The 54,909-nt window shown below is 73.8% G+C and carries 54 protein-coding genes and 2 pseudogenes (1 of these 56 running past the window's edge); 16 read left to right on the top strand and 40 right to left on the bottom strand.

All coding sequences use genetic code 11. From position 1 onward, the window contains the following. The first annotated feature begins 171 nt into the window (after positions 1 to 171). A complete protein-coding gene (gene melC1 / locus K7B10_RS05615; RefSeq protein ID WP_229334828.1) occupies positions 172 to 576 on the top strand; it encodes an apotyrosinase chaperone MelC1 in 405 nt (134 codons plus the stop codon). Then, entirely contained in the window at positions 573 to 1,427 is an 855-nt protein-coding gene (gene melC2 / locus K7B10_RS05620) for a tyrosinase MelC2 (RefSeq protein WP_229334829.1), read from the top strand. The genes melC1 and melC2 overlap by 4 nt, the downstream gene beginning before the upstream one ends. Here melC2 and K7B10_RS05625 read toward each other — a convergent pair. Both K7B10_RS05625 and K7B10_RS05630 read right to left on the bottom strand, forming a co-directional pair. Further along, positions 1,376 to 2,104, bottom strand: coding sequence for a response regulator (locus tag K7B10_RS05625; RefSeq protein WP_229334830.1), 729 nt, complete (start codon positions 2,102 to 2,104; stop codon positions 1,376 to 1,378). The genes melC2 and K7B10_RS05625 overlap by 52 nt on opposite strands. Then, the gene (locus K7B10_RS05630; protein WP_229334831.1) at positions 2,101 to 3,705 is read right to left on the bottom strand and encodes a sensor histidine kinase; all 1,605 of its coding nucleotides are present in this window, start codon (positions 3,703 to 3,705) and stop codon (positions 2,101 to 2,103) included. The genes K7B10_RS05625 and K7B10_RS05630 overlap by 4 nt, the downstream gene beginning before the upstream one ends. A gap of 108 nt (positions 3,706 to 3,813) precedes the next feature. On the opposite strand from K7B10_RS05630, the gene K7B10_RS05635 reads away from it, so the two are divergent. After that, a complete protein-coding gene (locus K7B10_RS05635; RefSeq protein ID WP_229334832.1) occupies positions 3,814 to 5,172 on the top strand; it encodes a cation:dicarboxylate symporter family transporter in 1,359 nt (452 codons plus the stop codon). A 289-nt stretch (positions 5,173 to 5,461) separates the two neighbouring features. After that, positions 5,462 to 7,237: a S8 family peptidase gene (locus K7B10_RS05640; protein WP_229334833.1), complete on the top strand. Its 1,776-nt coding sequence runs from the start codon at positions 5,462 to 5,464 to the stop codon at positions 7,235 to 7,237. 174 nt (positions 7,238 to 7,411) lie between these two features. Here K7B10_RS05640 and K7B10_RS05645 read toward each other — a convergent pair whose 3' ends face one another. The 3 genes from K7B10_RS05645 to K7B10_RS05655 all read right to left on the bottom strand — a co-directional run bounded on the left by K7B10_RS05645 (position 7,412) and on the right by K7B10_RS05655 (position 9,757). Then, positions 7,412 to 8,086 carry a (2Fe-2S)-binding protein gene (locus K7B10_RS05645; RefSeq protein ID WP_229334834.1) on the bottom strand — a complete coding sequence of 225 codons (675 nt, stop codon included), beginning with the start codon at positions 8,084 to 8,086 and terminating at the stop codon, positions 7,412 to 7,414. A gap of 42 nt (positions 8,087 to 8,128) precedes the next feature. Beyond that, entirely contained in the window at positions 8,129 to 8,581 is a 453-nt protein-coding gene (locus K7B10_RS05650; protein ID WP_229334835.1) for an SRPBCC family protein, read from the bottom strand. 96 nt (positions 8,582 to 8,677) lie between these two features. Continuing rightward, positions 8,678 to 9,757 (bottom strand): SIS domain-containing protein, encoded by a 1,080-nt coding sequence (locus tag K7B10_RS05655; RefSeq protein WP_229334836.1) that lies wholly within the window; start codon positions 9,755 to 9,757, stop codon positions 8,678 to 8,680. Between the two features lie 955 nt (positions 9,758 to 10,712). Between K7B10_RS05655 and K7B10_RS05660 the strand changes: the two genes are divergently transcribed. Further along, positions 10,713 to 11,399: a GNAT family N-acetyltransferase gene (locus K7B10_RS05660; RefSeq protein WP_229334837.1), complete on the top strand. Its 687-nt coding sequence runs from the start codon at positions 10,713 to 10,715 to the stop codon at positions 11,397 to 11,399. Between the two features lie 61 nt (positions 11,400 to 11,460). On the opposite strand, the gene K7B10_RS05665 is transcribed toward K7B10_RS05660, so the two are convergent. The 3 genes from K7B10_RS05665 to K7B10_RS05675 are packed head-to-tail and all read right to left on the bottom strand — an operon-like array spanning position 11,461 to position 14,731. Further along, entirely contained in the window at positions 11,461 to 12,489 is a 1,029-nt protein-coding gene (locus tag K7B10_RS05665) for a TolB family protein (protein ID WP_229334838.1), read from the bottom strand. 47 nt (positions 12,490 to 12,536) lie between these two features. Then, positions 12,537 to 13,847 (bottom strand): MFS transporter, encoded by a 1,311-nt coding sequence (locus tag K7B10_RS05670; protein ID WP_229334839.1) that lies wholly within the window; start codon positions 13,845 to 13,847, stop codon positions 12,537 to 12,539. Between the two features lie 2 nt (positions 13,848 to 13,849). Beyond that, positions 13,850 to 14,731: an alkaline phosphatase family protein gene (locus K7B10_RS05675; RefSeq protein WP_229334840.1), complete on the bottom strand. Its 882-nt coding sequence runs from the start codon at positions 14,729 to 14,731 to the stop codon at positions 13,850 to 13,852. Positions 14,732 to 15,011: 280 nt separating this feature from the next. On the opposite strand from K7B10_RS05675, the gene K7B10_RS05680 reads away from it, so the two are divergent. After that, positions 15,012 to 16,253 (top strand): alpha/beta hydrolase, encoded by a 1,242-nt coding sequence (locus K7B10_RS05680; protein WP_308284526.1) that lies wholly within the window; start codon positions 15,012 to 15,014, stop codon positions 16,251 to 16,253. On the opposite strand, the gene K7B10_RS05685 is transcribed toward K7B10_RS05680, so the two are convergent. Continuing rightward, entirely contained in the window at positions 16,231 to 17,685 is a 1,455-nt protein-coding gene (locus K7B10_RS05685) for a carboxylesterase/lipase family protein (protein ID WP_229334841.1), read from the bottom strand. The genes K7B10_RS05680 and K7B10_RS05685 overlap by 23 nt on opposite strands. Before the next feature lie 172 nt (positions 17,686 to 17,857). Here K7B10_RS05685 and K7B10_RS05690 point away from each other — a divergent pair, with 172 nt between their 5' ends. After that, complete coding sequence (locus K7B10_RS05690; RefSeq protein WP_229334842.1) at positions 17,858 to 18,235, top strand: hypothetical protein; 378 nt, start codon at positions 17,858 to 17,860, stop codon at positions 18,233 to 18,235. A gap of 81 nt (positions 18,236 to 18,316) precedes the next feature. Then, entirely contained in the window at positions 18,317 to 18,595 is a 279-nt protein-coding gene (locus K7B10_RS05695) for a chaplin (RefSeq protein WP_030868780.1), read from the top strand. Between the two features lie 79 nt (positions 18,596 to 18,674). Here K7B10_RS05695 and K7B10_RS05700 read toward each other — a convergent pair whose 3' ends face one another. The 7 genes from K7B10_RS05700 to K7B10_RS05730 all read right to left on the bottom strand — a co-directional run bounded on the left by K7B10_RS05700 (position 18,675) and on the right by K7B10_RS05730 (position 24,438). Beyond that, complete coding sequence (locus K7B10_RS05700; protein ID WP_229334843.1) at positions 18,675 to 19,538, bottom strand: tyrosinase family protein; 864 nt, start codon at positions 19,536 to 19,538, stop codon at positions 18,675 to 18,677. Positions 19,539 to 19,548: 10 nt separating this feature from the next. Continuing rightward, positions 19,549 to 19,914, bottom strand: coding sequence for a tyrosinase family oxidase copper chaperone (locus K7B10_RS05705; RefSeq protein ID WP_229334844.1), 366 nt, complete (start codon positions 19,912 to 19,914; stop codon positions 19,549 to 19,551). A gap of 59 nt (positions 19,915 to 19,973) precedes the next feature. Further along, positions 19,974 to 20,507 carry a GNAT family N-acetyltransferase gene (locus K7B10_RS05710; RefSeq protein ID WP_229334845.1) on the bottom strand — a complete coding sequence of 178 codons (534 nt, stop codon included), beginning with the start codon at positions 20,505 to 20,507 and terminating at the stop codon, positions 19,974 to 19,976. A gap of 16 nt (positions 20,508 to 20,523) precedes the next feature. Next, entirely contained in the window at positions 20,524 to 20,730 is a 207-nt protein-coding gene (locus K7B10_RS05715; protein ID WP_229334846.1) for a hypothetical protein, read from the bottom strand. Positions 20,731 to 21,173: 443 nt separating this feature from the next. Further along, entirely contained in the window at positions 21,174 to 22,280 is a 1,107-nt protein-coding gene (locus K7B10_RS05720) for an acyl-CoA dehydrogenase family protein (RefSeq protein ID WP_229334847.1), read from the bottom strand. After that, entirely contained in the window at positions 22,277 to 23,464 is a 1,188-nt protein-coding gene (locus K7B10_RS05725) for an acyl-CoA dehydrogenase family protein (protein ID WP_229334848.1), read from the bottom strand. The genes K7B10_RS05720 and K7B10_RS05725 overlap by 4 nt, the downstream gene beginning before the upstream one ends. Beyond that, a complete protein-coding gene (locus K7B10_RS05730) occupies positions 23,461 to 24,438 on the bottom strand; it encodes an NADPH:quinone oxidoreductase family protein (RefSeq protein ID WP_229334849.1) in 978 nt (325 codons plus the stop codon). The genes K7B10_RS05725 and K7B10_RS05730 overlap by 4 nt, the downstream gene beginning before the upstream one ends. Before the next feature lie 195 nt (positions 24,439 to 24,633). Between K7B10_RS05730 and K7B10_RS05735 the strand changes: the two genes are divergently transcribed. Genes K7B10_RS05735 through K7B10_RS05745 form a run of 3 tightly spaced genes read left to right on the top strand, consistent with a single transcriptional unit; the run spans position 24,634 to position 27,571 of the window. Then, positions 24,634 to 25,776 (top strand): hypothetical protein, encoded by a 1,143-nt coding sequence (locus tag K7B10_RS05735; protein ID WP_229334850.1) that lies wholly within the window; start codon positions 24,634 to 24,636, stop codon positions 25,774 to 25,776. Positions 25,777 to 25,825: 49 nt separating this feature from the next. After that, on the top strand, positions 25,826 to 26,734 hold the full coding sequence (locus K7B10_RS05740; RefSeq protein ID WP_229334851.1) for an SDR family oxidoreductase: 909 nt from the start codon (positions 25,826 to 25,828) through the stop codon (positions 26,732 to 26,734). A 36-nt stretch (positions 26,735 to 26,770) separates the two neighbouring features. Continuing rightward, positions 26,771 to 27,571 carry a hypothetical protein gene (locus K7B10_RS05745; RefSeq protein ID WP_229334852.1) on the top strand — a complete coding sequence of 267 codons (801 nt, stop codon included), beginning with the start codon at positions 26,771 to 26,773 and terminating at the stop codon, positions 27,569 to 27,571. On the opposite strand, the gene K7B10_RS05750 is transcribed toward K7B10_RS05745, so the two are convergent. The 5 genes from K7B10_RS05750 to K7B10_RS05770 all read right to left on the bottom strand — a co-directional run bounded on the left by K7B10_RS05750 (position 27,558) and on the right by K7B10_RS05770 (position 32,902). Then, entirely contained in the window at positions 27,558 to 28,391 is an 834-nt protein-coding gene (locus K7B10_RS05750) for an enoyl-CoA hydratase/isomerase family protein (RefSeq protein ID WP_229334853.1), read from the bottom strand. The genes K7B10_RS05745 and K7B10_RS05750 overlap by 14 nt on opposite strands. A gap of 44 nt (positions 28,392 to 28,435) precedes the next feature. Continuing rightward, positions 28,436 to 29,200: a PIG-L deacetylase family protein gene (locus tag K7B10_RS05755; protein WP_229334854.1), complete on the bottom strand. Its 765-nt coding sequence runs from the start codon at positions 29,198 to 29,200 to the stop codon at positions 28,436 to 28,438. 52 nt (positions 29,201 to 29,252) lie between these two features. Continuing rightward, positions 29,253 to 30,563, bottom strand: a complete 1,311-nt coding sequence (locus tag K7B10_RS05760; protein ID WP_229334855.1) for an alpha/beta fold hydrolase — start codon at positions 30,561 to 30,563, stop codon at positions 29,253 to 29,255. A 163-nt stretch (positions 30,564 to 30,726) separates the two neighbouring features. Continuing rightward, positions 30,727 to 31,812, bottom strand: a complete 1,086-nt coding sequence (locus K7B10_RS05765; RefSeq protein WP_229334856.1) for an S-(hydroxymethyl)mycothiol dehydrogenase — start codon at positions 31,810 to 31,812, stop codon at positions 30,727 to 30,729. Between the two features lie 73 nt (positions 31,813 to 31,885). Next, a complete protein-coding gene (locus tag K7B10_RS05770; RefSeq protein WP_229334857.1) occupies positions 31,886 to 32,902 on the bottom strand; it encodes a LysR family transcriptional regulator in 1,017 nt (338 codons plus the stop codon). A gap of 71 nt (positions 32,903 to 32,973) precedes the next feature. On the opposite strand from K7B10_RS05770, the gene K7B10_RS05775 reads away from it, so the two are divergent. Both K7B10_RS05775 and K7B10_RS05780 read left to right on the top strand, forming a co-directional pair. Next, on the top strand, positions 32,974 to 33,879 hold the full coding sequence (locus tag K7B10_RS05775) for a dihydrodipicolinate synthase family protein (protein ID WP_229334858.1): 906 nt from the start codon (positions 32,974 to 32,976) through the stop codon (positions 33,877 to 33,879). A gap of 382 nt (positions 33,880 to 34,261) precedes the next feature. Beyond that, positions 34,262 to 35,020 carry a transglycosylase SLT domain-containing protein gene (locus tag K7B10_RS05780; RefSeq protein WP_229334859.1) on the top strand — a complete coding sequence of 253 codons (759 nt, stop codon included), beginning with the start codon at positions 34,262 to 34,264 and terminating at the stop codon, positions 35,018 to 35,020. Between the two features lie 24 nt (positions 35,021 to 35,044). Here K7B10_RS05780 and K7B10_RS41800 read toward each other — a convergent pair whose 3' ends face one another. Together K7B10_RS41800 and K7B10_RS41805 are read right to left on the bottom strand one after the other, a co-directional pair. Continuing rightward, the gene (locus K7B10_RS41800; protein WP_229345772.1) at positions 35,045 to 35,344 is read right to left on the bottom strand and encodes a hypothetical protein; all 300 of its coding nucleotides are present in this window, start codon (positions 35,342 to 35,344) and stop codon (positions 35,045 to 35,047) included. Next, positions 35,339 to 35,464: pseudogene (locus tag K7B10_RS41805) on the bottom strand (IS701 family transposase); the annotation flags it as partial. The pseudogene K7B10_RS41805 and the gene K7B10_RS41800, both read right to left, overlap by 6 nt. Before the next feature lie 163 nt (positions 35,465 to 35,627). Between K7B10_RS41805 and K7B10_RS05790 the strand changes: the two are divergent. Further along, a complete protein-coding gene (locus K7B10_RS05790) occupies positions 35,628 to 36,032 on the top strand; it encodes a type II toxin-antitoxin system PemK/MazF family toxin (protein WP_229334860.1) in 405 nt (134 codons plus the stop codon). 149 nt (positions 36,033 to 36,181) lie between these two features. Here K7B10_RS05790 and K7B10_RS05795 read toward each other — a convergent pair whose 3' ends face one another. The 11 genes from K7B10_RS05795 to K7B10_RS05845 all read right to left on the bottom strand — a co-directional run bounded on the left by K7B10_RS05795 (position 36,182) and on the right by K7B10_RS05845 (position 47,151). Continuing rightward, complete coding sequence (locus K7B10_RS05795) at positions 36,182 to 36,787, bottom strand: response regulator transcription factor (RefSeq protein WP_229334861.1); 606 nt, start codon at positions 36,785 to 36,787, stop codon at positions 36,182 to 36,184. After that, the gene (locus tag K7B10_RS05800; RefSeq protein ID WP_229344794.1) at positions 36,784 to 38,019 is read right to left on the bottom strand and encodes a sensor histidine kinase; all 1,236 of its coding nucleotides are present in this window, start codon (positions 38,017 to 38,019) and stop codon (positions 36,784 to 36,786) included. The genes K7B10_RS05795 and K7B10_RS05800 overlap by 4 nt, the downstream gene beginning before the upstream one ends. Positions 38,020 to 38,046: 27 nt before the next feature. Further along, positions 38,047 to 38,772, bottom strand: coding sequence for an ABC transporter permease (locus K7B10_RS05805; RefSeq protein WP_267501339.1), 726 nt, complete (start codon positions 38,770 to 38,772; stop codon positions 38,047 to 38,049). Continuing rightward, entirely contained in the window at positions 38,769 to 39,752 is a 984-nt protein-coding gene (locus tag K7B10_RS05810; protein WP_267501340.1) for an ABC transporter ATP-binding protein, read from the bottom strand. The genes K7B10_RS05805 and K7B10_RS05810 overlap by 4 nt, the downstream gene beginning before the upstream one ends. Positions 39,753 to 39,861: 109 nt before the next feature. After that, on the bottom strand, positions 39,862 to 40,761 hold the full coding sequence (locus K7B10_RS05815) for a squalene/phytoene synthase family protein (protein ID WP_229334862.1): 900 nt from the start codon (positions 40,759 to 40,761) through the stop codon (positions 39,862 to 39,864). Positions 40,762 to 40,863: 102 nt separating this feature from the next. Beyond that, positions 40,864 to 42,591, bottom strand: a complete 1,728-nt coding sequence (locus tag K7B10_RS05820) for a serine/threonine-protein kinase (RefSeq protein ID WP_229334863.1) — start codon at positions 42,589 to 42,591, stop codon at positions 40,864 to 40,866. Between the two features lie 27 nt (positions 42,592 to 42,618). Beyond that, positions 42,619 to 44,286 (bottom strand): peptide-N4-asparagine amidase, encoded by a 1,668-nt coding sequence (locus K7B10_RS05825; RefSeq protein ID WP_229334864.1) that lies wholly within the window; start codon positions 44,284 to 44,286, stop codon positions 42,619 to 42,621. Between the two features lie 84 nt (positions 44,287 to 44,370). Then, positions 44,371 to 44,871: a ribonuclease E activity regulator RraA gene (gene rraA / locus K7B10_RS05830; protein WP_229334865.1), complete on the bottom strand. Its 501-nt coding sequence runs from the start codon at positions 44,869 to 44,871 to the stop codon at positions 44,371 to 44,373. Between the two features lie 85 nt (positions 44,872 to 44,956). After that, positions 44,957 to 45,223, bottom strand: coding sequence for a GlsB/YeaQ/YmgE family stress response membrane protein (locus K7B10_RS05835; RefSeq protein ID WP_030154099.1), 267 nt, complete (start codon positions 45,221 to 45,223; stop codon positions 44,957 to 44,959). Positions 45,224 to 45,310: 87 nt separating this feature from the next. Beyond that, positions 45,311 to 46,312, bottom strand: a complete 1,002-nt coding sequence (locus K7B10_RS05840; protein ID WP_229334866.1) for a hypothetical protein — start codon at positions 46,310 to 46,312, stop codon at positions 45,311 to 45,313. After that, entirely contained in the window at positions 46,309 to 47,151 is an 843-nt protein-coding gene (locus tag K7B10_RS05845; protein WP_229334867.1) for a phosphatase PAP2 family protein, read from the bottom strand. Before K7B10_RS05845 ends, K7B10_RS05840 begins: the two co-directional genes overlap by 4 nt. A 171-nt stretch (positions 47,152 to 47,322) precedes the next feature. On the opposite strand from K7B10_RS05845, the gene K7B10_RS05850 reads away from it, so the two are divergent. Then, a complete protein-coding gene (locus K7B10_RS05850; protein ID WP_229334868.1) occupies positions 47,323 to 47,976 on the top strand; it encodes a TetR/AcrR family transcriptional regulator in 654 nt (217 codons plus the stop codon). Between the two features lie 231 nt (positions 47,977 to 48,207). Here K7B10_RS05850 and K7B10_RS05855 read toward each other — a convergent pair whose 3' ends face one another. From K7B10_RS05855 to K7B10_RS05880, 6 genes and pseudogenes are all read right to left on the bottom strand, one after another. Beyond that, positions 48,208 to 48,762 carry a TerD family protein gene (locus K7B10_RS05855; RefSeq protein ID WP_229334869.1) on the bottom strand — a complete coding sequence of 185 codons (555 nt, stop codon included), beginning with the start codon at positions 48,760 to 48,762 and terminating at the stop codon, positions 48,208 to 48,210. A gap of 112 nt (positions 48,763 to 48,874) precedes the next feature. Continuing rightward, positions 48,875 to 50,110 (bottom strand): vWA domain-containing protein, encoded by a 1,236-nt coding sequence (locus K7B10_RS05860; RefSeq protein WP_372481375.1) that lies wholly within the window; start codon positions 50,108 to 50,110, stop codon positions 48,875 to 48,877. 13 nt (positions 50,111 to 50,123) lie between these two features. Then, positions 50,124 to 51,326, bottom strand: a complete 1,203-nt coding sequence (locus tag K7B10_RS05865; RefSeq protein ID WP_229334870.1) for an AAA family ATPase — start codon at positions 51,324 to 51,326, stop codon at positions 50,124 to 50,126. After that, positions 51,323 to 53,101 (bottom strand): ankyrin repeat domain-containing protein, encoded by a 1,779-nt coding sequence (locus K7B10_RS05870; protein ID WP_229334871.1) that lies wholly within the window; start codon positions 53,099 to 53,101, stop codon positions 51,323 to 51,325. Before K7B10_RS05870 ends, K7B10_RS05865 begins: the two co-directional genes overlap by 4 nt. Further along, complete coding sequence (locus K7B10_RS05875) at positions 53,098 to 54,237, bottom strand: leucine-rich repeat domain-containing protein (protein ID WP_229334872.1); 1,140 nt, start codon at positions 54,235 to 54,237, stop codon at positions 53,098 to 53,100. Before K7B10_RS05875 ends, K7B10_RS05870 begins: the two co-directional genes overlap by 4 nt. A gap of 68 nt (positions 54,238 to 54,305) precedes the next feature. After that, positions 54,306 to 54,378, bottom strand: a pseudogene (locus tag K7B10_RS05880). A 388-nt stretch (positions 54,379 to 54,766) separates the two neighbouring features. Here K7B10_RS05880 and K7B10_RS05885 point away from each other — a divergent pair. Further along, on the top strand, positions 54,767 to 54,909 hold the 5' end (the start) of the coding sequence (locus K7B10_RS05885; protein ID WP_229334873.1) for a glutamate ABC transporter substrate-binding protein. The gene runs 673 nt beyond the window's last position; only the first 143 of its 816 coding nucleotides appear in the window; the start codon lies at positions 54,767 to 54,769; its stop codon lies off the right edge, out of view.

Here is a 54,909-nt window from a genome sequence, read left to right on the forward strand (position 1 = left end):
GTGCGACCGGATAAATTACCGTCGAGTAGACTCATTTTCGAAGATCTTCCCGTCCGAGCCGCCGGAGCCGGTTCGGACGGGAAGATCGACCAACTGGTTCTACGGGCAACTTATCCGCCGATGTCCGGATACCGGTCAACGGGCCGCGCGGCCCTGATAGTTCTTCGGCCCATGAACAAGATCACCCGCCGGCAGGCCTTGGGCACCACAGCCGGCGCGCTCTCCGCCCTCGGCATAGCCGGCGCCACCGCGCACGCAGCCGCCGCCGACTCCCGTGCCTCCATACCCACCGGCACGGTCGACGAGGTCTACCAGGGCCGCCGCATCCAGATCACCCCGGCCACGACCGGGGGCGGCCACCACGGCGGCCACCACGGGGGCGGCCACGACGGCCTGCCCACCGTCCGGATAGACGGCCGCGAACTGCACGTCATGCGCAACGCCGACGGCACCTGGATCAGCGTGGTCAACCACTACGAGACCTTCGCCGATCCGACCTCGCTCGCCCGCGCCGCGGTGCGCGAGCTCCAGGGCGCCGTCCTCGCCCCCTTCGCGCCCATGGGAGGCACGGCATGACCGTCCGCAAGAACCAGGCCGCCCTCACCCCCGAGGAGAAGCGCGCCTTCACCAACGCGCTGCTCGAACTCAAGCGCACGGGCGCGTACGACCGCTTCGTGACGACCCACAACGGGTTCATCATGAGCGACACCGACTCGGGCGACCGGGTGGGCCACCGCTCCCCCTCCTTCCTGCCCTGGCACCGCCGTTTCCTGCTGGAGTTCGAGGCCGCCCTGCAGAAAGTGGATCCGACCGTCTCGCTCCCCTACTGGGACTGGACCGCGGACCGCACCTCCCGCTCCTCCCTCTGGGCCGCCGACTTCCTCGGCGGTACCGGCCGCGCCCGCGACGGGCAGGTCATGGACGGGCCGTTCGCGTACGCCACCGGGAAGTTCAACGTGAACGTACGGGTCGACGGGCGCGCCTACCTGCGCCGCGCGCTGGGCGAGGGCGTGGCCGAACTGCCGACCAAGGCCGAGGTGGAAGCCGTCCTCGCCATGCCGGTGTACGACATGGCCCCCTGGAACAGCTCCTCGAACGGCTTCCGCAACAACCTGGAGGGCTGGCGCGGCGCCAACCTGCACAACCGGGTGCACGTGTGGGTCGGCGGCCAGATGGGCACCGGGGTCTCCCCCAACGACCCGGTGTTCTGGATGCACCACGCCTACGTCGACAAGCTGTGGGCCGAGTGGCAGGCCCGCAACCCGAAGTCCGCGTACCTGCCGGCCGCCGGCACCGTCAACGTCGTCGACCTGCACGACACCATGCGCCCCTGGAACGACGTGACCCCGGCGGACATGCTGGACCACCGGAAGTTCTACACCTTCGACACGGAACCGGTCCCCGCCGCCTCGGCCAGCCAGCGGTAGTGCAGTTCGGGGCGGCCGACCTGCCCGTAGCGGGGGGTGCGGTCCGCCCGCCCGGTGTCCACCAGGTGCTCCAGGTAGCGGCGGGCCGTGATCCGGGAGATCCCGGCCGCCCCGGCCGCCCCGGCGGCGGTCAGCCCCTCGGGCGCCGCCCGCAGCAGCGCGCCGACCCGGTCCAGGGTCGGCGCGCTGAGCCCTTTCGGGAGCTCGGCGGGGCCGGGGGCGCGCAGGGCGGCGAGCGCCCGGTCCACATCGCCCTGTCCGGCGGCCTCCCCCGCGGTGGCCCGGAACTCGGCGTAGCGCAGCAGCCGTTCGCGCAGCGTCGGGAAGGCGAACGGCTTCAGTACGTACTGGACCACCCCGAGCGAGACGCTCTCGCGCACCACGGCCAGGTCCCGCGCCGAGGTCACGACGATCACGTCCACGGGATGCCCGGAGGCCCGCAGCCCGCGGGCGAAGCGCAGCCCGTGCCCGTCGGGCAGGGTGAGGTCGAGCAGCAGCAGGTCGACCCGGGTCCGCTCCAGGACGCGGGTGGCCCCGGCGAGCGAGTGGACGGCGCCGACGGCGGTGAAGCCGGGCACCCGGCCGACGTACAGGGCGTGCGCGTCGGCGGCGACGGGGTCGTCCTCGACCACCAGCACCCGCACCGCGGACGCCGCCGCCTCCTGTGCTTCGCTCATCGCGCCGGCTCCCTTCGCATGGGCAGTCGTACCGTGAACTCGGCTCCCCCGCCCGGACCTTCGGCGGCCACCGCGCTGCCGCCGTGCCGGTGGGCCACCTGCCGGACCAGGGAGAGGCCGAGGCCGCGCCCCTCTCCCTTGCCCGACCAGCCGCGCAGGAACACGTCGGCGTCGGCGCCCACGGGCAGCCCGGGGCCATTGTCGGCGACGCGGAGCAGCAGTGCGTTCTGCTCGGGCCGGACGGTGACGGCGATCCGGGCCCCGGGGACGCCGGTGAGGGCGTCGACGGCGTTGTCGAGGAGGTTGCCGAGCACGGTGACGAGGTCCCGGGCCGGAAGGTTTCCGGTGCCGGCGTCGACGGCCCGGCTGTCGGGGGTGACGAACAGTTCGACTCCGCGCTCGTGCGCCTGGGCGGCCTTGCCGAGCAGGAGCGCCACCAGAACGGGTTCTCCGACGCCGGTGACCACCTCGTCGGTGAGGGCCTGGGCCAGCTGCAGTTCGGCGGTGGCGAATTCCACCGCCTCGTTCGCCCGGCCGAGTTCGATGAGGGAGACCACGGTGTGCAGCCGGTTGGCGGCCTCGTGGGCCTGGGAGCGCAGCGCCTCGGTGAAACCGCGCTCCTGGTCCAGCTCGCCGGTGAGCGACTGGAGTTCGGTGTGGTCGCGGAGGGTGACCACGGTGCCGCGGCGGCCGCCGCCCGCGACGGGTGAGCTGTTGAGGACGAGAACCCGGTCCGCGGTCAGGTGCACCTCGTCCACGCGGGGCCGGTCGGCGAGCAGGGCGCCGGTGAGCGGGGCGGGCAGCCCCAGGTCGGCGGCGCCGCGGCCCCGGACCTCCCCCCGCAGGCCGAGCAGTTCGCGTCCGGCGTCGTTGATGAGGGTGATGCGCCGCTGACCGTCGAGCATGAGCAGACCCTCACGGACGCCGTGCAGGGCCGCCTGGTGGTAGTCGTACATCCGGCTGAGCTCGGCCGCGTTCATGCCGTGGGTGTGCCGGCGCAGTCGCGCGTTGACCACGTACGTGCCGGCTCCGCCGAGCGCGAGCGCACCGGCCGCGACCCAGACGAGGGCGGTGAGCTGCTCGGCGAGGCGGGCGCTGACGGCGCGGACGGTGATGCCGGCGCTGACCATGCCGGTGACCCGGCCGTCGTCCATGAGCGGGGTGACCACGCGGATGGAGGGCCCGAGGGTGCCGGTGTAGGTCTCGCTGAAGGTCTCGCCGCGCAGGGCGGGGGCGGTGTTGCCCATGAAGGGCTCGCCGATGCGGTGGGGGTCGGGGTGCGTCCAGCGCCGCCCGTCCGGGGCCATGATCGTCACGAAGTCCACCCCGGAGTCCACGCGGACCCGCTCGGCGTAGGGCTGGAGCGCGGCCGAGGGGTCGGCGCCGGCCGCGGATCCGCGTACGGCCTCGCGTACGGACGGAGAGTCGGCGACCGCGCGGGCCACGGCCCCCGCCTGGCGCCGGGCGGCCTCCTCGGCCTGTCCGCGGGCGGTGGCGTACGCGAAGACGGCGCAGCCGGCCACGACCACGGCGACCAGCAGCACCTGCATGGCGAACAGCTGGCCGGCGAGGCTGCGCGGGGGTCGGGGGAAACGGAACATGGCGCTCAGTGTGCACCGGGCCGTGAACTCAATGAACGCAAGGGTGACCGGGGTCACAGCCTCGGGCGATGGTCCTCCCGGGACGTATTCACCACCAGGAGGCGAGCCGTGGCCGGCAGACGTGACAAGACCCACTACCTGTACATCGCGGTGATCGCCGCGGTGCTCCTCGGCATCGCCGTCGGCTTCGCCGCACCCGGCACGGCCGTGGAGCTCAAGCCGCTGGGCACCGGCTTCGTGAACCTCATCAAGATGATGATCTCGCCCGTGATCTTCTGCACGATCGTGCTGGGCATCGGGTCGGTGCGCAAGGCCGCGAAGGTCGGCGCCGTGGGCGGCCTCGCCCTCGGATACTTCATGATCATGTCCACGGTGGCGCTGGCCATCGGGCTCCTGGTCGGGAACCTGCTGGAGCCGGGCAGTGGACTGCACCTGACCGAGGCCGTCAAGCACGCGGGCGAGGCGCAGGCCAAGGCGGGCGGGGCGCAGAGCACGCCCGAGTTCCTGCTCGGGATCATCCCGACCACCCTGGTCTCCGCCTTCACCGGCGGGCAGGTGCTCCAGACCCTGCTCGTGGCGCTGCTGTGCGGCTTCGCGCTCCAGGCCATGGGCGCGGCGGGCGAGCCGGTGCTGCGCGGGATCGGGCACGTGCAGAAGCTGGTCTTCCGGGTGCTCGCGATGATCATGTGGGCGGCGCCGGTGGGCGCGTTCGGCGCGATCGCGGCGGTGGTCGGCGCGACCGGGATGGACGCGCTGAAGTCACTGGCCGTCATCATGATCGGCTTCTACACGACCTGCCTGCTGTTCGTGTTCGTGGTGCTCGGCACCCTCCTGCGGGTGTGCACCGGACTCAACGTGTTCTCGCTGCTGCGCTACCTGGGCCGCGAGTTCCTGCTGATCCTCTCGACCTCCTCCTCGGAGTCGGCGCTGCCCCGGCTGATCGCCAAGATGGAGCACCTGGGCGTCTCGAAGCCGGTGGTCGGCATCACGGTGCCGACGGGCTACTCGTTCAACCTGGACGGGACAGCGATCTACCTGACGATGTCCTCCCTGTTCATCGCCGAGGCCACGGGCAAGCCGCTGGCCATCGGCGAGCAGATCTCGCTGCTGCTGTTCATGATCGTGGCCTCGAAGGGCGCGGCGGGCGTGACCGGCGCCGGGCTCGCGACGCTGGCCGGCGGACTGCAGTCGCACCGGCCGGAGCTCGTGGACGGCGTCGGGCTGATCGTGGGCATCGACCGGTTCATGAGCGAGGCCCGGGCGCTGACGAACTTCGCGGGCAACGCGGTGGCGACGGTGCTCATCGGCACCTGGACCAAGGAGTTCGACCGCGCACGGGCCACCGAAGTCCTCGCGGGGCGCCTGGAGTTCGACGAGACCACGCTGATCGACGACGGCCACGGCACGGAGCCCCCCACCGTGCCCGCCCCCTCGCCGGCCGGCGCCAAGGACGGCGTACCGGTCTGACCGGAACGCCCGTCACGGGCCGGCCGGGCCGGGCTCGCCCCCACGGTGCCCGGGCCGGTCGGCCCTCACACCCCCTTCACACCGCCCTCACGCGGCCCCATGGTCCATTTTCGGCCACGGGGCCGTTAAGTGTCCTGCGGTAAAAGGTACTTCCATACCGGGGCACGGGTCTGACATCTTGCGTCCACCACTCGTTTCGTACGGCCCGGTAGGTGTCATGAGCACCTCCAGGCCGTCTTCGGAGGACGCATTGATACCCCACATATCCAGCCGACCTCGACGTACTCTCGTGCTGGCCGCCACACTCGGCGCCGCACTCGCCTTCGGGGCCCCCGCCGCGCTCGCCGGCACCGCCCCGGTCTCCCCTTCCGGCCAGAGCATCCCCTCCGCGCCCGCCAAGGCCGCGGGCAAGGCCGCCGCGGCGCCGACCTCCCAGAGTGCGACCTGGGTTGCCGGCACGCGTGCCTACCTCGTGATCACCGCGCCCGGTGACAGCACGGCGGTCCGCAACGCCGTCGCCGCCAACGGCGGCACCGTCTTCTCCACCTTCGACTCCATCGGCGTGATCGTCGCCCACTCCGCCTCCGCCGGTTTCGCCTCGACGATGCGCGGGGTGAGCGGGGTCCAGCAGGTCGGTGCCACCCGCACCTCGGACGTCCCGGCCGACGCCTACAACCCGGCGCTGCCCGCCAACCCGGCGCAGTCGACGACCCCGGCCGGCGAGCCCGTGCGCGCCGACATGAGCCAGATCAAGGCGGACCAGGCCTGGGCCGTCACCACCGGATCCTCCTCCGTCAAGGTCGGCATCCTGGACACCGGTGTGGACGACCAGCACCAGGACCTGGCGCCGAACTTCAACGCGGCCGACTCCGTCTCCTGCGCGTACGGCAAGCCGGACACCCGTACGGGCGCCTGGCGGGACGTGGACAGCCACGGCACGCACGTCGCGGGCACCATCGCGGCGGCCAAGAACGGCAAGGGCGTCGTCGGCGTGGCCCCGGGCGTGAAGATCTCCGCGGTCCGCGTCGCCGAGCCGGGCAACTCGTTCTTCTTCGCCGAGAACACCATCTGCGGCTTCGTGTGGGCCGGTGACCACGGCTTCAAGGTCACCAACAACAGCTACTACACGGACCCGTGGCAGTTCAACTGCCCGGACAACATCGACCAGGCCGCCATCATCGAGGGCGTCAAGCGCGCCCAGGAGTACGCGGAGGGCAAGGGCTCCCTGCAGGTCGCCGCGGCGGGCAACGAGAACTACGACCTCGCCCACAAGACGACCGACTCCGCGAGCCCGAACGACTCGACGCCGGTCACCCGCACCATCACCAACGCCTGCCTCGACATCCCGACCGAGCTCCCGGGCGTGGTCACGGTCGCGGCGAACGGCACCGGCACCTCGAAGGCCTCGTTCTCGAACTTCGGCTCCGGCGTCATCGACGTCGCGGCCCCGGGCAGCGACGTCTACTCCACCGTGCCGGGCGGCAAGTACGGCACCAAGAGCGGTACCTCGATGGCCACCCCGCACGTGGTGGGTGTCGCGGCGCTGCTCGCCAGCACCAACCCGGGCATCACCCCGGCGCAGCTGCGCGACAAGCTGGCCACCCAGGCCAACGACATCGCCTGCCCGTCGGACAACCGGTGCACCGGTACCGCGGCCAACAACTCGTTCTTCGGCGAGGGCCAGGTCGACGCGCTGAAGGCGGTCGGCTCCACACCGCCGCCCGGGAAGTACTTCGAGAACCTCGGCGACTTCGCGATCAACGACAACGCGACCGTGGAGAGCCCGATCACCGTCAGCGGGGTGAGCGGCAACGCGCCGGCCACCCTCAAGGTGGGCGTGGACATCAAGCACACCTACATCGGTGACCTCAAGGTCGACCTGGTGGCCCCGGACGGCACCGTCTACACCCTGAGCAACCGGGCCGGCGGCAGTGCGGACAACATCGTCCAGACCTTCACGGTCAACGCCTCCTCCGAGGTGGCCAACGGCCTCTGGAAGCTGCGCGTGAACGACAACGCCAACTCGGACACCGGCAAGATCGACGCCTGGAACCTCACGTTCTAGTGCCCTCGCACTGACGGACCGACGCCGCAGGACGTCGGCGGGTCCGTCGAAGACGACGTCGCGGCGCTGCGGCGGGGCCATCGGGGAGCGGTGCAACTGCGCCCCGGTGGCCTCCGTCGTTCTCATGCGGCGCCCGCCGCACCCGCGGTTCCCGCGAGCGGCCCGGCCGGGCCGCTACCTGGTGCGCAGTACGCAGTCCCCGCACAGGCCGCCGCCGGGGACCTTGTAGTACAGGCAGCAGCTGCGGCGTACGAAGGCCACCCCGAGCCCCTCCTCGTGGATGAAGGTGCCGGCTCCGCCGAGCGGTCCGTCCTCGGCCAGCAGCCCCGCGGCCAGGGACACCGCCGGGCCGCCCGGGACCCGGTCGACCAGCACCCGCACCGCCCCGACCAGCCCCGAGGCGGCGTTGCCGCGCAGCACCTTGGGCGAGACCCCGTACCGCTCCCGCAGCCGCGCGTCCAGGGCCGCGAGGCTGCCGAGCACGGTCTCCCCGAGCGCCTCGGCCGGCAGCTCCCCCCGGCCGGGCTCCGGCAGCCACAGCTCCAGCGATCCCGCCCCGGGCAGCCGCCACCAGACCCGGTCGGCCCCCAGGTCCGGCACCCGCCCGCCCAGCGCGGCGCAACCGAGCCCGATCGACCACAGCCGCGCGGCGATCCCGAACTGCGCGGTCGAGGCGGCGACGCGCCCCGGCCCGCTGCCGATGCGCCGCCCGACCTCGGCGACGTACGGCTCCAGCCGGGGCCCGTACAGCTCGCTCAGCGGCCGGAAGCCGTCCCCGGGCGGTTGCGTCCCGTACGGGACGGCGAAGAACGGCCCGACGGCGGCGAGTCGGCGCAGTACCAAGTCCATGTGCGGATGATCTCAGGTGTTGCCTGCCGGTCCCGGGGACCCTCAGGCCGCGGCGGACTCGCGGATCACGGCGAGGGTACGGGCGGCCGTCTCGGCCATGGACGTGCGCAGCGCGGCGAGCCGGGAGGCGGCGAACTCGCGCCCGAACTCTCCGCTGAACGTCAGGGTGAGGGCGCCGGTCGGGTCCTCGTCGATGACGTTGTCGATGGTCCAGACTTCCTTCTCGTCCGAGCGGCGGAAGCTCACGCGGTGCCCGATGTCGAAGACCACGACCTCGCGGAAGCGGTGCCCGTCGCGGGCTATCTCACGGACCAGGCCCTGCGGGGTCTCCGACAGGACCGTGCACTCGGTGATCGCCGGCACGTAGGGGCGCGGGTCGGCGGCCTTGGCCACCAGCCCCGTCCACAGGTCGTCGCGGCTCAGCTGTACCTGGTCCTCGGCCACGGGGTCGTTCACTGGCAGGGTGTACTCGATGCGGGTGACGGTCTCGGTCATGCCGGGGCTCCCCTGGGTTTCGATCTTGTGTCGGGGCAACCAGCGTCGCAGACCGGGCATTCCCCGCAGCACCCCTGAGTTGGGGCCATGGCGAAATCAGGGGCTCGGGGCCCTTGCGGCGTCGTCTGCGGGGGCTTGGGCGGCCACCTGGAAGGCGGCCCGGTCCGGGCCGCCCTGCTTGGTGTCGTCGTTGGCGAAGACGAACGACTCGATCGGCACGCCGCGTTCGGCGCTGAGCTGGGCGACCAGCTCCTGGAGCACCACCGCCTCCAGCACCGCGCGGACGGCGTCCGGGACGACGGGGAGGCGGATCACCGACAGGCTCTGCGACGGTTCGGCGGGAGCCGTGGTCAGCAGCAGCGTGAGGTGCCCGGCCGCGGCCAGTGAGCGGGCCAGTTCGATCTCGCGGCCGTCGCCGAAGACCAGGTGCAGGGTGTTGCCCGCCGACTCCATCCCCCCGTGCAGGTAGTTGCGGGTCGCGGAGGCGGCCGCGGTCATCCGGACCACCTCGCGCAGCAGCAGCGCGCCCTCCTCGGCCGAGGCCCGCGAGGCGCCGGCCGCCACCGCGTCGGAGGCGATGCAGCGGGCGGCGCGCTCGCGCAGGCCCGCGACCACCTCGGCGGCCTGCCGGTGGACGGCGCCGGTCTGCTCGGCGATGTCGCCCCAGGGGTCCTGCCCGCGGCCCGCGATGGCTCCCGCGACCAGGTCGAGGGCCAGCACCGTCCCGGTGTAGCCGATGGTGGAGGCGTACGAGTCGGGCTCGTTGCCGAGGTCCAGGGTCAGGTCGGCCAGCTCGCCGAGGGGCGACGGGACGACGCCCAGCAGCGCGGTCCTCGTGATGCCGGGTGCGGCGCACCGTAAGGCGGCGATCGTCTCGCGGCTGCGGCCGCCCTGGGAGACGGCGATCAGGCAGTCGGTGTCGAAGCCCGCGGTGCCGGTGGCGATCTCGCTGGACAGCACCCGCTGGGTGACGACCCCGGCCGCGCGCAGCTGCTGTACGGGGACGGCCAGGGCCGCGTAGGAGGCGCCGATGCCGGTGAACAGGGGGCGCCGGGCGCCGCGCAGCGCGGCGTACCGCGGTGAGGTGAGCCGGGCGCGGACGCGGTCGGCGATCCGGGCGAGTGCGGGGCCCTGGCCGGCCTGGCCCTCGACGAAGGTGATGCGGGATCCGAACATGGTGGGGGTCTCTCGCCTTTCCGGGAAGGTCCGTGACGGTCCGGGCAGACCTGGGGAGGTCTGCGAAGGTCCGCACGGGAACGGTGCGTTGGAGGGACGGTAGGGGGCGGGCGGCGGCGTCGGGCGCCGGGGCCCCGTCCTCCGCGCGCTCGCGGCCCGGGGTCGCCGGGCCGGATTCCCCGATCACCCGGCGGAAGAGCAGGTGACGGGGCCCGGCGAAGGCGAGGACGAGCGGGGTGAGCGCCCGGGGTTCGGTGGCGGTCCCGTGGTTGACGGCGCGGTCGATCCCGTCGGATCGGCGGCCCGGGCCGTGGCCGTACGCGACCGACGACGCCGTCACGCCGCCGCCCGCCACGACCGCGAGCGGGCCCGCCCGGTCGCCCTGCGCCACGGCGCCGTCACCCCGTCCCCCGACGACGCGGACGGCCCTTCGGACCGCCCTTCGGACCGCCCGGCAGGCCCGTCCGGCGCCCTGTGCCGCCACGGGTCACGGACCCGTGCCCCGAAGGGCCCCGGGGACGGTGTCGGACACATCACCGACGGCCACCCGTTCGATGCCCGGCGGCCCGCTCCGGACCCCGGGACCGCCCGCCGCGCCGCCGGTCGGGGCCGCTGCGGGAAGCACTCGGCGCACTCGATATATATGCAGGTCAGAGGGTGTTTATACGCCGATCGGAGGTCTCCGGGTCGGCTGTTCGAGGGACCGCTGCGGCGCGCCGGAACGGATGTCCGGGGATCAGGATTACGGGGGCTCCCGGGCGGGGACCAAAGTCATCGAAAAACATGGCCGCGGCGTTGCCAATTTGGGGGTTCATGGGAGCACATTTAGGAGCTACATTGAGCCACTCGCGTTCACCTGACAGCCCGTTGCCTTTCACCCGTGTTTTGCACGGGGGGTGACGTCAGAGACGCACACTGTGCAACCACCCCACCGCCCAGAAGGACCGAAGGCTCCGTGCCCGTACCCGTACTCCTCGCCGGCCGCTCCGTGCGGCTCGAGCCCCTCGCCCCCCACCACACCGAGGCCTTGGCCGTGGCCGGGGCCGAGGATCGTACGACTTACGCCTTCACCCCCGTACCCCATGGGGTGCAGGCGTCCCACGAGTACATCGACCGCGCCCTCGCAGATCAGGCGGCGGGTCGATCGCTCCCCTTCGCGGTGGTCAGAGCCACCGACGGCCGGGTCGTCGGTTCGACCCGGTTCCTGGAACTCGACTACTGGCAGGGACCACTGGTGTGGCCCGCCGTGCCGGGCGTCCCGTTCGGTGATCCGGCGACCGCGATCCCCGATGCCGCCGAGATCGGCAATACCTGGCTGTCCCCGGGCGCCCAGGGGACGGGCATCAACACGGAGGCGAAGCTGCTCATGCTCCGCCATGCCTTCGAGACCTGGGGCGTGCGCCGCATCTCGCTGCGCGCCGACGCCCGCAACGGGCGCTCGCGGGCCGCCATGGAGCGGCTCGGGTTCACCTGCGAGGGGGTCCGCCGGGCCCATTCGCGGGGTCTCGACGGCGCCGTGCGCAGTACCGCCTTCTACTCGATCCTCGACGAGGAGTGGCCGGCCGTACGGTCGATCATCGAGCTGAAGCTTTCGGCGGGGGCCCAGCGCAAGCGGCGCCGCAAGACGCTGGTCCCGGCGTAACGGTCCTGCGTTCGGGCCGGCCGTCCGCGGCGGCCCTCCGCCCCGGCCCTTCCCCCCGGCGTCAGCCGAGGAAGGCCGGGGCGAGGGCCGACGCCATCAGCGGCGCGGGAGCGCCGCTGCCGTCGGCCGGCAGGGAGTACAGGTCGGCGCCGAAGTCGCCGGGCAGGGAGTAGACGACCGTCTTGTCGTCCGTCCACACCACCTGGTCGTCCACGCTGCGCTCCTCGGCGAGCGGGGTCTCCCGCATCGAGGCCAGGTCGAGGACGTACAGCCGCCAGGGGGCGTCCGGTGACAGGCCGGGCACCCGCTTCTTGAACACCAGCCGGGTCCCGTCGGGCGACAGCGACGGGCACTCCAGGTTCTCGCGCAGCGTGGTCACGGTGCGTTCGGCGAGGTCGCCGCGGACCAGGTAGGTCTGGCCGCCGGTGGCGAGCGTCGCGTAGAAGGTCCGCTCGTCGGCGGCGAAGGTCACACCCCAGAAGTTCACGTCGGCGTTGCGGTACGCCTTGCCGTCCTTGCGGATCGCGAAGTCTTCCAGCGAGGCGTCGAACGTGCCGGTGCGCAGGTCGAGCAGTGAGGTCCGGGTGGAGAAGTTGGTCCCGGCGTACGAGTCCCCGCCGACGAAGACCGTCCAGGCGACGAGGTGGCCTCCGGGCGAGACCCGGGCACGGGTGGGGATGCCGGCCAGCGGGTGCGCGGAAACCTCCTTGAGGTGCGCGTCGAGGACGACGGCCCGGTAGCTCTCCTGGACCCCTCCCTTGTCGGCCTGGAGGCAGATCCCGGTGCCGGCGGCGGCGTGGAAGCGCAGGCAGCTCACTCCGGAGGCGGTACGGGGGCCCTGGGGCGCGCCGGCGGGGACGGTGGCGAGCTCGTCGCGGTGCGGGCCCCAGGCCATGTTCCGGAACACGATCCGCCGCTCGCCCGCGTCCGGGGCCAGGGTCACCTCGCCCCGGGTGATCTGCGGCCCGCCGGCCTGGGGCTGGTTCTTCTCGTCGGCCCGGGAGGAGGCGCGGACGACGGCGAGCACCCCCACGGCGGCGAGCAGGAGGACGGCGCAGACGAGGACCAGGATCCGGCGCTGGAGGGTCATGGGGGCCTTTCGGGGATGTGGGGGACTTCTCAGGGCGGCCGAGCGGCTCAGTCGGCCCGCGTCTCGGCGGCGGACCGGGCGTCCGCCTCGTCGGCGGGCCGCAGCCGGGCGCAGGCGGCGGCCGCGACGGCCAGCAGCACGGCCGCGACCGCGAGGGCCGGACGGGGGCCCCAGACGGTCCAGGCGGCGCCGAAGCCCAGCGAGGCGGCGAAGCGGGCGAGGGCCTGGCCGGTCTGGACGAGGGCGAGGCCGCCGCCGCGGTGCTCCTCGGGCACGGCTCCGGCCGCCGCGGCCATCAGCACGCCGTCGGTGGCCGCGTAGAAGCCGCCGTGGAGGAGGAGCACGGCGTAGGGCAGGGCCGTGCTGTGGCCGTGCCCCGCCCCTCCGGTCAGCAGGAGGCCGTACGCCAGGAGCAGCGCGAGGTGGCCACCGAGGAAGACGCGCCAGCGGCCGATCCGGTCGGCGAGCCTGCCGAGCGGCAGCGCGAGCAGGAAGAACGCGGCGGCGGTGCCCAGCGGCAGCAGTGCGAACCAGCGGTCCGCGATCCCGGTGGCGCGCTGGAGCAGCAGGAAGACGAAGGCGTCACTGACGGTGCAGAGCCCGAGCAGCAGGGCGCAGAGGCTGATCCGGCGCAGGTCGCGGCGGACCAGCAGCCCGAAGGCGGCCCGCAGCGAGACGGGCTCGGCGCCGGGCGACGGCGCGGCGCGCCGGCCGGGGACGAACAGGACCAGTACGAGCACGCCGAGGGCGGCGACGCAGGCGCTGACCGTGAAGACGGCGTCGTAGCCGTCGGCGGCGCCGCGCAGGATCAGGAAGGCGAGGATCGGCCCGATCAGGGCGCCGGCGGTGTCCATGGCCCGGTGGACCCCGAAGGCCCGGCCGCGGTCCTCGGGGGCGGCGGCCAGCGAGATCAGCGCGTCGCGCGGGGCGGTGCGCAGGCCCTTGCCGGTGCGGTCGAGGGCGAGCACCGCGCCGATGGCGGGGAGGGTGTGTGCGAGCAGCAGCAGTGGCTTGCACAGGGCCGAGAGCCCGTAGCCGAGGCCGGCGAGGGCCTTGTGGCGGCCCAGTCGGTCGCCGAGGTGGCCTCCGGTGAGCCGGACCAGCGCGCTGATGCCGTTGTAGATCCCGTCGAGGAGCCCGAAGCCGAGCGGGGACAGGCCGAGGCCCGCGACGAGGTAGAGCGGGAGCACGGCCGTGACCATCTCGGAGGAGACGTCGGTGATCAGGCTGACCGTGCCGAGGGCGAGGACCGTGGGGGCGAGCGCGGCGCGCCGCCCCGGGCGGGTGCCCGGGGCGACGGCCTGCGGCTCGGGGGTCACGGCGGGCGCGGGGGTACCGCGGCTGTCCGCAACGTACATGGTCAGGAAGCCCAGATCCCCGTGACGTCCTTGGCGGTGGCCGCGTTCCCGGCGTGGGCGGTCAGGCCGGCCAGGCCCTCCAGGGTGCGCAGCACGTCGTAGTGGTTGTACGTGGTGGACGAGGTGCTGCCGGGGGTGACGGGCTGGCCGTAGAGCACGGTCGGGATCTTGTTGCCCGCGAGCCGGTTGTCCTCGTCGAAGGTGACGACGAGCAGGCTGTTGTGGGTCTTGGCCCAGTCCGCGTAGGCCTTGAGGTTGTTCTTGAGCCAGGTGTCGCCGGTGCCGACGGAGCAGTCGTGCATGTCGTTGCACAGGTTCGGGACGACGAAGGACACCTTGGGCAGGGTGGTGTAGTCCGTCGGGAACTGGGTCATGGTCTTCGCGGTGCTGGTGGGCACGTTGGAGAAGGCGAACCAGGGGTTGTGCTTGCGGGCGTAGTCGCCGCTGCTGCACGTGGTGGAGCCCTGGCTGGGGAGGGTCTCGTTGTAGCTGGCCCAGCTCTTGCCCGCGGCGATGAGCTCGGATGCCAGGTTGGGCGCGGAGCTGAAGCCGGGGGTGTAGCAGCTGTCGCCGGTGACGCCCTGGTTGGAGCCCGAGAACAGCTGGAGGTAGTTGGGCTGGCTGGGGTGCGTGATGCCGAACGACTGCGTGAGGTTGGCGCCCCCGCTCTTGAGGGAGTTGATGTACGGGGCGCTGGAGCTCCCGATGACCTGGTTGTAGGCGTGGTTCTCGAAGACCACGACGACGACGTGGTCGGGGGCCGGCAGGCCGGCCGCGTGCGCGGGCTGGGCGGCGCCGAGGCCGGCCCACAGGGCCGTGCCGGCGGCGGTGAGGCCGAAGGCGGTGGCGAGGGCGGTCTTTCGGGCGGACCGTGACGAGGGCATGCCAAACACGGAAAATACCTCCGGGCAGGGGGGTCTGGTGGCGGCGCGCACGCACCATACCCAGGGGCATGTGCATGGGCCAGGGACAGTCGGCTAACAGACCGGGAACTCCGGTGGCCCTGTCGGTGTTCGGCAACGCCCTGACCTACGGAAGCCCAAGACCTGGAAAAAAGGGGAACCGGGCAGCACGTAGGCTCATCCTTCGAACAGAAGAGACCACCCCCAGGCGGGGAAAAGACCATCCCCCCACGGGGCAGCACCAGCCGGAGAGCAACCGCACATGTCGTACTCACCCGACGGACAGCACCAGCCGTACCGATCGGAAGGGCAGTACCAGCAGCAGCCCTACGGCGCTTCGTACACGCAGCAGTACGAACCCCAGTACCAGCCCGAGCCCCCGTACGGGCCGCCGCAGCCGCCGTACGGCGAGCCGGAGGAGCCCCAGTACGAGCGTCAGCGGCCGCGCCGGGGCAGGCGCTGGCTGATCGCGGGTGTCTCCGTCCTGGCCCTCGCGGGCATCGCGGCCGGGGTGATGTACCACTTCGAGATACCCCCGTTCACCGACAAGGGCAAGGACGTCTCCTTCGGCCAGCCCGCGGCGGGCGGCGGCCAGGCGGGCGCCGACGGCGCCGCGAAGCAGGCGGCCAACTCCAAGGCGCTGATGCCCACCGGCCCGAAGGCCGAGTTCAAGAACTCGATGACCCTGGCCGACGGCACGCACGTGGCCGTCACCACACTGGACGGCAAGAAGTCCGGCTTCAAGGGCAAGGTGTGGGTCTGGGCTCCCAAGGAGTACAACGACCCGAAGTTCGCCAAGAGCGGCTTCCCGGTCATGATCGCCCTGCCCGGCGGCGCGGGCTACCCGAACAACTACTGGATGGGCACCGACCTGGGGCTCCAGACCAGCATCAGCAAGTGGTACGCCGAGGGCAAGAGCAAGCCGTTCATCCTCGCCATGCCGGTGCTGAACCCGGGCCCGGACGACAAGGGCATCTACTGGGACGGCTCCGACATCCCCGACCAGCCCAAGATGGGGACCTGGCTGACCGAGGACGTCCCGGACCTGGTGAAGGCGAACTTCCGCACCGTCAAGTCCCGTGACGGCTGGGCCTACATGGGCTCCTCCACCGGCGGCTTCGCGAGCCTGAAGGCCGTGCTCAAGTACCCGGACAAGTTCAAGGCCGCGATCTGCTCCGGCCCGGACATCGTGCCCGACTCCTCGCTGTGGAAGGGCCACGACAAGGAGAAGGCCGAGAACAACCCGGAGCTCCTGGCGAAGGCCATGCTCGACAAGAAGGGCTCCCCGGACGTCTACCTCGCCTTCCAGGTCGGCGACAACGAGAACAACAAGAAGACGCTGCCCGACGTGCAGAAGTTCGTCGCGACGTACGGCAAGGGACCGATCCACACCAGCCTGAGGGTCATCCCCGGCGGCCAGCACAACGCCAAGACCTACGTGCCGAACATGGGCGAGGGCCCGATCCAGTTCATCAGCAAGGTCATGGAAGGACCGGTGGAGTAACCTCCGCCGCCACGGATTCCTCGCGCCCCGGCCCGCCGAACACCATCGGCGGGCCGTTGCCGTCCCAGGGCGCCCAGCCCGGGTCCCCCGTCACGGCGAAGCACACCCAGGACGCGTGCATCCGGTCGGCCAGTTCCTGCGGGGCGTCCCGCCCGGCCAGCCAGGAGGACTCCGGCACGTCGAGGGTGTCGAACACGAAGCCGAGCTCCAGCGCGTGGCAGGCGCCGAGGCCGGGAACGCCCGAGGGCCAGCCGAACTCGTAGAGGAAGCTGGAGGCCGAGCGCCGCGCCCCCGCGAGGCGGCGCAGCGGATCGCGCAGCAGCCGGTCGGTGAGCAGCTGGCCCGCGAGCTCGGCCGGGCCCGCCCCGGGCCGTGCGGCGCGCAGCGCCCGTACGGCGGCCCGGTCCTTGCCGCTGCGCGCGCGGGCCAGGGCCAGGGTGAGCGGACCGAGCCGGTCCATGACCGGCAGCGCGCCGATGGGGGCGAGCCAGAGCCGGTACTCCTCGGTGGTCCAGCCCAGCAGCAGCGGTACGTCCGTCCCCGCGGCGGCCTCCAGCGGGTCCCCGGGGAGCGTGTCCGGGTCGGCGACGAGGCCGAAGGCGGGGCCCCCGGTGAGCGGACTGGAGCGGCGCAGCACGGCCGCCTGGGCGGCGAGCAGGTCGGGCAGGGCGGTGGCGCCGAAGGCCTCGGCGGTCGCGGGGACCTTCAGCAGGGAGGCCATCCGCCGGACCATGGCGCGCACCTTCTCGCGCGGCAGTACCTCGGGAGCGCCGCTCTGCAGCGCGGCCTGCGCGAAGAGCCCGGCGGCGCGGGGGGCACCGAGCAGGGCACCGACGCTGATGGCTCCGGCGGACTCGCCGAAGACGGTGACGCGGGCGGGGTCCCCGCCGAAGGCCGCGATGTTCTCCCGGACCCAGTTCAGGGCGGCGATCTGGTCGAGCAGCCCGCGGTTGGCGGGGGCGTCGGGGAAGAGTCCGTACCCGAGGACGCCGAGGCGGTAGTTGAGGGAGACGAGCACCACCCCGTCGCGGGCGAAGGCGGAGCCGTCGTAGACGGGGACGGCCGAGGAGCCGCGGGTGAGCGCCCCGCCGTGCAGCCACACCATGACGGGCAGCCGGGCACCGGGGACCGGGTCCGGGGTCCACACGTTGAGGTTCAGGCAGTCGTCCCCGGGGACGTCCGGGTCGGGCAGCAGGGCGGCGAACTTCGGCGGGTAGGGCACCTTGGGCGCGGTGGGCCCGAAGGCGCCGGCGTCGCGTACGCCCTCCCAGGCGGCCGGCGGCGCGGGCGCGGCGAAGCGGAGGGCGCCGACGGGCGGGGCGGCGTACGGGATGCCCCGGAAGGAGGCGATCCCGGCCGGGCCGGTCCGGCCCTCGACGACGCCGTACCCCGTCCTGACCCGGGGCCGGCCGCTGCCGCCCGCTGTGCTCATCGTTTCCTCCGTCGGCCCGGTGCACCACTGCACCCCTGTGTCACGGCACCTCTGCATCACTGCATCACTGAATCCGGTGTTCCGCCTCCCGGGCACGGTCGCACAGGCCTGCGAGGGGTGACAAGGCGTGACCCGGCCCGGGGCGGGCCGGGTTGGACCGGCCATGCGATTCATGCGTATCCACCCCGGCGTCCGCGGCTCCGCCCGGCCGGCCGGCCCGGTCCTCCCGTTCGCGCCCGCGCTCCTGCCCCTGCCCCTGCTCCTGCTCGTGGCCGCGGCACCGGCGCAGGCCGCCGCGGGGGCCGACTTCCAGTACGTCGGCCAGGACGACAGGGTCCACGGGCTGACCGCCCCGCAGGGCTGTGTGGCGGCTGAGGGCGGCGGCTCGCGGGCCGCCACCAACTCCACCCGCGGGACCGCGACCTTCTACCGGGAGCCCGGCTGTGCGGGCCGTCCGGCGGCGGTGCTGGAGCCGGGTGCCGCGGGCCAGATCAAGCCGTACTTCGCCTCCGTGCGATTTTCCTTCATCACCAAGGCCCAGCGGCCGTGACCGCCGGGCTCCCGCCGCGTTGTACGCCATGTCAAACGCCACAGACCCCTGTGGCACCACACATCTCACGAGGAGATCTTGATGTCGCGTATCGCGAAGGCAGTCGCCGTCACCGCTGTTGCCGGTAGTGCCCTGGCCGCCGGTGCCGGTCTGGCCGTCGCCGATGCCGGAGCGCACGGTGCGGCGGTCGGCTCCCCCGGTGTCCTCTCGGGCAACCTGGTCCAGGTTCCGGTGCACGTCCCGGTCAACGTCTGCGGCAACACCGTGAACGTGATCGCCCTGCTGAACCCGGCGTTCGGCAACACCTGCGTCAACGCGTCGGGCGGCGGCGAGCACCACACCGAGGGCTACGGCGGCTGACGGCCGGATCGAGGACCCGGGGCCCCCGCCGTACGGCGGGGGCCCTTCTCGTACCCGGCCGCCGTACCCGGCCCACGGATCATTCGTAGCGGTAGAGGCCCTGGTGGCTGAGCATGTCGCGCGGGGTCAGGTCCCACGGCGGCATCGGCTCGTCGAGGGCGATCACCCGGCCGCGTTGGAGATCGCCCAGCGCGAGCGGGGCGGCGGGCAGGTAGCCGGAGCCGGGGTGCCTGAGCTGCCAGCGGTCCCAGAGCAGGTCAACGAAGGCGTGGTGCAGCCAGAACGCCGGGTCGTTGGGGGCCGTACCGCCCGTCATGTGGCCGCCGATCCACTGGTGGACCTTGTTGTGGTTGCGCCAGCGCTCGCTTCTCGGCGCGGCCCAGCCCTCCAGCTTGTTGCGGAACCCGCCGCCCTGCGCCGTGGAGTCCCAGGGCGAGGTGTCGTACGTCGGGTCGTCGAGCGCCCACTGGAGCTCGGCCGCGGTGGGCAGGGCGATCGGGTTCTGCGGCCGCCCGAGGTTGCGGGTGAGGAAGCGGGCCTCCGTGATGCCCACCGTGATCTCCCAGTTGCCCTTCTCGTGGGCGAAGGGGCCGGTCATGACCCTGCGGTCGCCCTCGCGGCCGGTGCCGCCGAGGAAGTCCTCGGCCCAGAGGGAGGAGACCGGGCTGTTGTCCGCGGTCCAGTCCCAGTACGGGACCGAGACGCCCGGGTCGACGGCCTGGAGCAACCGCTCGAACTGGAGCAGGTAGCGCCGGTGCCACGGGAAGAAGGACGGGGACATGTGCCCGACCCGGAGCTTGCTGTCCCGGTCGGGCACGAAGTACTTGTCGTGGGTGCGCACCAGGTCGTCGTAGGCTCCGGTGCGCTTGAGCTCCAGCACGGCCGCCGTGAACCGCTTCTTCTGGGCGCTGGTCAGGTTCTTCTGGTTCTGCCGGGTGTACATGCGGGGCTCCTCAGCCGTGGTGCGGGGCCGCGAACGCCAGCTGGGTGGTGCCGAGTTCGTCAACGGCGGCGCGGGCGAGTTCCAGCCGGGTCCCGAAGGACTGGAAGTGGTTGATCCCGCTCAGGTAGCTGCCGTCGGCGCGGCGCATGACGTGCAGGGGGCGGCCGTCGATGCGGACCCCGGCGTGGTCGACGGCGATGTTCCGGCCGCGGTACGTCTCCTCGACGAGGGGGGCCGGGGTCAGGGTCTGCCGTGGGCGGCGGGCGCGCAGTACGGGAGCCAGTGCCGCGGCGGTGCCGGCGAGCACCGCCGCGGTGAAGGCCGTACGAAGGACCGTACGGCGGGTGAGTGCTGCGGATGCGGGTGTGGCGTACATGCGGTCTCCCTCGCTCGGTGGTCCGCGCTACGGGGTCTAACGCGGCGCGGCGGGCGAGGTCACCTCGGTGGCCGGGGGTGCTTGTAGAAGAGGGTGGTGGGGTGCAGCCGGCCGGCCGGGTCGGCGGCGTAGTCGGGGATGGTGCCGGCCTCGGTCCAGCCTGCGGACCGGTAGAGGCGCTCGGCCCCGCTGCCGGTCTCGGTGTCGAGGACCAGCAGCAGCACACCGGCCCGGGCGGCGGCGAGTTCGGCCTCGGCGAGCAGGGCGCGGGCGGTGCCGCGGCCGCGCGCCCGGGGGTGCACCATGAGCTTGCGCAGTTCGGCGCGGTGGCGGCCGTTGGGCTTGGACTCGCGGTACCAGCTGACGGTCCCGTCGAGACGGCCGTCGCCGGTGCGGGAGGCCCAGAGGGCGAGGGAGCCCTCCTCGACGGCGGGAACGAGCGCGTCCCACCAGGCGGCCGCCCGGTCGTGGTCGAGGTCGGCGAGGAAGCCGAGCGAGGAGCCGCCGCGGACCACGGCGAGCAGCAGATCGGCGAGTTCGTCGCGGTGGGCGGCGAGCTGGGCGGCGTCGAGCCGGGCTATCACGGGCGTCATGCGGCGAGGATAGGGATCAGCCGGCGGCCCGCTGAAGGCGGGGCAGGTGCAGGTCGCGGAAGACGGCTGCCATGCGGAGCGTGAGGACGAGCCCGGCGGAGACGGCGATGTCGGGCGTGTCCCCGGTACCGGCCCCGCGCAGGCCGAGGTAGCAGGCCGCCCCGGCGAGCGCGGCGGTCGCGTACACCTCCTCGCGCAGGAGCAGCGGTGGGAACTCCCGCACAGGACGTCGTGGAGGACCTCGCCGGTGACCCCGGTCAGCACGGCGAGGATGGGCACGGCGAGGGGCGTGGCGTGGGCGTCGATGGCGGCGGCGAAGGCCAGGACCAGCCCGCCGAACGGGCCATGTCGGCCCGGTGGGCGGCGAGGACTCCGGAGGCGGCGAAGGCGGCTATGCCGAGGAGGTGGAGGGCGTGCAGCACGGCGCCTCCTTCTGGGGACGGGGCGGGGCGGACGGGACGGGGCGGACGGGACGGGATTGCGGATCGGCCCGTCGACCCTGCCTTCCCGGCGGGCCGCCGCGCATCGGCCGTTCGGCCATCCCGTGCCGGGTGCCGTCCCCCGGCCGCTGCGCGCGCCTTCTCCCCGTACCGCCCCGCCCGCCCAGTCCCCGGCCGTCCCCCGGACCCCGCGCCTCACGCGCCTCACGCGCCGGCGGGGACGGGACTACGGGGCCGGGAGCTCCGCGAAGTCGGCCACCAGGGTGTGGTGGTGGCCCGGGGTGCCCAGGGTCAGGGCATCGGACTTGGCGCGCTTCAGGTACAGGTGCGCCGGGTGCTCCCAGGTCATCCCGATGCCGCCGTGCAGCTGCACGCACTCCTCCGCCGCGCTCACCGCCACGCCGGAGCAGTACGCCTGCGCGACCGCCACCGTCAGCGGGGCGTCGGGGGCCCCGGTGGCCAGTGCGTCCGCCGCCGCGCGGGCCGCGGCCCGGGCCGAGGCCACGTCCAGCCACAGCTGCGCCAGCCGGTGCTTCAGCGCCTGGAAGGAGCCGACCGGCCGGTTGAACTGGTTGCGGCCGCGCACGTGGCGCACCGTCTCCGTCAGGCACCACTGCGCGATCCCGAGCTGCTCGGAGGCCAGCAGTCCGGCCCCGGAGAGGAGCGCCCCGGCCACCGCCGCCCGCGCCGTCGCCGGGTCCGCGAGCAGGGTCCCCGCCGCGCCGCCCAGCGTCACGTCGGCGAGCGGACGGGTCAGGTCCAGCGGGACCAGCCCGGTCAGCTCGACCTCGCCCGCCGGGACCGCGTACAGCCCCGTGTCGGCGAGGACCAGCAGGACGTCGGCGGCCACCGCGTCCGCCACCGAGGTGACGGTGCCCGTCAGGGTCCCGCCCCCGGTGTCCCGTACGGCGGACGGCAACGGCGCGCCCGGGGCCTGCGTCAGCGGCAGCGCCGGTGCGCAGACCTGCCGGCCCGCGGCCAGTTCCCGCAGGAGGTCGCCGGCCTCCGGGGTGTCGCAGCCCAGCAGGATCTCCGTGGCGAGCACCGCGCTCGTCAGGTACGGCACGGGTGCCACGGCCCGGCCCAGCTCCTCCAGGACCACGGCCGCCTCCCGGTGGCCCGCGCCCTGCCCGCCGCGCTTCTCCGGCACGAGCAGCCCCGCCGTGCCGATCTCCGCCGCGAGCGTGTGCCACAGCCCGGGGTCGTGCGGCCGGCCGGTCTCCGCCCGGGCGAGCACGGCCGCCGGTGCGCAGCGGTCCGCGAGCAGCGCGCGTACGGCGGACCGGAGCTCCTCCTCCGTCTCGGAGTACAGCAGGTCGAACGCAGTGCTCATCGGGCCAGGTCCTTCCAGGCGAGGTCCTTGTCGTCGCGCGGCTCGGCGGGCAGGCCTAGGACGCGTTCGGCGACGATGTTGAGGAGGATTTCGCTGGTGCCGCCCTCGATGCTGTTGCCCTTGGCGCGCAGGTAGCGGTAGCCGGCGTCGCGGCCGGTGAAGTCGACGAGCTCGGGCCGGCGCATCGTCCAGTCCTCGTACAGCAGGCCCTCCTCGCCGAGGAGTTCCACCTCCAGGCCGCTGATCTCCTGGTTGAGGCGGGCGAAGGTGAGCTTCATCCCGGATCCTTCGGGGCCGGGCTGCCCGGCGGCGAGCTGCTGGCGCAGCCGTTCGCCGGTGAGCCGGGCGACCTCGGCCTGGACCCACAGCCGGAGCAGCCGCTGGTGCAGGGCGTGGGTCCGCAGTTCGGGCCGTTCGCGCCAGGCGGCGGCGACCGGTGCGATCATGCCGCCCTCGCGGGGGATCCGCATGCCGCCGATGGAGACGCGTTCGTTCATCAGGGTGGTGCGGGCGACCTCCCAGCCCTGGCCGACGGCGCCGAGCCGGTGGCCGTCGGGGATGCGGACACCGGTCAGGAAGACCTCGTTGAACTCGGCCTCACCGGTGATCTGGCGCAGCGGCCGGACCTCGACGCCGGGGGCGTGCATGTCGCAGAGGAAGTACGTGATGCCCTGGTGCTTGGGGAGCGCCGGGTCCGTGCGGGCGATCAGGATGGCCCAGCGGGCGGTGTGGGCGCTGGAGGTCCACACCTTCTGCCCGTCGACGATCCAGTCGCCGGTGGCGCCCTCGCGGACCGCGCGGGTGGCGAGCGCGGCGAGGTCGGAGCCGGCGCCGGGCTCGCTGAAGAGCTGGCACCAGACCTCCTCCCCCGTCCACAGGGGGCGCAGGAAGCGCCGCTTCTGCTCGTCGGTGCCGTACGCGAGGATGGTGGGCGCGGCCATGCCCAGGCCGATGCCGATGCGGCGCGGGTCGTTGTCGGGGGCGCCGGCGGCTTCGAGTTCGGCGTCGACGACGGCCTGGAGGGTGCGGGGCGCGGCGAGCCCGCCGAGGCCCTCGGGGTAGTGGACCCAGGCGAGGCCGGCGTCGAAGCGGGCCCGCAGGAAGTCGGCGCGGTCGGTGTCGGCCGGCGGGTGGGCGAGCAGCAGGTCCCGTACGCGCGCCACCAGCGCTTCGGAGGTGGTCATCGCGAACCGCCTCCGTCCAGGGCCGGTACGACGACCAGCCGGCCGGTGGTGGTCCCGTCGGCGAGGCGCTGTACGGCGTCGGCGGTCGCGGCGAGCGGGACGCGTTCGCTGACCAGCGGCTTGATCGCGCCCTCGGCGGCGAGCCGGGTGAGCTCGGCGTGGCAGGCGGCGATGGCGGCGGGGTCCTTGGTGGCGTACAGGCCCCAGTGCAGGCCGAGGACGGCGTAGTTCTTCACGAGGGCGTGGTTGAGGGCGGGGGCGGGGATGGTGCCGCTCGCGAAGCCGACGACGACGATCCGGCCCTCGAAGGCCACGCACTTGGCGGAGGCGGCGTACGCGTCGCCGCCGACGGGGTCGTAGACCACGTCGGCCCCGCGCCCGCCGGTGAACTCCTTGACCTGGCCGACGATGTCCTCGCTCGTCCGGTCGATCACCAGGTCGCAGCCGAGTTCCTCGGCGGTGCGCGCCTTGGCCTTGCCGCCGACGACCCCGATGACGGTGGCGCCGGCGGCCTTGCCGAGCTGGACGGCGGCGCTGCCGACCCCGCCGGCGGCGGCGTGGACGAGGAGGGTCTCGCCGGCTGCGAGGCGGGCCCGGCGGTGCAGGCCGAACCAGCCGGTCTGGTAGCCGATGTGCAGGGCGGCGGCCTCGGCGTCGTCGAGGGTCTCGGGGGCCGGCAGCAGGGCGCGGGCGGAAGCGGTGACGTACTCGGCGAAGCCGCCGTGCGGCAGGCTCGGGTTGGCGATGACGCGGCGGCCGTCCTCGGTCTCGCCGCAGATCTCGACGCCGGGGGTGAAGGGCAGCGGCGGGCGGATCTGGTACTGGCCCCGGACGAGCAGCGCGTCGGGGAAGTTGACGTTCGCCGCGAGCACCTTGAGCCTCACCTCGCCCTCGCCGGGCACCGGTTCGGGAACCTCCTCGAGGCGCATGGCCTCTCGGGGTTCGCCGGGGGTATGTACTCGCCATGCCTGCATCCGGGGCCTCCAGCCGCCGTCGAGGAACCACGCTCCGCGGGCATACTAAGCGGTCGCTTGTCACTCTGGGAACCGTCGGCGGGAGGGATTCCGGGCCGGACCGAAACACCACGCGCCGATCCGGCCACTCCGGCCCCCGATCAGGCAGCATGTGTCGTGCACTTGTCATGACTTGAGTCCAGGGGGGACCACCAGATGAGAAGAAGCGCGTCCGCGGCCGCTGCCGCCGTCGTTCTGGCCGGACTGATCACGGCGGCCGCCCCGGCCGCGGCGGCCGGGACCGCGTGCACGCCGGCCATCCTCCGGCTGCCCGCCCTCGCGGCGGGCCCCTCGCCCGCCTACGGATCCGTACGGGCCTTCGGGGCCGGCGGCCTCGTGGCCGGCGAGAGCGTCGGACTGCCCGCCTACTGGACGGCCGACCACGCGGTGCACGCCGTCCCGCTGCCCGAGGGCTTCGTGTCCGGCGAGGTGCGCGCGGTGAACGCCAAGGGCCTGATGGTGGGCACCCTGCGGCGCGCCGGTACGCCCGACACCCCTTACGGGTTCACGTACCAGAAGGGTGCGGCGGCGGTCCGGCTGATCGGCGGCGGAGCCACCGCGAGCGCGGTGACGGACGTCAACGACGCGGGCCGCTCCGTCGGCATGGAGGGCGGCGTCGCCAAGGAATGGCTGAACGGCGCGGTGGTGCGCGAGCTGCCGGTGCCCGCCGACGCCCACCCGGGCACCGGCATCGTCTCGGTGAACGGGATCAACGCGCGCGGGGACATCGTCGGCACGGCCCGGACGTCCTACGAGGAGGACGACCAGCTCAGGGGGAAGACCTTCCCGGTCGTCTGGCCCGCCGGGGGCGGGTACCCGCCGTACAGCCTGCAGGTGTGGACCGAGGACGACCCGACGGTCCGCACGACCGCGTCCGGCATCGACGACCGCGGCCGGGTCGTCGGCCACGAGGACCGCAGCTACCGCGACTGGCAGGAGCGCAAGCCCGCCGTCTGGAAGAAGCCGTACGACGCCCTGCCGAACGACCCCGGCCGGGTCACGGGCTACGACCAGGTGACCTTCGACGGGCTCAGCCCGGCCACGAACGTGGCCGTCGGCTCGGCCGTCACCTTCGTCGAGGGATACCCCAACTTCGTCCACGCCGCGTACTGGCCGGGCACGGGAGCCCCTCTGGCCCTCCCCCACCCCGCCGGCACCGGCCCGGACTCGCGCAGCTCCGCTTACGCGGCCTCGGACGACGACCGGGTGGGCGGCACGTTCTACGACGGGGAGACGATGAAGGGCACCGCCGTGGTGTGGACCTGCGCGAGCAAGCAGGCGTACACGCCGCAGAAGTGACCCCGTCACGGGCATGGTGATCTCGGCGCCCGCGCGCTATCGATGCCCCATGACGGACGAGATCCCGCCCGCTCCGCCCGGGCTGCCCGCTCCGCCGCCGCTCGGGTCCGCCGCGCTGCCCGCCGGTACGTACGCGGGTCAGGTGGTCCTCGTCACCGGCGGCGGCACCGGTCTCGGCAAGGCCATCGCCGCCGAGTTCGCGCGACTCGGCGCGGATCTGGTGATCGCGGGCCGGCGCGCCGAGCGGCTGGAGGCGGCGCGGAAGGAGCTGGCGGCCGTCCCCGGCGCGGGCCGGGTGACGGCCGCCGTCTGCGACATCCGGGAGCCGGAGCGGATCTCGGAGGTCTTCGACGCGGCGCAGGCGGCGCTCGGCCTGCCGGACGTCCTGGTCAACAATGCGGCCGCCAACTTCCCTTCCCCGGCGGAGGACCTGTCCCCGAACGCCTGGCGGGCGGTCGTCGACATCACCCTGACCGGCACCTGGTTCACGACCCGCGAGTTCGCCCGCCGCCACCTCGGCGCCGGCACGCCCGGGTCCATCGTGAACATCGGCGCCTCGTACGCCTGGACCGGCGGGCCGGGCTTCGCCCACAGCGCGGCCGCCAAGGCCGGGGTGAAGAACCTGGTGGAGACGCTCGCCGTCGAGTGGGGCCCGTACGGCATCCAGGTCAACGGGCTCGTGCCCGGCCTGTTCCCGCACGCCGACATGACCGGGGACATCCGCGACGGCCTGGAGCGGGCCGCTCCCGATGCCCGTGACTCCCGCCAGCCCGCCCTGCGCGTCGGCGCCCCGCGCGAACTCGGCTGGGCGGCCACCTTCCTGGCCTCCCCGTACGCCCGGTTCATCACCGGCCACACGCTGGTGGTCGACGGCGCGAACTGGCAGCGCCGCTCGCTGGTCAACCCCGAGGTGGTCCCGGTCCGCACGCAGCTGGGCCGCGGACCGTACAGCGCCTGAAGGCCGGTTGTCAGTGCCCGGTGCGAGGATCGGACCATGTCTCTCGCCGATCTGACCCTTGACCGCTGGCGCTCGCTCGACCGGGCCGCCGCCGGGCGCTTCGCGCACGAGGCCGCCGCGCAGGCGGGCGGCCGGGTGGTGCGGCTCGACACCGTCGACCACCTCGGCGGACCGCTGCACCGGGTGCGCATCGAGCGCGAGGGACGGGAGTTCGCCCTCATACCCGGCGGGCCGGTGCGGCTCGGGTTCGATCCGGACGCCTGGGTGCCGACGTCCGCGCAGCTCGCCGACTACGAGGAGAGCCGGGCGGAGGGGTACGGCTACGAGCTCCCCCTGAAGGACTACCTCGCCGAGGTGCTCAGCCCGGTCCGCACCGCGGCGCTCGCCACCGTGCTCATGGCGGTGGAGGACGAGGCGCTGACCGAGCACCCGGAGGCGGTGCCGGACGTGCTCGCGGCGCGCGGGCTGCGGATGCCGGGCGCCGACGAGTGGGAGCACGCCTGCGGGGCCGGGGCGGGCACCTTGTTCCGGTGGGGCGACGAGTGCCCCCTGGAGGAGCCCTCGTACGGGGGCGACGGCGGCCTGCGGCACGCACCGAACGCCTTCGGGCTGCACATCGCGTACGACAGCTACGCCACGGAGCTGAGCAGCGACCGGGCCGCGGTGCACGGCGGTGACGGGGGCGAGGCCGTCTGCGGCGGATACGGCGACCTGCTCGGGTGGCTGCCGCTGGCCACCGCCAACCGCAACCCGTCCACGGCCGAGTTCGCGTACGGACCGGGCGGCGAGGGCCTGCACGAGGGGTTCTCGACGCGGCCGGTGTTCAGCCTCCGGTGAAGTGCGGCGGGCGGCGGGCCGCCTTGGCGGCGTAGCCCTCGCGGCAGTCCTCGGAGGTGAGGGTCAGGGCCGCCGTCATCGCGACGCGGTCGAGGGCCGGGGCGAGGGCGGCGTCCGCGTAGGCGTCGATCGCGCGCTTGACGCCCTGCACGGCGAGCGGGGCGTTGGCCGCGATCTCGGCCGCCACCGCGCGGGCCGCGGCGTCCAGCTCCTGCGGGGGGACGAGCAGTTGGACCAGGTTCAGGCGGTACGCCGTCGCCGCGTCGATGCGGCGGCCGGTCAGCGCCAGGAACTTGGCCCAGCCCGCGCCCGCCTCGCGGGCGATCCGCAGGTCGCCGCCCGCGTCCACCGCCACGCCGAGCTGCGTCTCGGGCAGGGCGAAGACGGCGTCCTCGGCGGCGACGCGGAGGTCGGCCATCAGGGCCAGTTCGAAGCCGAAGCCGAGGCAGTAGCCCTGTACGGCCGCCACCACCGGCTGCGGAAGCCGCGACAGCACGGCGAAGCGTTCGTGCACCCAGCGGATGCCCTCGTAGTAGTTGCGCGTCCGCTCGGCGGCCGTCGCGCCCGTGATGGCGCCGCCCGGGGCCTTCACGTCGATGCCCGCGCAGAAGGCACGGCCCTCGGCCCGCAGCAGGACCACCCGTACGTCCGGATCGAAGCGGATCCGGTCCGCGAGCAGGCCCAGCTGACGGGTGGACTCCCAGCTCCAGCCGTTGAGCCGGTCCGGGCGGCAGAGGGTGAGGACCGCGATCCCGTCCGCGGTCTCCAGCCGGATGCGTTCCTCCCCCTCCGCGACCTCGTTGCCGATGGTGTCGATCACGAAACCCCTCCTTCTGACGGTTCGTCAGAATAGAGGTTGCGGACTCAGCGGGTGAAGACCTCGAACGTCACCGCCGGGCGGCCGCCGAAACGCGGCGCCGCCTGCTCGGCATAACCGGTGAGGAAGCCGCGGACGTACTCCTCGGGGTCCTGGTCGGTCAGGACCTCGATGTACGCCTTGTGCTCCATCAGCGACTTGATCGAACGCTCCAGTCCGGGACCCGCGTCCACGGCGTGCGTGGGCGTCGGGGACCCGGCCACCGCGACCCAGCGCACTCCGTTCCAGGGCTCCAGGCCCTGCTCGGAGATGAGCTCCGGAAAGATCCACCGGTTCCCGGCGTCGGCGGCGGCGTCCAGGGCGGCCCGGCCGACGGCCTTGTGGTCGGGGGTGTTCCAGTTGCCCCCGCCGCCCTGACCGCCCCAGGTGTCGCGGTGGTTGAGGGTGATGAGCAGTTCGGGGCGGTGCCGGCGGATGGCGGCCGCGATGTCCCGGCGCAGGTCCAGGCCGTACTCGACGACGCCGTCGCGGTAGTCGAGGAACTCCACCGTGGAGACCCCGACCACCGCGGCGCTCGCGCGCTGCTCGGCCTCGCGCAGCGGGGCGCACTCCTCGGGCGGGATCGTGTCGATGCCGGCCTCGCCCCGGGTGGCCAGCAGGTAGACGACCTCACGGCCGCCGTCCGTCCAGTGGGCGATCGCCCCGGCCCCGCCGTACTCCAGATCGTCGGGGTGGGCGACCACCGCGAGGGCGCGCCGCCAGTCGGCGGGCATCGGCTCCAAGGGCGCGGGCTGATCCAGTTGTTCGGTCATGCCCGCACAATAAACGCCCGTTCCCGGAGCTCAGCGTTCCGCGAGCCGAGTCCTAGACGTCGTCGCGTACGAGGGCCAGAAGTCGGTCCAGGACGCGGGGGCCGCCGGCGCGGACCCCGTCGTGTTCGAACTCGTCCGTCACCCAGGTCCGCAGGCCCCGGATCCGCGCGGCCGTGTCCAGGGAGTGCGCGGTGTCCACGTACAGGTCGTCGTGGTAGATCGCGGCGGCCACCGGGACCTCGTTGGCGGCGAGCCGGGCCGGGTCGTACAGGGGTCCCCAGCCGGTACGGGCGGCCAGCAGTCCGGCGGTCTCGCGCAGCGGGGCCAGCGCGGGGTCGGCGGTGAAGTGCCAGGGGTGGACGGTCTCGCCGGTGAACAGCAACGGCTCGTCGCCCGCGAGGGTCTTCGCGGCGTCGAAGCCGGGGTGGCCGGCGCGGACCCGTTCGGCGGCCCAGGCGGTCGGCGCGGCCGGGTCCTGGGCGTAGATGGGCTCGTGGAGCAGGGCGTACAGGGGGTGCGCGGCGAAGGAGAGCAGCCCCCGTACGTGTTCCAGGAATGCGTCGGCGAGGGCTGGGCCCGCCGGGGTCGGGACGAAGGCGTCCTCGAGCAGGTAGTGCAGCTGGTGGCTGCCGTCGCCGGTGCCGAGCAGGATGCCGAGGGACTGGAAGGCCTCGGCGGTGAGGAGGTGGCCGCCGGGGAGTTCGGCCGGGCGCTCCACGAGGTGGGCGGCGACGCGGCGGGCGCGTTCGACGTCCATCGGGTAGCGGGCGTAGTGGGCCCGGTTCTTGCGCTCCATGCGGGGGTACGCCGCCGCGTACACCTCGTCGGCGGTGGCGGTCAGGGAGGGCAGACCGCCGGTGATCAGGGCGGCGGTCAGGCCCTCGGGGGCGGTGGAGAGGTAGTGGGTGGTGCAGAAGCCGCCGAAGCTCTGCCCGAGCACGGTCCAGGGCGCGCCGCCGGTCAGGCCGGGGCGGATGGCCTCGGCGTCGCGCACGATGGAGTCGGCGCGGAAGTGCGCGAGGTACTCGGCCTGCTGCGCGGGCGTGCCGCGCAGGGGCAGCGTCTGGCGGTTCGCCGGGGTGGAGCGGCCGGTGCCGCGCTGGTCGAGCAGGAGGACGCGGTACTCGGTGAGGGCGCGCTCCAGCCAGGCCTGCCGACCGGTGAAGCGGCGGGCGCCGAAGCCGGGGCCGCCCTCCAGGTACAGCAGCCAGGGCAGGGTCTCGGGGTCCTTGCCGATGGCGACGGCCTCGCGGGCGTACAGCTCGATGTGCTCCCCGTCCGGGCGCCCGTGGTCGAGCGGGACGCTGAAGCGGTGGTCGGTGAGGACGACACCGGGCTGGCGGTAGGTGCGGTCGACGGTCACGAACGGCCCCTGGGTGTGCGGCAGCCCCGGGCCGGATCGCGACCGGGGCACGGGTGTGGCGGCCCGGCCGAGTCTAGTACGGGTCCGCCGCGCACCCTGGCCCCACCTGCGCCTACGTCAGGCGGGGGCCTGCACGGTCCGGGTGGGGCCGGGGGGTGTCCCCCTAGAACTCGACCACCGAGCGGAGGACCTCGCCGCGGTGCATGCGGGTGAAGGCCTCTTCCACGGCGTCCAGGGGGATCGTCTCGGAGACGAAGGCGTCGAGGTCGAGGCGGCCCTGGAGGTAGAGGTCGATGAGGAGGGGGAAGTCCCGCTCGGGCAGGCAGTCCCCGTACCAGGAGGACTTGAGGGAGCCGCCGCGGCCGAAGACGTCGAGCAGCGGGAGTTCGAGCTTCATCTCCGGCGTGGGCACGCCGACGAGGACCACCGTGCCGGCGAGGTCGCGGGCGTAGAAGGCTTGCTGGTAGGTCTCGGGGCGGCCCACGGCGTCGATGACCACGTCGGCGCCGTTGCCGCCGGTCAGGGCTCGGACGGCCTTGACCACGTCCTCCGATGCGCCGTTGACGGTGTGGGTGGCACCGAGGCCGCGCGCCCACTCCAGCTTCCGGTCGTCGAGGTCGACGGCGATGATCCGGGCCGCGCCGGCGAGGCGGGCGCCGGCGATGGCCGCGTTGCCCACTCCCCCGCAGCCGATGACGGCGACCGAGTCGCCCCGTCCGACGTTGCCGGTGTTCAGGGCCGCGCCGAGGCCGGCCATCACCCCGCAGCCGAGGAGCCCGGCGGCGGCCGGGGAGGCCGCCGGGTCGACCTTGGTGCACTGGCCGGCCGCGACCAGGGTCTTCTCGGCGAACGCGCCGATGCCGAGCGCCGGGGAGAGCGGGGTGCCGTCCTCCAGGGTCATGGGCTGCGTGGCGTTGTGCGTGTTGAAGCAGTACCAGGGGCGGCCGCGCTTGCAGGCCCGGCAGGTACCGCACACGGCGCGCCAGTTGAGGACGACGAAGTCACCGGGTGCCACGGAGGTGACGTCCGGGCCGACGGATTCGACGATTCCGGCGGCCTCGTGGCCGAGGAGGAAGGGGAACTCGTCGTTGATGCCGCCCTCGCGGTAATGGAGGTCGGTGTGGCAGACCCCGCAGGCCTGGACCTTGACCAGGGCCTCGCCGGGCCCCGGGTCGGGCACGAGGATCGTCGTCGTCTCCACCGGTGCGCCCTTGCTCCGGGCAATGACCCCTCGTACGCGATGCGTCACGTCGTACCCCGCTCTGGTCGGATCTGTCTGGATCAACGAACGTACACGGGCGCGGCGGTGGAGGGGAGCCGTGTCACGCCGGGGAAGCCGGAGTGGCGAGTTCCGGAGGTACGGCGGCGCGAAGTGCCGCGCCGAAGGCGGCCACGGCCGGGTGGGCGGCGGCGCCGCTGCGGAAGGCGATTTTGGTTCGGCGCTCCATGAGGAGCCGGGTCAGGGAGACGGCCGGGTCCACGGGGCCCATGACCCCGAGCTGCGGGACGACGGCGACGCCCTGACCGGCCGCGACCAGGGCGAGCACGGTGGGGAACTCGTCGACCCGGTGGCGGATCCGCGGGGTGAACCCGGCGGCCTGGCAGGCCCGCAGGGCCATGGCGTGGCAGAGGGTGCCGGGGGTGGCCGTGATCCAGGGGGCGTCGGAGTGGGCCCGCAGGACGGCGCCCTGCTCGGGGCCGGGGCCGGGGGCCGCGGCTCCGGCCTCGGTGTCGGTGTCGGTGTCGGTGTCGGCCTCGGTCTCGGCGAGAGCCGCCCGAGCCGGGGTGGCCTGCGCCGGGGTGGCCTGCGCCGGCGCCGCCAGGTACATCGACTCCCGGTAGAGCGGCTGCGTCGCGAGCCCCGGCTCCTGCGGGGCGGGGACGAAGTCGTACTCGTGGATCAGGGCCACGTCCAGGTCCCCGGCGCGCAGCGTGTGCGCGACCTCAGCCGGGTCGGTCTCCGAGACCATCGGTTCCAGCCCCGGGTGGCGCCGGGCCAGGGCCACCAGGGCGGCCGGGACGATGGCCCGGATGGCGGTGGGGAAGGCCCCGACCCGCAGGGCTCCGGCCAGTCCGCTGCGCGCCTCGGCGAGATCGGCGTCGGCCTGTTCCAGCCGCTCCAGCACGGCCTCGGCGTGCCGGACCAGGTTCTGGCCGGCCGCAGTGAGCCGGACCCGGCGGCCGGTGCGTTCGAGCAGCGGCAGCCCCGCCTCCCGTTCGAGGACGGCGAGTTGCTGGGACACCGCCGAAGGGCTGAACGCGAGGGCCTCGGCCACCGCGGCGATGGTCCCGCGGCGGGCGAGTTCGCGCAGCAGGCGCAGGCGTCGTACGTCGAGCATCGGCTCAGCTTACGGTTCAGGTAAGAAACGCGAACTGGATTCGGCGCTCGGGGCGGATGAAGCTCGTGGGCATGACACAGGACCTCTCCCTCCACGGGATTCACGTACCTCTCGTCACCCCCTTCACGCGCTCCGGGGACGTCGCCGCCGGGGCCCTGGAGGCACTCGCCCACCAGGTGCTCGACGAGGGCGCCACCGGGATCGTCGCCCTCGGCACCACCGGCGAGTCCGCCGCCCTCGACGAGGCGGAGCGCGACCTCGTCACCGACGTCTGCTCCCGGGTCTGCCGGGAGCGGGGCGCGATGCTGACCGTGGGCGCCGGGGCGGGCGGCACCCGGGCCGCCGAGGCGGGGCTCGGCCGGCTGGCGAGCCGGCCCGGGGTGCGGGCCGCCCTGGTGACCGTGCCCTCTTTCGTACGGCCCGGGGCGGCGGGGGTGCTGGCGCACTTCGCGCGGCTGGCCGAGGCGAGCCCCGTACCGCTGGTCGTCTACCACATCCCGTACCGGACCGGGCAGCGGCTGGACGCGGCCGCCCTGCGGGCCCTCGGGGAGCTGCCCGGGGTGGCGGGGATGAAGTACGCGGGCGGCGGCGTCGACGAGGAGGCGGTGGCGCTGCTGGGCGGGCCGCCGGACGGGTTCGCGGTCCTGGCGGGCGACGACCTGTACGTGTCCCCCCTGCTGGCGCTGGGCGCGGCGGGCGGGATCCTGGCCTCGGCGCACCTGGCGACGGCGCGGTACGCGGAGCTGGCGGCGGCCTGGCGGGCCGGCGACGTGCCGCGGGCGCGGGCCCTGGGCCACGCTCTGGCCCGGCTCTCGGCGGCGCTCTTCGCCGAGCCGAATCCGGTGGTGGTGAAGGGCGTGCTGCACGCCCAGGGCCGGATCCCGACGCCGGACGTACGGCTCCCGCTGCTGCCGGCGGGCGGGGCGGCGGTGTCGGCGGCTCTGGAACGGCTGGCGCAGGTCCCCAGCCCCCTCTGACCCTCCGCGGACATGCCGGGAAGTGCCCTCTGTGGGCGGTTCGCAAACAACGGGCGAGATGCCCGAATCGGGCCGGAGTGTGGGCGACTTGTCCGTTTCCTTGAACGGCTTCCGGGGTCCGTGATGTGAGTCACTCGAATAGGAGCAACATCATTAAACCCGGAACGGGCGATTCCCTTTTCCCGGAAAGGGATTTCGGCATTCCCCGAAGGCACCCCCAAGGTCGTTTCCGACCCTGAAACCGGCAAGTCGATCACCAGGGGGAATTCGAGTCTTGTTCCCGCCCGGCGGACTCGCTTACCTTCACGTCATTCCCAGCGGGCAGCCGCCGAAACCGGCGGCCGCCAGGGATCCCCCGCACCCCCACGTGAGGAATTCCGCCATGCCCGGACTCGGTAAGCACCGTCGGCCGAAGCAGCGCCCGATCGCCCGCAAGCTGGCTGTCGCCGGCACCGGCGGCGCCGCCCTCGCCCTGCCGCTGATCAGCGCGACCACGGCCGGCGCGGCCGTCACGCAGCCGGCCGCGGCGCCCGCCGCGAAAGCCGTCACGCTGCCCGCCGTCAAGCCGGCGGTGGAAAAGGCGGCGGCTCCCCTCACCTATTCGGTCACCGTCGGCGACACCCTTTCGAAGATCGCCGTCGAGCACGCGGTGAACGGCGGCTGGCAGGCCCTGTACGAGGCCAACCGCGGCGCCATCGGGTCCAACCCCTCGATCATCCGCCCCGGCCTCAAGCTGAGCATCGGCGCGGCGGCCAAGGCGGCCGCCGCGAAGGCGACCGGGGTGAAGGCGGTCGCGGCGGCCAAGCCCGCCACCACGTACGCGAACAACCTCGACGGCTGGATCCGGCAGTCGCTGGACATCATGGCCAAGCACGGAATCCCCGGCAGCTACAACGGAATCCACCGCAACGTGATGCGGGAGTCCTCGGGCAACCCGATGGCCATCAACAACTGGGACTCCAACGCCGCCGCGGGCATTCCCTCCAAGGGCCTGCTCCAGGTCATCGACCCGACCTTCCGCGCCTACCACGTGCCCGGCACGTCCCTGGACTCGTACGACCCGGTCGCCAACATCACGGCCGCCTGCAACTACGCGGCGGACCGCTACGGCTCGATCGACAACGTCAACGGCGCCTACTAGCACTCCAGCCGCAGATCGTGATCTTCATGCTTGAGCGGCTTGTCGTCGGTAGCGGCTGGTCTGGGATCGGGCCTGGCGGCGGCGTCGCCAGAGGGACCAGCCAAGCCGGTGGACAGGGTCAAAGACGCGTTGGATGACGAGCGTCATGAACAGTCGTTGGATCTCGTCGCAGGTGAGCGGTATCAGCTCGTCGGGTGACTCCTCGACCCGCCACCTTGATCCAGCGACGCGCACCAGGGTGGTCAGCGGCACTGCGGCCGGCGAGTAGCAGCGGCAGTACGCGAGTTCGCCGGTGCTGCGGTTGCGGCGGATCAGCAACGTCACGAACTCCGTCTTGTCGCCAAGTCCGGCTGCCCGGCAGCGGTCGGGGGCGGAGGTCCAGGAACGCGGAACGTACAGTTCCCGGTCCGCCGCGGCGTGCCCGCGGCGGCCGGCGTAGACCAGAGGCCCTCGAACGCTTCCTGCCAGCGAGCAGGGTCTACGCTGTGACCTGCGGCCACCGCATGATCGTTTGTCTTCACGCACCGATGATCAACGGTGGCCGCGCCCGTCTCCACAGCGCGTCAGGGTCGCAGCGTCTGCCTGCCGTCCTGTATTGGGAGGACTTGTGCAACGTGGCGAAGTCTGGTGGGTTCAGTTCGACGAGCGGAGGTTGGTCGTACTGCTGTCGGGCGAGGACACGTCCGGGATCCGGGTGATGCAGGTCGTTGCTCCGGCGGGCGTCGACATCAGCGGTCTGGGCATCGAAGTGATGGTGGGCGCCGGTGAGGGACTGCCGTTCGAAGGCGTGCTGCGGCTCGCGTTCCCGCGTCCAGGCTTCACCCCGTGCACGTGGCTGACCACTGTGTCCCGGGACGACCTGATAGAGCGGGAGGCCGTCCTGTCCTCCCTGAAGCTCAGCGAGATTGACGACGCCCTCCGACTCGCTGAGCAAGCGCACGAGCGTACCCCGGCAACGACCGCGAAGCTCAGCGAGATACGGGACGCCCTCCGTCTCGGTGCACTCGGGTAGACGAAGAAGGAGCCGACGCCCGTGACGGCGTGGGCGATCTCGGGCCAGATGATCCACGCCGGCCTCGGCGCCCCTCACCATCGAAATCACGATCTGCGGCTGGAGTACCAGGCACCACGTCGGGCCCGGCCCGATCCGAAGGACACGGTCTAGAGCCAGCCCTGGCGGCGGGCCGCGCGGACGGCCTCCATGCGGTTGCGGGTGCCCGTCTTGCCGATGGCGGACGACAGGTAGTTCCGTACCGTCGACTCCGACAGATGGACCCTGGCCGCGATGTCGGCCACGGTCGCCCCGTCGACCGCCGCGCCCAGTACGTCGGTCTCGCGCGCGGTCAGCGGATTCGGGCCCGCGCTGAGCGCGGCAGCGGCGAGTGCGGGATCGATCACCGTCTCCCCGGCGAGCACCCGGCGTACCGCGGCGGCCAGTTCCTCCACCGGCCCGTCCTTGACCAGGAATCCGGCGGCTCCCGCCTCCATCGCCCGGCGCAGGTAGCCGGGGCGCCCGAAGGTGGTCAGGATCAGCACCCGGCAGTCCGGAACGCGCGTGCGCAGCTCGGCGGCGGCGTCGAGACCGCTGCAGCCCGGGAGTTCGATGTCGAGCAGGGCCACGTCCGGCCGCGCCTCGATCGCGGCGGGCACGATCTCGTCCCCGGCGCCGACCTGCGCCACGACCTCGATGTCCTCCTCCAGCCCGAGCAACAGGGCCAGCGCGCCGCGCATCATGCCCTGGTCCTCCGCGAGCAGGACCTTGATCATCGACTCTCCTCGTTCTCCGCGGTCTCCGGATTCTCCACCGGGAGCTCGGCCGTGACCCGGAACCCGCGTCCCGGGCCGGGGGCCGGGCCGCCGACGAGAGTGCCGCCCGCCGCGGCGAGCCGTTCGGTCAGGCCGGTCAGTCCACTGCCCGGCGTGGACGAGCCTACGCCGTTCCCGTTGTCGTTGATCACCAGGCGGACCCGTTCCGCCGTGCTCCGCACCTCGATCTCGCAGGTGGTCGCACCGCTGTGGCGAATGGCGTTGGTGACGGCCTCGCGCACCACCCAGCCCAGCAGCGCCGCCGCCTGCGGGGGCAGCGGGTGCCCCGACTGCCGTACGACCGGCTCGATCCCCGCGGCGGTCAGCGCCCCGCGGGCCCGGTCGAGCTCGGCGGCGAGGCTGGTCTCGCGGTATCCGGTGACGGCCTCCCGGATTTCGGTGAGCGCCTGGCGGCCGACCGACTCGATGTCGGCGATCTGGCCGAGGGCCGCGTCCATGTCCCGCGGGGCGATCCTGCGGGCGGCCTCCGATTTCACGACGATCACCGACAGGGTGTGGCCGAGCAGGTCGTGCAGATCGCGGGAGAAGCGCAGCCGCTCCTGGTCCACGGCGGCCCTCGCCAGCTCCTGCCGCGTCTCGCGCAGTTCCTTGACCGTCTCGGAGAGGGCGAGGATGGCCGCGGTGACCATGCCGGACACGAGCGTCCCGTAGGCGATGCCGAGGGTGTCCCAGCCCTCGTCGAGTCCGGCGATCGCCCCGGCGAGGGCGGTGACGACGAACATCACCGGGCCGAGCAGGCGTCCCCGGATCACCGCGCCGGTGGCCAGGCCCCACAGCGGGAAGAACAGCAGCCAGTTGCCCCCGTACGCCAGGGCGAGGGCGCAGGTGACCGCGCCGAGGGCGGCCAGGCACCAGCGGGTGCTCGCGGCCTCCCGGGCCCGCCGGTCGAAGGCGCGGAACACCAGCGTGATGTAGAGGGAGTTGAAGAGCAGCAGGCCCAGGGCGCCGATCCAGGGGTTGGGGGTCTCCCCCTTGATGACGTTGGAGATGGCCCCCATGCCCAGCAGCAGCCACGGCAGCAGCGCGAAGGCGTTCGACGGGGCCATCGGGCCGCAGCCGTGGTCCGGGTCCTCGCCGCTCTTCCTGCGGCGCTTCTGCGCCGCCCGCCATTCGGCTTTGCGAACAGCCCAGTCGGCCTTCCGGGCCGCCCGGCCCCGGCGCCATTCCTGCATCTTCACTCCGGTTCCCCGCTTCACGCGTTACGCCGTCCTCGCCGACCGACGGTACGAGAGCACCGCGTACGAGCCGAACAGCAGGGCCCATGCCGCGAGCACGGCGACCGCGGCCGGGCCGGGGGCCGCCCCGGCGGCGAGGGACTGCCCGATCTCGGCGAAGCGGCGCGTGGGGGTGAAGCCCGACAGGGAGCGCAGCCAGTGCGGGAACAGCTCGGTCGGGAACCAGAGTCCGCCGACGATGGAGAGCGCGAGGCTGCACCCGACGTTGACCACGCCGGTGGTCTGGGCGGTGAGCCGGTACCCGTTGCCGATGCCGAGCAGGGTGAAGGGGAGCGCGCCGAGCCACAGGGCGAGCGCGACGGCGGCCCACTCCCAGGCCTCCAGCCGGACCCCGTTGACGAGCGCGCCGGCCGCGAGCACGGCGGCCGCGGCGGGCAGCACCGTCACCGAGCCGGTCAGGGCACGGCCGATCACCACCTGGCGGGGGGTCATCGGGGTGACCCGCAGCTGCCGCAGCCAGCCGATGCCCTTGTCCTCGGCGACGCCGGTCCCGGTCCCCAGGGCCGCGCCCAGCGCCCCGTACGCGGCCATGGCCACCATGGAGGCCGTCTTCCAGCCGCCGGTGTCGGCGTCGGCGCCGAGGTTGGTGAAGAGCAGGTACATGAGCACCGGCATGCCGATGCCGAAGACGACGAAGGAGGTGTCGCGCAGGGTCCGGCGGACTTCCAGGCGGACGTAGGCGGTGATCATCGGGCGCTCCCCGCGGAGAAGGTGTGGGTGTGGCCGTCGGTGAGGGCGAGGAAGGCGTCGTCCAGCGAGGCCGCGGTGACCTCGATCCCGCGGACGGCGCCGAGGCCGGCGAGCGCGACGACCGTCGCGTCCGGGTCCTCCGTGCGCAGCCGCGCGCGGTCTGCCCGTACCTCCACGGAGACCACACCGGGCAGTTCGCCGAGCCCCTCGGTGGGGCGCCCGGCCAGGTCGACGCAGACCAGCGACCCGCCGGCGGCCCGGCGCAGCTGGTCCCCGGTGCCGTCGGCGACGATCCGGCCCGCGTCGACGACCACGATGCGGTCGGCGTGGGCGTCGGCCTCTTCCAGGTAGTGGGTGGAGAACAGGACGGTGTTGCCGCGCCGGGCGTAGCCGCGCATGGATTCCCAGAAGGCGCGGCGGGCCTCCACGTCGAGGGCGGCTGTCGGCTCGTCCAGCACGATGAGCTCCGGGTTCCCGGCGAGGGCGACGGCGAAGCGGACGCGCTGGGCCTGGCCGCCGGAGAGCCGGTCGATGCGGCGGCCGGCGAGCTCGGTGAGTCCGGCGAGTTCCAGCGCCTCGGCGACGGGCATGGGGGCCGGGTAGGTGCGGGCCACGAAGGCGACGAGCTCGCGCACGGTGATCCGCGGTACGGCACGCCCCTCCTGGAGCATGGCGCCCACCCGGCCGGCCCGGACCGCCCGGTCGGGGGTCTCGCCGAAGAGCCGTACGGTGCCCGCGTCGGGTTCCTCGAGGCCGAGCAGCAGGCCGATGGCGGTGGACTTGCCGGCGCCGTTGCGGCCGAGCAGGGCGACCGTCTCGCCGGGCCGGACGTCGAGGTCGATGCCGGCCACGGCGCGGACGGCTCCGAAGGACTTGGCCGCGTGCCGGAACCGGATCGCGGGCTCGTCGTGCGCCGGCGGCGCGGTCCGGGTCGTCCGGACGGTCCGTGCGGTCCGGACGGTCTGTGGCGTCTGCGTCATGCCCACCACGCTACGAATCGGGGCGGGTCCCCCGGCAGATCCGCATGTACGGACCCCACCGGTACAAATGTCACGGCCGACGGATCGGTGGAGGCCTGCGGGCCTCCCCTCAGCGCCCGGCGCGGGCGCGCAGCAGGGTGCGGACGGGGGCGGCCAGGCCGTAGCCGACGTCCTTGCGCAGCGCCCGGACGCCGGCCCGTTCCACGGCGGTCAGCTGGTGTCCCATCAGCTCCGTCATCGCGGCGATCACGGGGCGCAGGCCCGGCTCGACGAGGTCGAGGATGCCCCGGGTGGCGTCGAGGGCGCTCCGGGCGCGGTGGGTCTCGTCGGCGAGGAGCGCGCGTACGGCCGCGGTGTCGCGGGCCTGTTCGAGGTCGGCCCGGGTGACGGAGTGTTCGGCGAGGCGGGCGCGCGGCAGGCACAGCCGGCCGTCCGCGAGGTCCCCGGCGAGGTCCGCCAGGAAGTCGACCCGCTGGGCGGCGTCCACGAACCGCCGCCATGCGGCGGCCTGTTCCTCGTCGGGGCCGCCCTGGTACTGGAGTCCGGTGAAGACCAGCACCCCGGGCCAGGCGTAGGCGTCGAGGTAGGCCTGGAAGTCCTCCTCGGTGTCGAAGCCGTCGAAGCAGGCCTCGGCGGTGGCGGCGCCTTCCAGGAACCGGGAGACCCAGTGCGCGGGCAGCCCGCGGGTGGCGACGGCGTGGGCGTACGCGCGCAGCAGCGGGTCGGGGCTGTCACCGGTCTCCAGGGCCGCTTCCACCTGCCCGGTGAGCGCGACCAGACCGGCGGAACGTTCCTGCGGGGTGCCGGTCTCGGCCACGTCGTCGACGAGGTTCATGAAGCCCACCCCCGCCGTCAGCCAGGGCACCAGCGGCGGCGCGGCGAGCAGCCGCAGCGTCACGTACGGGGCCGGCTCGCGGCGCAGGACCCGGCGGGCGACGTAGGTGAAGTCCTCGCGCAGCCGGGGGCCGGTGACACCGGCGGCGGTGAGGGTGGTGCGCCAGCTGGGCATGGTGGTGGTACTCCCCGAGTCGAACCGTGAAGGGCCGTACGTGCGCCGTGCGCGCGGTACGTGCATGCGGCGTGCGTACGGCACCCGTGCGGATACACGATGTCAGGAGCGGTAGACCTTCTTCACCTTGCCCTGGGTGTCGGCGTACACGTAGCCGCCCTGGCCGTACTCGTCGGTGAGGTAGGGCCGCATGGACGGGGTTCCGTCGAGGAGCCAGGGTTCGACGATGACGTAGCGCGAGGTCGGGTTGGCCACGCCCAGTTCCTGCTTGGCAGTGTCGAGGAGGCCGGGCAGGGCGTCCCAGTTGACGGTCGCCATGTCGATCAGCGGCTCGTCGGCCTTGATGGTGCTGCCGGGACCGGTGCGCTTCGCCTCGCCGTCGCGGTACTGGTAGCGGTCGTAGGTCTTGGCTCCGGGTGCGGTGGGGATGGACGCGAGCACGTACTCCTCGTATATGTTCATCTCCACGAACTGGGTGGTGCCCGTCTTCTGCTTCAAGGCCTCGATCGCGGTGCGCACGTTGGCGGGGGTGAGCAGGCTGCCCTTGGGCGCACTGGCCTGGCTGCCGACCGACTTGGGGAGGCTCTGCTGCGGGCGGGGCGTCGAGGGGCCGGCGCCGGCCGTGCTGCTGCCGCCCTTCGCCTCGCCGCCGCCCTTGGCACCGGAGTCCGAATCGGGGAACCACTTGACGAACCCGATCACGCCGCCGGCCAGGATCAGCACGAGGACCGCGGCGAGCAGCACTGGCCGGCGGCGCGGGGCGGACGGCGCCGGGACGGGCGTGGTGACCGAGTACGGGGAGCCGCCGCCGGGGGTGAACGGCGCCGAGGGCGCGTAGGGCTGCGGGATCTGCGGCTGCACGGGCCGTGTCCGGCCGGCTCCGGCTGCGAGGCCGATGCCCGGCGGCGGGGTCGGCGGCCCGTACTGGCCCAGCACCGTCGGCGAGGCGGCCGGCGGAGCGGTCGGCGAGGCGCCGCTCGCGAGAGCACTGCTCGCGTCCCGGAGCAGTTGTTCCAGCTGCGCCGCGTCGGGCCGTACGGAAAGGTCCCGTACGAGCAGCCGTTCCAGTACGGGCCCCAGCGGACCGGAGCGCACGGGAGCCGGGATCGGCTCGTCGAGCACGGCGACGACCGTGGCCAGGGTGGTGGCCCGGCGCAGCGGATGGGATCCCTCCGAGGCCACGTAGAGCAGCATGCCGAGCGACCAGAGGTCGGAGGCCGCCAGGCCCTCCTCACCGCGCGCCCGCTCCGGGGCGATGTACTCCGGCGAGCCGATGAGCACGCCGGTGGACGTGAGGGCCGTCGAGTCGTGCAGGGCCGCGATGCCGAAGTCGGTCAGCACGGCGGAGCCGTCGGGGCGCAGCAGCACGTTGGCCGGCTTCACATCGCGGTGGAGCACCCCTTCGGCGTGGGCGGCCCGCAGCGCGGACAGCACGTCGAGGCCGAGCCGCAGCACGTCGGCGACGGGCATCGGCCCCGACTCCAGCCTGTCGTGCAGGGAGCCGCCCTTGACCAGCTCCATCACGATCCACGGATGTCCGTCCGTGCCGGCGGCGGGCTCGACGATGTGGTGGATCGTCACCACGTGCGGGTGCGCCAGCCGGGCCAGCGCGCGGGCCTCGCGGATGGCGCGCTCGCGCAGCTGGACGGTGAGTCCGGGCTGGGCGGCGGCGGTCGCCGGGTCCGGCGGGCGCACCTCTTTCAGGGCGACGTCGCGGTGCAGTGCGATGTCGCGGGCGCGCCACACCGTGCCCATGCCGCCGGCGCCCAGCGGCGCGATCAGTTCGAAGCGGCCGTCGACCGGCTGTCTGTCGGCCTCACTCATGTCCATGGCCGGTCATCGTAGGCGCAGGCAGTGTCAGCAGCGTCGGCGGTCCACCGTCACGGTGCCCTGGGCAGTGGACAGGGTGCGGTCGTAGCAGCCGCGCCCGGGCTCCGAGCCGTACAGCTGGTAGCGCTCGGAGCTGGTGCCGACGGCGTGCCGCTGCTCGCGCGGGACGTTCGCCGTGTAGCTCGCGTCGCCCGTGTACCGGTCGTCGAGGCGGGTCCGGTCCACGGTGCGGCCGCCGCGCAGGGTGCTCGTCTCGGCGCGGTCGCCGAGTGCGATGACGGTGCGCAGCCGGTCCCCGGTGCCGAGGGTCGTCTCGCCGTCCATCGTGTACGTGCGTGCGGTGCGGACGGTGGTGGAGCCTCGGGTGACGCTCTCCTCGTCGGTCCAGGTCGCGGTCAGGGCGTCCTGGTTCTCGCCCTCCGTCCAGCGGTGCGCGGAGGTGTTGCGCACGGCGCGGGTGACGGTGGTGGTGACCCGGCCGTGGGAGGTGTCGAGCCTGCCGGTGACGGTGAGCCGGTGGCCGCCCTCGGTGTCGAGGCGGTGCTGGGCGGCGGGCGTTCCGGGTGCGGCGGGCGTCCAGCGCGTGGAGTTGGCCGGTTCGCCCTCCTCGTGGCGGGTGAGGGAGCCGGTGACGACGGCCCGGCCCTCGTCCTGCCAGAGGAGCAGGTTCGTCGGGGTGCTCCAGCCGCTCTGCCCGGCCGGGACCCCGGCGACGGACACCTCGATCCGGTGCGGGCGGCCGTCGTTCAGGAGGGCGGCGTACGGGGTGAGGTCGTAGAGGACCGGCTGGACGTCGAAGGCGCGGGGCGCCGGGGTGACGTACCAGAGGAAGGGGTTCGACCAGCCGCCGGTCCACACGGTCGGGAAGGGTGCGGCGATGCCGGCGAGCTGTCCGTCGACGGAGATCCGGACCTCGCGGTACGGGCCGTCGGCGGCCTTGCAGGAGTACGGGGCGGCGTCGGGGGTGGTCATGTACCAGTACTCCTCGCAGCCGCCGCCGGAGCCGGTGGCGTACACCTCGGCGAGGAGCCGCTCGGTGTTGCGCGGGGTGGTGACCGAGGGAGTGGTGAGCGGCAGGACGCGGTCGGGGGTGTCGGGGGCGGGGACGTGCCGGTCCCGGTCCGCGGCGTAGAAGGTGAGGGTGACCTTGACGTCGATGACGCCGGTGTAGGTGCCGTCGACGAAGTTGCCGATCAGCATCTCGACGGGCTGCGGCTTGCTCAGGGTGTCGCGGTAGCGGGTGACGTCCTTCTCGACGGACCAGGTGATGCCGTCGGGCGAGGGCTCGGGGGTGGAGGTGCGCAGGATTTCGACGCCGCCGAGGGAGAGGTGGCCGAGGCGGTCGTACTGGCGGCCCTTGACCTTGCCGTCGAGGCGCAGGACGACCTTGGCCCAGGTCCCGCCGCACGCGGCCGGGGGCGCGTAGTTCCCGACGTAAGGGGTGTAGTCGCGGAACTGGGCCTCGGCGACGGTCACCTCGCATGACCGGGTCGCGGGCCTGGCGACGGGCGGGGCAGCGGTGAGGGGGTCGTGCCAGTCGGTCCCGAACTCGGCGGGCGGCTCGGCGGCGGCGCCGTGTACCCCGCTCTCACGCCCGGTCGGGTCGGCGGCCGCCGCGGGTCCCGCGGCGCCGGCCAGGGTGCCCGCGGCGAGCGCGAGCGCGCCGAGCAGGCCCGTGATCCTGTGTCGTGTCATGGCCCCGCAGTGAATCCCGCCCCACGGACCTGGCACCAGGGGCCCCGGCCCGCCCCTGGCCGAATCTCGCCCCTCGTGACCGCGTCAGGCGGTGGGGACGATGACCGTACCGTCGTCGTCCGCGTGGACGGTGTCCCCCGGGCGGAACGTCACTTCGCCGATGGTGACCGGCACGTCCACCGTGCCCGCGCCCGTCTTGCCGCTCTTGCGCGGGACCGTGCCGAGCGCCTTGACGCCGAGGTCGAGTCCGCCGAGCGCCACGCTGTCGCGGACCGCTCCGTTGACGATCAGGCCGGCCCAGCCGTTGCGCTGCGCCGCTCCGGCGATGAGGTCTCCGGTGAGGGCCGTGCGCAGGGAGCCGCCGCCGTCCATGACGAGGACCGCGCCCCCGCCCGGCGTGTTGACCAGCGCGCGCAGCAGCGCGTTGTCCTCGTGGCAGCTGACCGTCCGCACCGGGCCGGCGAACAGGCGCCGCCCGCCGAACTGGCGGAACTGCGTGGTGCAGAGGGCCAGGGCCTCGCCGTGTTCGTCGTACAGGTCACTCGTGGGAACGGGGGTGACGGGACTGGCAGGGGTGACGTGCATGGGTCTCGGGGCTCCTCGCAGCTCGTACTTCACGCCGTGCGGCACGAGCCTGATCGGCGGCCCCGAAGGCGCTTGGACCTGCCTCTCAGTCCCGGGAGTTGCCGAAGAGGATGCGGTATCCGATGAGCAGGACCAGCGAGCCCGCGATCGCGGAGCCCCAGGTGGCGGGGTCGTAGAAGTCGTGGCCGATCGGCTTGTCCAGGAACTTCGCGGAGAGCCAGCCGCCGATGAAGGCGCCGGCGATGCCGATGAGGGTGGTTCCGATCAGCCCGCCGGGGTCGCGGCCGGGCAGCAGGACCTTGGCTATGAAGCCGGCCAGCAGCCCCAGGACGATCCAGCTGACGATCCCCATGGTCGTTCACTCCGCTTCGCTCGTACGTCGGTGTTCGCGTTCTCGTCAGGAAGGACGCGAACACCGGCGAAACGGTTCTCGGCCGTCTCAGGCCGGTACGCGGCTGACCGGGGCGGCGGCCGCCGGTCCGGGGGCGGGTGCCGATGCGGACGCGGGTGCGGCCGCGAGTGCGGGCACTGTCGCGGGCACGATCGAGGGCAGGGGCGCGGACACCGGTACGGGCGCGGACACCGGTACGGATGCGGCGGCCGGCGCCGGCGCGGGTTCCGCGCCGGGCGCCGTCCGCGTCAGCAGCAGCACCCCGCGCGCCGCCGCGAGCGCGCCGGCCACGGCGAGCAGGAGACCCACCGCGCCGCCCTGGAGGCGCTCGCCGAGCAGGATCATGCCGATGGCGGCCGCGGCCAGCGGGTTGGCCAGGTTCACCACGGCGAGCGGCGCCCCGAGCCCGCCCCGGTAGGCCCGCTGCGACAGGAGCATCCCGCCGACCGCGAACACCACCACGAGCAGGCCGACGGCCACCACCCGCACGCTGAGCAGGGCCCCGCCGCGGCCGCCCGCGACGGCCACCGTCTGGGTCAGCGCGGAGGCCACGGCGGAGGCCAGCCCGGAGGCCGTCGCGTGCCGCAGCCCCGAGCGCACGTCCCTCCGTACGGTCAGCAGCGTGATCGCGGCGATGGTGGCCCCGGACACGGCGAGGGCTTCGGCCAGGGTGAGCGTGTCGTCGGGGGCCGGCCCGGAGGCCGGGAGCAGCAGCAGCCCGAGCCCGGCGACGGTGGCCAGGGTGCCCCGCCACTCGGTGGCCGCGACCCGGCGGCCGGCGCCGTGCGCCCCCAGCGGGACGGCGGCGACGAGGGTGAGCGCGCCGAGCGGCTGGACCAGGGTGAGCGGGCCGTAGCGCAGGGCGGCCGCGTGCAGCAGCGCGGCCCCGGCGTTCAGCCCGGCCGACCACCACCAGGCCCCGTTGCCGAGCAGGGCTCCGGCGCTGCGGGCCACGGCGGCGCGGGCGAGCCGCTCCTGGGCCACGGCGGCGGCCGCGTACGCGACGGCGGAGGCGAGGCAGAGCAGGACGGCGAGGAGGGTGGCGTTCACCGGCCGGCCCCCACGGCCCCGGCCGGGGCCTCCCGCACCGCGGGGGCCGCAGCCCGCCCACCGTGCTGCGGGCGCGGCAGGTGCCGTACGACGGGCAGCGAACCGGCGCGGACCCGCGGGCGCGGCACCACCAGCAGGGCCCCGCCGAGGAGCACGGTGGCCACGATCGCGTCGAGCCAGTAGTGGTTGGCGGTGCCGACGACCACGAGCAGCGTCACCAGCGGGTGCAGCAGCCACAGCACCCGCCAGCGGGACCGGGTGGCGGCGATCATGCCGAGCGCCAGCATCAGCGCCCATCCGAAGTGCAGCGAGGGCATGGCGGCGAACTGGTTGGCCATGGTGTCGGTGGCGGGCGCGGCCCGGTAGACCGAGGGCCCGTAGACCTGCGCGGTGTCCACGAGGTGCGCGGCGCCGAGCATGCGCGGCGGCGCGAGCGGGAAGGCGAGGTGCAGCGCGAGGGCGGCGCCGGTCAGGACGGCGAGCACGCGCCGGGCCCAGAGGTAATGGCCGGGCCTGCGCACGTACAGCCAGATCAGGAAGAGCACGGTCGCCGGGAAGTGCACGGCCGCGTAGTAGGTGTTCGCCGTGTGCACGAGGGCGTCCCCGTGCAGGAGCAGCCGCTGGATCGCGCCCTCGCCCGGCAGGTGCAGGGTGCGCTCGGCGTCCCAGATCCGGCCGGCGTTGCGGAACGCCTCTTCGGTGCGGTCGGTGGAGAGCATCCGGCCGGTCTTGTAGACGGCGAACAGGCCCGCGACGAGCAGCAGCTCGCGTATGAGTCGGCGCCTCGGACTCGCTGCCGGGCCGTCGGCCGGCCCTGCGGGTGTGGTGTGGGAGCTCATTTCCCCCGCTTCCTTTTCTCTGTGCTCGCGCGCCGCCTGTACGCGGACATCGACACGCCAGTGTATCGATACATTCGCGTATCGATACGCAGGTGTACCGATACGCTCGCGTTCCCGTACACTTTCCCCAGGAACCATCACCTGCGGAGCCCCCGAGGAGAGCCGCTCACCATGACGTCGACGCCGCCTGCCGCGCGCCGCTCCAAGATCACCCCGGAACGGGTGCAGGAGTTCTACGACGCCGTCCTGGAGCAGCTGCGTGAGCACGGGTACGAGGCGCTGACCATGGAAGGCGTCGCCGCCCGGGCCTGCTGCGGGAAGTCGACCCTCTACCGGCAGTGGAAGACCAAGCCCCAGCTCGTCGCGGCGGCGCTGCGCGCGCACCGGCAGGGCACCCTGGCCGGGGTGGACACCGGGACGCTCGCCGGCGACCTGCGCGAGGCGGCCCGGATCGCGGCCGGCAACTCGGGGCGCGACACCCGGCTCACGCAGGCGCTCGGGCACGCGGTGCTGAGCGACGAGGAGCTGCAGGCGGCGCTGCGCGAGGCGCTGGTCGAGCCGGAGCTGGCCGCGTTCGACGCGATGGTGGCGCGGGCCGTGGCCCGCGGCGAGATCGCGGAGGACCATCCGGCCACGGAGTTCCTGCCGGCGCAGCTGATGGGCGTCATGCGCATCCGGCCGGTGCTGGAGGGGCGGTACGCCGACGCCGACTACCTGGTGCGGTTCGTCGACGCGGCCCTGCTCCCCGCTCTGGGCCTGGTACCCGTACGCGTACCCGCCCCGGCCGACCCGGACCCGGACCCGCACCGGGCCGAGACCCCCTGAACCGGTGGGCCGCCGTCACCGATGACCGGACGGCGACCCGCCCGCGCTGCCTCGTGGGGACGGCGGCAGCGCGCCACCCGGACGGGGCGGTGGTCACTCACTCGAGGGAGTGACCACCGCCCGGTCTGTGCGGCCTCACCTGCGGCGCTCGCCTCAGGCCTTCACCTCGGGCCCGCACCTCGGACTCCCGCCTCGGGCCCTCACTTCACGGTCCTGCACCAGAGCTCCGCTTCAGGAGCGCGGTGCGCCCATGGCCCGGGCGAACTCCTCCGGGTCCGCGTCGAAGCCCCGTACTGCGGCGTCCAGCGACCAGACCCCCGAACCGTCCCGCGTGAACTCCGCGATCGTGGCCGCCGTGGCGGCCGGGACCCCCGCGAAGTCGCTCACCGCGAGGTCGGCGTAGCCCTCCCGGATCCGCACCCCCGTACCGCCTATGGCCGCGAAGGTCTTCGTACGGGCGCCCCGCTGCCCGGTGTCCTGGATGACCACGCCGACCACCACCCGCCCCAACGCGGGTGCCATCCGGTCCAGTTCGACGGTCATCACCTCGTCGAAGCCGAAGCCCTGACCGGTGTGGCTGTCGCGGTTCAAGGTGATGGTGCCGTCGGGAGAGCGGCTGCCGAAGTGCACCAGGTGGACGGGCTCCCCGTGGGGGTCCGCGGCGCCGTACACCGCCGCGATGATGTCCAGGTCGTGGGCGGGCGTGCCCGCGGGGCTCGGATCCCACCGCAGCGCGATCTCCACCTTGGCCAGGCTCTTGCGTACTCCGCTCGTCGAAGTGCTCACCGAACTCCCCCTCCGCTTGCCGGGTGTTGCCCGCCCATGCTGTCACGCGGCGGCCCGTTCGGCCCGGACGAGCGTACGTTCCCGGCCACTTGAGCCGGATACCGTCCGCCCCTCAGGCCCCGGGCAGGACGCGTACGGTCTCCACCCAGTCCGGCGGCCGCGGCGCCTCGGCCCCGATCAGCGCGGCGATCAGCCGGCAGGAGGGGGTCTCGTCCGGCCACGGCGTGTACCCGTCGGTCAGGACGACGACGATGTTCGGCCGGTCCGGCGCCGCCAGCGCGGCGCGGATGCCGACGCGCATGTCGGTGCCGCCGCCCCCGGCCAGGGTCACCTGCTCGGTGCTCGTCACCCGGGACACGGTGTGCACGTCCGCGTCACAGGCCAGGACGGCGACCCGGTTGCCGCGCACCCCCACCTCCCGCAGCACGCCGGTGACCTCGCCGAGCGCGGCGGCGATCGCGTCCTCGCCCATCGACCCCGAGGTGTCGACGACGATCGCGACCCGCGGCAGCGGCCGGCGCAGGCTCGGCAGCACCACGCGGCCGCCGAGCGCCGCAGTGCGCCGCGAGGGGCGGCGGTAGGTGTAGTCCACGGCCCCGCCCGCCCAGGCGGCGGCCTCCCGTACCGCCCCGGACAGTGCGCGGCGCCAGTCGACGGTGGGCTCCAGCAGCTCCTGCGCCCACCGCTGCCAGCCGCCCGGGAGCCTGCCCCGGGCCTTCTGGTGGGCGCGCATGGCCTGGGCGGTCTGCCGGCGCAGCGCCTCCGCCTCGACCGCGCCGATCCTGGCGGGACCCGCGGCCTCGCCCAGCTCCCAGGGCATCGCGGTGCCGTGGGCGCCCGAGCCGCAGTCCGGTGCGCGCGGCGGGGTGGCGGGGATCGCGGACAGGTACGTCTCGAACATCCCGCCGGCGGCGAGGCCGAACAGCCGGGGCTCCATCCGCCCCTCGGGCAGCGCCAGCCCGTCGGCGATCAGGTCGTCGTTGATCTCGCAGTCCTGGGCGATGTTGACGCGGCGGTGGTCGCGCTGGTCGGCGGCCGGCAGCCGGTCGGCGCGGGCGTGGTGGTCGCGCAGCAGGTGGGCCACCTCGTGGATCCACACCCCGGCCAGTTCCGCGACCGGCGTCGCGTCGACGAAGGCGGGCGAGACGTAGCAGCGCCAGTGCCGGTCCACGCCCATCGTCGGAACCCCGGCCGAGGGAACCACCGTGAGCGCGTACAGGGCGGAGGCGAGGTACGGCCGGGCCTCGGCCGCCTTGTACCGGGCGGCCAGCAGCTTCGCCCGGTCCAGGCGGACCCCCGCGGGGGCTCCGTCCTCGGGCGCGCCGCGCGTCGGGCCGTCGATGGGCACGCTCCCCCGCCCGTCAGCCGCCGCCCGGCAGGGCGCCCGAGAGCTGGAGCAGTTCCACGAACGCGTCGATCCCGGCGGGCACCGGCCAGTCCAGGTCGCGCATGGCGGCCAGGTCGGTGGCCGCACGCGCCGCCACGTCGGGCACGCCCGCGTCGACCGCCTTGGCGAGGACCGCCCAGCCGGCCTCCCAGCGCGGCCGGGTGAGCTCGCCCTGGACGGCGGCGACCACGGCGATGAGGAAGGCCAGCTGCCGGTCGCCGCGTTCGGGCAGGGCGAAGGCGTCCGGGTCGGCGAGGACCCGGTCCGGATCGGGCAGGTCGAGGTGTTCCAGGTACGAGAGCAGCTCGATCCCGGCCGCGTCCCCGACGGCCCCGGTGAGCGCGGCGGCCAGCGCCTCCCGGCCGGCGCCGGCCGCGTACCCGGTGGCCAGCAGGCGCAGCGCCATCTCCCACGTGCGCGGGGAGGGCCAGGCACGGCCGCGGCCCTCGGCCTCGTTCGGCATGTGGTGGACCAGGCCGGGCCGGGCGGTCAGGAAGCCGGAGATCACGCCGCGGGCGCGGGCGACGGCACCGGAGGCGCGGGCGGGGTCGACGGCCGGGATGGCCGCCTCGGGCCAGGTGCCGGCGAGGCCGCGGGCCACGGTGCGCGGGTCGTGGGTCCAGTCGAGGTGGACGAAGCGGTTGGCCAGCGGCGGGCTGAGGTGCCAGCCGTCGGCCGCACTGGAGGGCGGATTGGCCGCGGCGACGATCCGTACGGACTCGGGCAGGACGAGGCTGCCGATGCGGCGCTCCAGGACCACGCGCAGCAGGGCCGCCTGCACGGCGGGCGGGGCGGAGGACAGCTCGTCGAAGAACAGCAGTCCGTGGCCGGTGCGAGCGAGGCGGACCGCCCAGTCCGGCGGGGCCATGGGCACGCCGGTGGTCGCCGGGTCGTCCCCGACGATGGGCAGCCCGGCGAAGTCGGAGGGCTCGTGGACGCTGGCGATGACGGTCTCCAGCCCGACACCGAGGGCGGTGGCGAGCTGTTGCATGCCGGCGGACTTGCCGATGCCCGGCTCGCCCCACAGCAGGACGGGCTGATTGGCCGTCACGGCCAGGGCCAGTGCTTCGAGTTGGGGGTTGGTCCCGGGTTCGGTGCGGGCGGCGCGGAGCCGGGCGCCCAGGGCGTCGGCGGCCGCCAGGGCCCGCGGCGGCTGCGGCTGCGGCTCGGTACTCATGCCTCTCCGGGCTCCTCGTCGGCCTCGCGCTCTTCCATGTACTCGTCGAACCACTCGGAGCCGATGTCCGGGAACTCCTCCTCCACCCGGCTGCGCAGGAAGCGCAGATCGGAGCGCTTGTAGCGGCGGACCACCTGCCCCAGCGACAGGTCCGCCTCGTCGAGGACGTCGATCCGGCTGCCGGCCGCGAGGTACGCCCGCACCAGCTCCGCGGAGCCCCCGAACTGGACCGCGAGCTGGAGCGGGGTGAGTCCCGTCTTGGTCCGGGCCTCCAGGTCCAGGCCCGCCGCCAGCAGCCGCGGCAGGAGCACCTCGTGGTCGAGGAGGTGCAGCTCGTGCAGCAGGGTGCGCCCGCGGGCGTCGCGGACCCGGGGGTCCGTGCCGGCGTCGAGCAGCGCGACCACGCCGGGGGTGTCGCCGTGCTGGGCGCGCAGGAACAGCTCCCGGCGCTCCTCCCGCAGGGCGCGCGGCAGCCGTCCCTCCCCGGTGGTCCAGGTCTGCTGCACGGCGAAGCAGCCCTGGATCGCTCCGCCGAACGCCCGCATGGCGCGCTCGCGTTGCTGCTCCTCGGGGCTGTGCGGAAGCAGGTCGAGCACCCCGCCCTGGGAGCGGACCTGGTGCCACTCGCCTCGGCAGCGCACCCGTACGGCTCTGGCCTCGGCGGGGCCGGGCGGACCGGCGGCGGGACCCGCCGCGGGGAACAGGGCGGCGGTGACGAGCGGATGGAGCTCGTCCGGGGTGATCCGGCCGGTGCGGACCAGTTCGAGGTCGGGGAGGCGCTTCCAGGCGAACAGCGGCAGCCGCGGCACGTCCTTCAGCTCGTCCCAGCCGGCCACCCTGGCCCGGAGCCGGTCGCCCGGACCGGAGCCGGCGGGTTCCACCAGCAGGTTGCCGCGCCAGTGCACGGGCAGCCGGAACCTCTCGCCGGAACCGGTCGCGGCGAGACGGCGTACTTCCGCCGCGAGCCGTGTCAGGTCGATCGTGGAAGAGCCCATGACGGTTTCGGGCTCCGCCACGCGGCCGTACCGCGGGACCTCCGGGGGCGCGGTCAGGTCCCGTTCGACGCCGGCGGCCCCGTACGCCTCGGCGTACTGTCCGCGGGCGTGCAGCAGGGCCGTCCACTCGGCGTGCCCGGCCGGGTCGGCCGGGCCGGGGTCGGCGGTGGGCAGCTCGCCGGGAGGCACGGGGGTGCCGTCCGGGCGGAAGAAGGGGAGCCGGGCCGCGCCGCCGGTGTGGCGTTCGCGCAGTGCGGCGGTGTGCCGGGCGTCCCAGAGCGGGCGGACCGCGGTCCAGTCCTCGATGCGCGGTTCGTTGACGGCTCCGGAGTGGACGCGGCCGAGTTCGGCCGGGTGCACCGGCGCGCAGTGCAGCCGCAACCGCTGCGGGCCGTCGATCATCGCGCCGGTGGTCACCGACAGCGCGGGCGCGTCGGCGCCGGCTCCGTAGCGGGCCAGCAGGACGCGTACGTCGGGCTCGATGGTCGTGCGGCCGCCCAGCACCCGGGGCAGGTGCCAGCGCACCAGGTCCGGAGCGAGGTGGCGCAGGTCCTCCTCCACCGCTTCCGCCACCGCCGCTCCGTGGCGGGCGGCGAGTCCGGGCAGGTCGAGGCGGACGTCCACGGCGGCGGCCGCGCAGGCCGCGCGCCAGTCGCCGGCCAGCCGGTGCGCGGTGGCGCGCTCGATCATCCAGCCGGGTACGGCGTGGCGGCGGATCCGCTGCCAGGCCGGGCCGTCCTCTGCCAGGAACCCTCCGGGCAGTTCGGCGCGGGCGTTCATCGGTACACGCTCGCGATGGCGCCGAGGTCGGGGTGGGCGGGCCGGGCGGGCCGCAGGCGGGCGGTGAAGGACCGCTTCACCTTGCGGGGCAGGCCGGGGCCGAGGCCCACGTATTCCAGCGGGGAGTCCTCGGGCACCGCGGCCAGCAGGCACTTCGCGCCACGGCCGGTGAGCCCGGTGTGGCGCAGTTCGAGGCGGCGCAGCGGGCTGCCGGGGAGGGCGGCGGCCAGGGCGTACGCACCCTCGTCCCCGGTGCCGTTGCCGGCGGAGCCGAGGCTGCGCTCGGACATGGCCCGGCCGAGGTCGAGGGCTTCGATCCCGCCGAGGGCGTCGGCGAGGGCCCGGGCGCCGGCCGGGCCGATGCCGTTGCCGCCGAGGCCGAGGCGGACCGGCCGCGCGGGGTCGGCGGCCGCGGCGGCGGCCAGGATCGCGGTGCCTTCGTCGCCGAGGTGGTTGGCGGGGAGGTACAGCTCGCGCACCCCGGCCTCCCGGATGAGCGCCGCGAGCAGCGGTGCGGCCTCGGCGGTGAGGCCGTTGCCGCCGAGGAAGAGGCGTTCGAGCGGGGTCTCGCGGGTGCGCAGGGCGTCGAGGAGGAGGCGTACGCCGTCGGTTCCGATGCCGGTGTTGACCAGGTCGAGGGTGCGCAGGGCGCGGTTGCGGCGCAGCAGGGCGGCGAGGGTGCGGGCGCCGTCTTCGAGGACCGGATTGCGCTTGAGCCACAGCGCTTTGACGCCGGTGTCGTCCGCGAGGGCTTCGGCGAGGGCGGTCACGCCGTCGGGGCCGATGCGGTTGCAGCCCAGGTAGAGGGTGTGCAGTCCGTGCCCGTCGGTGAGGGCGCCGGCGAGCGTGCGGGCGCCCTCGTCGCCGATGGAGTTGGTGCCGAGGAGCAGGTGCCGGGCGTGTCCGGATGCTGCGGCGACGGCGGCCACCCGGGCGGCGCCGGCCGGCCCGAGGCCCTGCTTGCACAGGTCGACTCGGCCGTCCGCGCGCAGGGTTCCGATCGGGAAGGTCTCGTCGGCCTCGACGGCCCGCTCCGCGGCGAGCCGCGCGAGCAGCGGGTCGAGCCCGGCCGGGTCGGCGACCGGCAGGTCGGGGTGCTCGATCGCGGGGCAGCGTACGGGTGTCGGCTGTGTCATCACCACTCCACCGGTCCTTCGCCGGTGCCCGGCGTCCACAACGACATGGGAAAAGCATGAAGAAGACGCAAGACCGGTCGGATTCGAACCGACGTCCTCCAGCTCGATGCGTGGGCGCGACGACCTCTGCGCTACGGCCTTGCTGCGGCAGATCATACCCATCCGCAGACTTGAACTCGATCACCAGTTTGAACGATCGCGGGCTGGAGGCAGGCATGTGCAATGTACGGACAAAGCGGACCTGCACCTCTTCGTCCGATAGCAGTGAGCTTCTGGTCATCCGTACGGTATTCGCCGCTCCCCCGGCCCCCTTTATCCCGTTCACTGCACAATTCGCCGGAGAAACGCCACTCACGCCGGATCGTTACCTCAAGTTTTGCTCAATTGCAGTGACACCGCGGCGGGCGCCTTCCTAGCTTCCTCGTACACGCGTCACGACGCTTCTTGACGCCTTCGTACGAATCCGCGGTTCCCCCCGCTGCCGGCGATCCCCGCAGCGCATCCCGCGGCCCTGAGGAAAGAGTGCAGCATGAAGGTTCCCAAGGCCGGTGCTTTGGTCGCAGTGGTCGGCCTCGCCCTGACCGCCTCCGGGTGCGGCGGTGACAGCGGCCCCAAGGGGAACCTGGAGATCGGCATCAAGTTCGACCAGCCGGGCGTCGGCCTGCGCGAGCA

Source organism: Streptomyces flavotricini, assembly GCF_020639365.1.
GTDB lineage: Bacteria > Actinomycetota > Actinomycetes > Streptomycetales > Streptomycetaceae > Streptomyces > Streptomyces flavotricini.

Bases quoted from the DNA above. Each gene is read 5' to 3' on its own strand.
- melC1 (WP_229334828.1), top strand. From the start codon at position 172: ATGAACAAGATCACCCGCCGGCAGGCCTTGGGCACCACAGCCGGCGCG.
- melC2 (WP_229334829.1), top strand. From the start codon at position 573: ATGACCGTCCGCAAGAACCAGGCCGCCCTCACCCCCGAGGAGAAGCGC.
- K7B10_RS05625 (WP_229334830.1), bottom strand. From the start codon at position 2,104: ATGAGCGAAGCACAGGAGGCGGCGGCGTCCGCGGTGCGGGTGCTGGTG.
- K7B10_RS05630 (WP_229334831.1), bottom strand. From the start codon at position 3,705: ATGTTCCGTTTCCCCCGACCCCCGCGCAGCCTCGCCGGCCAGCTGTTC.
- K7B10_RS05645 (WP_229334834.1), bottom strand. From the start codon at position 8,086: ATGGACTTGGTACTGCGCCGACTCGCCGCCGTCGGGCCGTTCTTCGCC.
- K7B10_RS05650 (WP_229334835.1), bottom strand. From the start codon at position 8,581: ATGACCGAGACCGTCACCCGCATCGAGTACACCCTGCCAGTGAACGAC.
- K7B10_RS05655 (WP_229334836.1), bottom strand. From the start codon at position 9,757: ATGTTCGGATCCCGCATCACCTTCGTCGAGGGCCAGGCCGGCCAGGGC.
- K7B10_RS05665 (WP_229334838.1), bottom strand. From the start codon at position 12,489: ATGACCCTCCAGCGCCGGATCCTGGTCCTCGTCTGCGCCGTCCTCCTG.
- K7B10_RS05670 (WP_229334839.1), bottom strand. From the start codon at position 13,847: ATGTACGTTGCGGACAGCCGCGGTACCCCCGCGCCCGCCGTGACCCCC.
- K7B10_RS05675 (WP_229334840.1), bottom strand. From the start codon at position 14,731: ATGCCCTCGTCACGGTCCGCCCGAAAGACCGCCCTCGCCACCGCCTTC.
- K7B10_RS05680 (WP_308284526.1), top strand. From the start codon at position 15,012: ATGTCGTACTCACCCGACGGACAGCACCAGCCGTACCGATCGGAAGGG.
- K7B10_RS05685 (WP_229334841.1), bottom strand. From the start codon at position 17,685: ATGAGCACAGCGGGCGGCAGCGGCCGGCCCCGGGTCAGGACGGGGTAC.
- K7B10_RS05690 (WP_229334842.1), top strand. From the start codon at position 17,858: ATGCGTATCCACCCCGGCGTCCGCGGCTCCGCCCGGCCGGCCGGCCCG.
- K7B10_RS05695 (WP_030868780.1), top strand. From the start codon at position 18,317: ATGTCGCGTATCGCGAAGGCAGTCGCCGTCACCGCTGTTGCCGGTAGT.
- K7B10_RS05700 (WP_229334843.1), bottom strand. From the start codon at position 19,538: ATGTACACCCGGCAGAACCAGAAGAACCTGACCAGCGCCCAGAAGAAG.
- K7B10_RS05705 (WP_229334844.1), bottom strand. From the start codon at position 19,914: ATGTACGCCACACCCGCATCCGCAGCACTCACCCGCCGTACGGTCCTT.
- K7B10_RS05710 (WP_229334845.1), bottom strand. From the start codon at position 20,507: ATGACGCCCGTGATAGCCCGGCTCGACGCCGCCCAGCTCGCCGCCCAC.
- K7B10_RS05720 (WP_229334847.1), bottom strand. From the start codon at position 22,280: ATGAGCACTGCGTTCGACCTGCTGTACTCCGAGACGGAGGAGGAGCTC.
- K7B10_RS05725 (WP_229334848.1), bottom strand. From the start codon at position 23,464: ATGACCACCTCCGAAGCGCTGGTGGCGCGCGTACGGGACCTGCTGCTC.
- K7B10_RS05730 (WP_229334849.1), bottom strand. From the start codon at position 24,438: ATGCAGGCATGGCGAGTACATACCCCCGGCGAACCCCGAGAGGCCATG.
- K7B10_RS05735 (WP_229334850.1), top strand. From the start codon at position 24,634: ATGAGAAGAAGCGCGTCCGCGGCCGCTGCCGCCGTCGTTCTGGCCGGA.
- K7B10_RS05740 (WP_229334851.1), top strand. From the start codon at position 25,826: ATGACGGACGAGATCCCGCCCGCTCCGCCCGGGCTGCCCGCTCCGCCG.
- K7B10_RS05745 (WP_229334852.1), top strand. From the start codon at position 26,771: ATGTCTCTCGCCGATCTGACCCTTGACCGCTGGCGCTCGCTCGACCGG.
- K7B10_RS05755 (WP_229334854.1), bottom strand. From the start codon at position 29,200: ATGACCGAACAACTGGATCAGCCCGCGCCCTTGGAGCCGATGCCCGCC.
- K7B10_RS05770 (WP_229334857.1), bottom strand. From the start codon at position 32,902: ATGCTCGACGTACGACGCCTGCGCCTGCTGCGCGAACTCGCCCGCCGC.
- K7B10_RS05775 (WP_229334858.1), top strand. From the start codon at position 32,974: ATGACACAGGACCTCTCCCTCCACGGGATTCACGTACCTCTCGTCACC.
- K7B10_RS05780 (WP_229334859.1), top strand. From the start codon at position 34,262: ATGCCCGGACTCGGTAAGCACCGTCGGCCGAAGCAGCGCCCGATCGCC.
- K7B10_RS05795 (WP_229334861.1), bottom strand. From the start codon at position 36,787: ATGATCAAGGTCCTGCTCGCGGAGGACCAGGGCATGATGCGCGGCGCG.
- K7B10_RS05800 (WP_229344794.1), bottom strand. From the start codon at position 38,019: ATGCAGGAATGGCGCCGGGGCCGGGCGGCCCGGAAGGCCGACTGGGCT.
- K7B10_RS05805 (WP_267501339.1), bottom strand. From the start codon at position 38,772: ATGATCACCGCCTACGTCCGCCTGGAAGTCCGCCGGACCCTGCGCGAC.
- K7B10_RS05810 (WP_267501340.1), bottom strand. From the start codon at position 39,752: ATGACGCAGACGCCACAGACCGTCCGGACCGCACGGACCGTCCGGACG.
- K7B10_RS05815 (WP_229334862.1), bottom strand. From the start codon at position 40,761: ATGCCCAGCTGGCGCACCACCCTCACCGCCGCCGGTGTCACCGGCCCC.
- K7B10_RS05820 (WP_229334863.1), bottom strand. From the start codon at position 42,591: ATGGACATGAGTGAGGCCGACAGACAGCCGGTCGACGGCCGCTTCGAA.
- K7B10_RS05825 (WP_229334864.1), bottom strand. From the start codon at position 44,286: ATGACACGACACAGGATCACGGGCCTGCTCGGCGCGCTCGCGCTCGCC.
- rraA (WP_229334865.1), bottom strand. From the start codon at position 44,871: ATGCACGTCACCCCTGCCAGTCCCGTCACCCCCGTTCCCACGAGTGAC.
- K7B10_RS05835 (WP_030154099.1), bottom strand. From the start codon at position 45,223: ATGGGGATCGTCAGCTGGATCGTCCTGGGGCTGCTGGCCGGCTTCATA.
- K7B10_RS05845 (WP_229334867.1), bottom strand. From the start codon at position 47,151: ATGAGCTCCCACACCACACCCGCAGGGCCGGCCGACGGCCCGGCAGCG.
- K7B10_RS05850 (WP_229334868.1), top strand. From the start codon at position 47,323: ATGACGTCGACGCCGCCTGCCGCGCGCCGCTCCAAGATCACCCCGGAA.
- K7B10_RS05865 (WP_229334870.1), bottom strand. From the start codon at position 51,326: ATGAGTACCGAGCCGCAGCCGCAGCCGCCGCGGGCCCTGGCGGCCGCC.
- K7B10_RS05870 (WP_229334871.1), bottom strand. From the start codon at position 53,101: ATGAACGCCCGCGCCGAACTGCCCGGAGGGTTCCTGGCAGAGGACGGC.
- K7B10_RS05875 (WP_229334872.1), bottom strand. From the start codon at position 54,237: ATGACACAGCCGACACCCGTACGCTGCCCCGCGATCGAGCACCCCGAC.